Annotated in this window: 49 protein-coding genes and 3 pseudogenes (1 of these 52 cut by a window edge); 30 read left to right on the top strand and 22 right to left on the bottom strand. The window is 71.5% G+C overall.

Annotated features, from left to right (window positions below):
* Positions 1–381, top strand: a pseudogene (locus tag ACFUJ1_RS21660) (Rieske (2Fe-2S) protein); the annotation flags it as partial.
* Between the two features lie 116 nt (positions 382–497).
* On the opposite strand, the gene ACFUJ1_RS21665 reads toward ACFUJ1_RS21660, so the two are convergent.
* The 5 genes and pseudogenes from ACFUJ1_RS21665 to ACFUJ1_RS21685 all read right to left on the bottom strand — a co-directional run.
* Positions 498–986: a MarR family winged helix-turn-helix transcriptional regulator gene (locus tag ACFUJ1_RS21665; protein WP_378648179.1), complete on the bottom strand. Its 489-nt coding sequence runs from the start codon at positions 984–986 to the stop codon at positions 498–500.
* A 158-nt stretch (positions 987–1,144) separates the two neighbouring features.
* Positions 1,145–1,444: a hypothetical protein gene (locus tag ACFUJ1_RS21670; protein WP_378648181.1), complete on the bottom strand. Its 300-nt coding sequence runs from the start codon at positions 1,442–1,444 to the stop codon at positions 1,145–1,147.
* Positions 1,441–2,951, bottom strand: a pseudogene (locus tag ACFUJ1_RS21675) (class I adenylate-forming enzyme family protein). Before ACFUJ1_RS21675 ends, ACFUJ1_RS21670 begins: the two are co-directional and overlap by 4 nt.
* Positions 2,948–3,466 (bottom strand): hypothetical protein, encoded by a 519-nt coding sequence (locus tag ACFUJ1_RS21680; RefSeq protein ID WP_378648182.1) that lies wholly within the window; start codon positions 3,464–3,466, stop codon positions 2,948–2,950. The pseudogene ACFUJ1_RS21675 and the gene ACFUJ1_RS21680 overlap by 4 nt, the downstream one beginning before the upstream one ends.
* A gap of 470 nt (positions 3,467–3,936) precedes the next feature.
* Positions 3,937–4,746 (bottom strand): annotated as a pseudogene (locus ACFUJ1_RS21685) (CoA transferase); the annotation flags it as partial.
* 232 nt (positions 4,747–4,978) lie between these two features.
* On the opposite strand from ACFUJ1_RS21685, the gene ACFUJ1_RS21690 reads away from it, so the two are divergent.
* The 3 genes from ACFUJ1_RS21690 to ACFUJ1_RS21700 all read left to right on the top strand — a co-directional run bounded on the left by ACFUJ1_RS21690 (position 4,979) and on the right by ACFUJ1_RS21700 (position 9,194).
* Positions 4,979–5,146, top strand: coding sequence for a hypothetical protein (locus tag ACFUJ1_RS21690; protein ID WP_378648184.1), 168 nt, complete (start codon positions 4,979–4,981; stop codon positions 5,144–5,146).
* A gap of 436 nt (positions 5,147–5,582) precedes the next feature.
* Entirely contained in the window at positions 5,583–6,758 is a 1,176-nt protein-coding gene (locus tag ACFUJ1_RS21695; RefSeq protein ID WP_378648186.1) for a thiolase family protein, read from the top strand.
* Positions 6,759–7,136: 378 nt separating this feature from the next.
* The gene (locus ACFUJ1_RS21700) at positions 7,137–9,194 is read left to right on the top strand and encodes a nitrate- and nitrite sensing domain-containing protein (protein ID WP_378648188.1); all 2,058 of its coding nucleotides are present in this window, start codon (positions 7,137–7,139) and stop codon (positions 9,192–9,194) included.
* A gap of 129 nt (positions 9,195–9,323) precedes the next feature.
* Here the strand turns inward: ACFUJ1_RS21700 and ACFUJ1_RS21705 are convergent, their stop codons facing one another.
* The 7 genes from ACFUJ1_RS21705 to ACFUJ1_RS21735 all read right to left on the bottom strand — a co-directional run bounded on the left by ACFUJ1_RS21705 (position 9,324) and on the right by ACFUJ1_RS21735 (position 15,871).
* On the bottom strand, positions 9,324–9,716 hold the full coding sequence (locus ACFUJ1_RS21705; protein WP_378648190.1) for a roadblock/LC7 domain-containing protein: 393 nt from the start codon (positions 9,714–9,716) through the stop codon (positions 9,324–9,326).
* Positions 9,713–11,989 (bottom strand): nitrate- and nitrite sensing domain-containing protein, encoded by a 2,277-nt coding sequence (locus tag ACFUJ1_RS21710; RefSeq protein ID WP_378648192.1) that lies wholly within the window; start codon positions 11,987–11,989, stop codon positions 9,713–9,715. The genes ACFUJ1_RS21705 and ACFUJ1_RS21710 overlap by 4 nt, the downstream gene beginning before the upstream one ends.
* The gene (locus tag ACFUJ1_RS21715; protein WP_378648194.1) at positions 11,986–12,180 is read right to left on the bottom strand and encodes a hypothetical protein; all 195 of its coding nucleotides are present in this window, start codon (positions 12,178–12,180) and stop codon (positions 11,986–11,988) included. Before ACFUJ1_RS21715 ends, ACFUJ1_RS21710 begins: the two co-directional genes overlap by 4 nt.
* A 230-nt stretch (positions 12,181–12,410) precedes the next feature.
* Positions 12,411–13,904, bottom strand: coding sequence for an aldehyde dehydrogenase (locus ACFUJ1_RS21720; protein WP_378648196.1), 1,494 nt, complete (start codon positions 13,902–13,904; stop codon positions 12,411–12,413).
* Between the two features lie 146 nt (positions 13,905–14,050).
* On the bottom strand, positions 14,051–14,653 hold the full coding sequence (locus ACFUJ1_RS21725) for a TetR/AcrR family transcriptional regulator (RefSeq protein WP_378648198.1): 603 nt from the start codon (positions 14,651–14,653) through the stop codon (positions 14,051–14,053).
* 123 nt (positions 14,654–14,776) lie between these two features.
* Positions 14,777–15,001, bottom strand: a complete 225-nt coding sequence (locus ACFUJ1_RS21730; protein ID WP_378648200.1) for a ferredoxin — start codon at positions 14,999–15,001, stop codon at positions 14,777–14,779.
* A 3-nt stretch (positions 15,002–15,004) separates the two neighbouring features.
* Positions 15,005–15,871, bottom strand: coding sequence for an SDR family NAD(P)-dependent oxidoreductase (locus ACFUJ1_RS21735; RefSeq protein ID WP_378648202.1), 867 nt, complete (start codon positions 15,869–15,871; stop codon positions 15,005–15,007).
* 202 nt (positions 15,872–16,073) lie between these two features.
* Here ACFUJ1_RS21735 and ACFUJ1_RS21740 point away from each other — a divergent pair, with 202 nt between their 5' ends.
* From ACFUJ1_RS21740 to ACFUJ1_RS21765, 6 genes are read left to right on the top strand one after another with little or no spacing between them, the layout of a single operon-like run.
* Entirely contained in the window at positions 16,074–17,555 is a 1,482-nt protein-coding gene (locus tag ACFUJ1_RS21740; RefSeq protein ID WP_378648204.1) for an acetyl-CoA acetyltransferase, read from the top strand.
* Between the two features lie 23 nt (positions 17,556–17,578).
* The gene (locus tag ACFUJ1_RS21745; protein ID WP_378648206.1) at positions 17,579–17,890 is read left to right on the top strand and encodes a hypothetical protein; all 312 of its coding nucleotides are present in this window, start codon (positions 17,579–17,581) and stop codon (positions 17,888–17,890) included.
* Entirely contained in the window at positions 17,887–18,312 is a 426-nt protein-coding gene (locus tag ACFUJ1_RS21750; protein ID WP_378648208.1) for a Zn-ribbon domain-containing OB-fold protein, read from the top strand. Before ACFUJ1_RS21745 ends, ACFUJ1_RS21750 begins: the two co-directional genes overlap by 4 nt.
* Positions 18,309–19,493: a transporter gene (locus tag ACFUJ1_RS21755; RefSeq protein ID WP_378648210.1), complete on the top strand. Its 1,185-nt coding sequence runs from the start codon at positions 18,309–18,311 to the stop codon at positions 19,491–19,493. The genes ACFUJ1_RS21750 and ACFUJ1_RS21755 overlap by 4 nt, the downstream gene beginning before the upstream one ends.
* Before the next feature lie 23 nt (positions 19,494–19,516).
* Entirely contained in the window at positions 19,517–20,968 is a 1,452-nt protein-coding gene (locus ACFUJ1_RS21760; RefSeq protein WP_378648212.1) for an aldehyde dehydrogenase, read from the top strand.
* 11 nt (positions 20,969–20,979) lie between these two features.
* Positions 20,980–23,406: a CaiB/BaiF CoA transferase family protein gene (locus tag ACFUJ1_RS21765; protein ID WP_378648213.1), complete on the top strand. Its 2,427-nt coding sequence runs from the start codon at positions 20,980–20,982 to the stop codon at positions 23,404–23,406.
* A gap of 34 nt (positions 23,407–23,440) precedes the next feature.
* On the opposite strand, the gene ACFUJ1_RS21770 is transcribed toward ACFUJ1_RS21765, so the two are convergent.
* The 5 genes from ACFUJ1_RS21770 to ACFUJ1_RS21790 all read right to left on the bottom strand — a co-directional run bounded on the left by ACFUJ1_RS21770 (position 23,441) and on the right by ACFUJ1_RS21790 (position 27,111).
* A complete protein-coding gene (locus ACFUJ1_RS21770) occupies positions 23,441–23,695 on the bottom strand; it encodes a hypothetical protein (RefSeq protein ID WP_378648214.1) in 255 nt (84 codons plus the stop codon).
* A gap of 3 nt (positions 23,696–23,698) precedes the next feature.
* The gene (locus ACFUJ1_RS21775; RefSeq protein WP_378648215.1) at positions 23,699–24,031 is read right to left on the bottom strand and encodes a DUF6247 family protein; all 333 of its coding nucleotides are present in this window, start codon (positions 24,029–24,031) and stop codon (positions 23,699–23,701) included.
* Between the two features lie 95 nt (positions 24,032–24,126).
* Positions 24,127–25,278, bottom strand: coding sequence for an acyl-CoA dehydrogenase family protein (locus tag ACFUJ1_RS21780; RefSeq protein WP_378648216.1), 1,152 nt, complete (start codon positions 25,276–25,278; stop codon positions 24,127–24,129).
* Positions 25,275–26,447 carry an SRPBCC family protein gene (locus ACFUJ1_RS21785; protein WP_378648217.1) on the bottom strand — a complete coding sequence of 391 codons (1,173 nt, stop codon included), beginning with the start codon at positions 26,445–26,447 and terminating at the stop codon, positions 25,275–25,277. Before ACFUJ1_RS21785 ends, ACFUJ1_RS21780 begins: the two co-directional genes overlap by 4 nt.
* Before the next feature lie 61 nt (positions 26,448–26,508).
* Complete coding sequence (locus ACFUJ1_RS21790; protein WP_378648218.1) at positions 26,509–27,111, bottom strand: TetR/AcrR family transcriptional regulator; 603 nt, start codon at positions 27,109–27,111, stop codon at positions 26,509–26,511.
* Positions 27,112–27,190: 79 nt separating this feature from the next.
* Here ACFUJ1_RS21790 and ACFUJ1_RS21795 point away from each other — a divergent pair, with 79 nt between their 5' ends.
* From ACFUJ1_RS21795 to ACFUJ1_RS21835, 9 genes are all read left to right on the top strand, one after another.
* Positions 27,191–28,372 carry an SRPBCC family protein gene (locus ACFUJ1_RS21795; protein WP_378648219.1) on the top strand — a complete coding sequence of 394 codons (1,182 nt, stop codon included), beginning with the start codon at positions 27,191–27,193 and terminating at the stop codon, positions 28,370–28,372.
* The gene (locus tag ACFUJ1_RS21800) at positions 28,369–28,773 is read left to right on the top strand and encodes a hypothetical protein (protein ID WP_378648220.1); all 405 of its coding nucleotides are present in this window, start codon (positions 28,369–28,371) and stop codon (positions 28,771–28,773) included. Before ACFUJ1_RS21795 ends, ACFUJ1_RS21800 begins: the two co-directional genes overlap by 4 nt.
* Entirely contained in the window at positions 28,770–29,402 is a 633-nt protein-coding gene (locus ACFUJ1_RS21805; RefSeq protein WP_378648222.1) for a PaaI family thioesterase, read from the top strand. Before ACFUJ1_RS21800 ends, ACFUJ1_RS21805 begins: the two co-directional genes overlap by 4 nt.
* Positions 29,399–30,598 carry a CaiB/BaiF CoA transferase family protein gene (locus tag ACFUJ1_RS21810; RefSeq protein ID WP_378648223.1) on the top strand — a complete coding sequence of 400 codons (1,200 nt, stop codon included), beginning with the start codon at positions 29,399–29,401 and terminating at the stop codon, positions 30,596–30,598. Before ACFUJ1_RS21805 ends, ACFUJ1_RS21810 begins: the two co-directional genes overlap by 4 nt.
* Before the next feature lie 221 nt (positions 30,599–30,819).
* A complete protein-coding gene (locus ACFUJ1_RS21815) occupies positions 30,820–32,370 on the top strand; it encodes a class I adenylate-forming enzyme family protein (RefSeq protein WP_378648225.1) in 1,551 nt (516 codons plus the stop codon).
* Between the two features lie 11 nt (positions 32,371–32,381).
* The gene (locus tag ACFUJ1_RS21820; protein ID WP_378648227.1) at positions 32,382–34,481 is read left to right on the top strand and encodes a molybdopterin-dependent oxidoreductase; all 2,100 of its coding nucleotides are present in this window, start codon (positions 32,382–32,384) and stop codon (positions 34,479–34,481) included.
* Positions 34,478–36,109 (top strand): FAD-dependent oxidoreductase, encoded by a 1,632-nt coding sequence (locus tag ACFUJ1_RS21825; RefSeq protein ID WP_378648229.1) that lies wholly within the window; start codon positions 34,478–34,480, stop codon positions 36,107–36,109. Before ACFUJ1_RS21820 ends, ACFUJ1_RS21825 begins: the two co-directional genes overlap by 4 nt.
* On the top strand, positions 36,106–38,238 hold the full coding sequence (locus tag ACFUJ1_RS21830; RefSeq protein WP_378648231.1) for a molybdopterin-dependent oxidoreductase: 2,133 nt from the start codon (positions 36,106–36,108) through the stop codon (positions 38,236–38,238). The genes ACFUJ1_RS21825 and ACFUJ1_RS21830 overlap by 4 nt, the downstream gene beginning before the upstream one ends.
* A gap of 40 nt (positions 38,239–38,278) precedes the next feature.
* Positions 38,279–39,103 (top strand): mycofactocin-coupled SDR family oxidoreductase, encoded by an 825-nt coding sequence (locus ACFUJ1_RS21835; protein ID WP_378648232.1) that lies wholly within the window; start codon positions 38,279–38,281, stop codon positions 39,101–39,103.
* Positions 39,104–39,133: 30 nt separating this feature from the next.
* Here the strand turns inward: ACFUJ1_RS21835 and ACFUJ1_RS21840 are convergent, their stop codons facing one another.
* Entirely contained in the window at positions 39,134–39,994 is an 861-nt protein-coding gene (locus tag ACFUJ1_RS21840; RefSeq protein ID WP_378648234.1) for an alpha/beta fold hydrolase, read from the bottom strand.
* A 15-nt stretch (positions 39,995–40,009) separates the two neighbouring features.
* On the bottom strand, positions 40,010–40,774 hold the full coding sequence (locus ACFUJ1_RS21845; RefSeq protein WP_378648236.1) for an SDR family NAD(P)-dependent oxidoreductase: 765 nt from the start codon (positions 40,772–40,774) through the stop codon (positions 40,010–40,012).
* 85 nt (positions 40,775–40,859) lie between these two features.
* On the opposite strand from ACFUJ1_RS21845, the gene ACFUJ1_RS21850 reads away from it, so the two are divergent.
* From ACFUJ1_RS21850 to ACFUJ1_RS21860, 3 genes are read left to right on the top strand one after another with little or no spacing between them, the layout of a single operon-like run.
* Entirely contained in the window at positions 40,860–41,810 is a 951-nt protein-coding gene (locus ACFUJ1_RS21850; RefSeq protein WP_378648238.1) for a PDR/VanB family oxidoreductase, read from the top strand.
* A gap of 24 nt (positions 41,811–41,834) precedes the next feature.
* Positions 41,835–42,620 (top strand): enoyl-CoA hydratase-related protein, encoded by a 786-nt coding sequence (locus ACFUJ1_RS21855; protein WP_378648240.1) that lies wholly within the window; start codon positions 41,835–41,837, stop codon positions 42,618–42,620.
* Positions 42,621–42,624: 4 nt separating this feature from the next.
* Entirely contained in the window at positions 42,625–43,608 is a 984-nt protein-coding gene (locus ACFUJ1_RS21860; protein ID WP_378648243.1) for a GNAT family N-acetyltransferase, read from the top strand.
* A gap of 8 nt (positions 43,609–43,616) precedes the next feature.
* Here the strand turns inward: ACFUJ1_RS21860 and ACFUJ1_RS21865 are convergent, their stop codons facing one another.
* Complete coding sequence (locus tag ACFUJ1_RS21865; protein WP_378648245.1) at positions 43,617–44,270, bottom strand: TetR family transcriptional regulator; 654 nt, start codon at positions 44,268–44,270, stop codon at positions 43,617–43,619.
* A gap of 145 nt (positions 44,271–44,415) precedes the next feature.
* Between ACFUJ1_RS21865 and ACFUJ1_RS21870 the strand changes: the two genes are divergently transcribed.
* Together ACFUJ1_RS21870 and ACFUJ1_RS21875 are read left to right on the top strand one after the other, a co-directional pair.
* Positions 44,416–46,659, top strand: a complete 2,244-nt coding sequence (locus ACFUJ1_RS21870; protein WP_378648247.1) for a molybdopterin-dependent oxidoreductase — start codon at positions 44,416–44,418, stop codon at positions 46,657–46,659.
* Positions 46,656–48,164 carry a class I adenylate-forming enzyme family protein gene (locus tag ACFUJ1_RS21875; RefSeq protein WP_378648249.1) on the top strand — a complete coding sequence of 503 codons (1,509 nt, stop codon included), beginning with the start codon at positions 46,656–46,658 and terminating at the stop codon, positions 48,162–48,164. The genes ACFUJ1_RS21870 and ACFUJ1_RS21875 overlap by 4 nt, the downstream gene beginning before the upstream one ends.
* Positions 48,165–48,222: 58 nt before the next feature.
* On the opposite strand, the gene ACFUJ1_RS21880 is transcribed toward ACFUJ1_RS21875, so the two are convergent.
* A complete protein-coding gene (locus ACFUJ1_RS21880) occupies positions 48,223–49,455 on the bottom strand; it encodes a cytochrome P450 (RefSeq protein ID WP_378648251.1) in 1,233 nt (410 codons plus the stop codon).
* 35 nt (positions 49,456–49,490) lie between these two features.
* Positions 49,491–50,357, bottom strand: coding sequence for an SDR family NAD(P)-dependent oxidoreductase (locus ACFUJ1_RS21885; protein ID WP_378648202.1), 867 nt, complete (start codon positions 50,355–50,357; stop codon positions 49,491–49,493).
* 248 nt (positions 50,358–50,605) lie between these two features.
* Between ACFUJ1_RS21885 and ACFUJ1_RS21890 the strand changes: the two genes are divergently transcribed.
* The 6 genes from ACFUJ1_RS21890 to ACFUJ1_RS21915 form a co-directional block, all read left to right on the top strand.
* Complete coding sequence (locus ACFUJ1_RS21890) at positions 50,606–52,123, top strand: class I adenylate-forming enzyme family protein (RefSeq protein WP_378648253.1); 1,518 nt, start codon at positions 50,606–50,608, stop codon at positions 52,121–52,123.
* On the top strand, positions 52,120–52,959 hold the full coding sequence (locus ACFUJ1_RS21895; protein WP_378648255.1) for an enoyl-CoA hydratase-related protein: 840 nt from the start codon (positions 52,120–52,122) through the stop codon (positions 52,957–52,959). Before ACFUJ1_RS21890 ends, ACFUJ1_RS21895 begins: the two co-directional genes overlap by 4 nt.
* Positions 52,960–53,052: 93 nt before the next feature.
* Entirely contained in the window at positions 53,053–53,886 is an 834-nt protein-coding gene (locus tag ACFUJ1_RS21900; RefSeq protein ID WP_378648257.1) for an MlaE family ABC transporter permease, read from the top strand.
* Positions 53,883–54,710, top strand: a complete 828-nt coding sequence (locus tag ACFUJ1_RS21905) for an MlaE family ABC transporter permease (protein ID WP_378648259.1) — start codon at positions 53,883–53,885, stop codon at positions 54,708–54,710. Before ACFUJ1_RS21900 ends, ACFUJ1_RS21905 begins: the two co-directional genes overlap by 4 nt.
* Positions 54,711–54,714: 4 nt before the next feature.
* Positions 54,715–55,803: an Mce family protein gene (locus tag ACFUJ1_RS21910; protein ID WP_378648261.1), complete on the top strand. Its 1,089-nt coding sequence runs from the start codon at positions 54,715–54,717 to the stop codon at positions 55,801–55,803.
* Positions 55,800–56,587: the 5' portion of an MlaD family protein gene (locus ACFUJ1_RS21915; RefSeq protein ID WP_378648263.1), read on the top strand. The gene runs 229 nt beyond the window's last position; the window shows 788 of its 1,017 coding nt (coding positions 1–788); the start codon lies at positions 55,800–55,802; the stop codon falls past the right edge of the window. The genes ACFUJ1_RS21910 and ACFUJ1_RS21915 overlap by 4 nt, the downstream gene beginning before the upstream one ends.

The following is a 56,587-nucleotide window of genomic DNA, read 5'->3' on the forward strand; positions in this document are numbered from 1 at the left end:
TGGCCCGACGTCCGCAGTGAAGACCCGGATGCCATGGCGCTGCGTATCCACGCGCAGATGTTCGGGCTCGGCGGCTCGATCAGCGCCTTCGAGGGGTCGTCCAACCATCGGTTGATCTTCGCCTCGACTCCGGTGGACGATGAGAGTTCGGATCTGTTCTACTCCATCTGGTGGCCCAAGTTGCCCGGTGACGAGGGTGACGTGCCGCCGCCGGAGGTGCAGGCCAAAGTGGAGCGGCAGTTCTTGATCACGGTGTGGGACGACCTGAGCATCTGGCGTTATCAGAAGTATGTCGAGCATCCGGCGTTGTCGCCTGCGGATGCGAAGCCGTATATGTCGTTGCGTAAGTGGGCGCAGCAGTTCTACGACGTGCCGGTGTGAGCCGGCCACTGCCCGCCGCGCTCGTCGCCCCGGCGCACACCGGTGCCGTTCGCCGTCGGCGTGCCCGCGACGTCACGATCACCGCTGAGCTGATCGCGGCGTGCTACTCCGATGATTCAGAGCTGACCGGGCACGGACGAGTGCGGTAGCGCGGAGCGGCCGGGGCGCGGCCACTCCGCGCCGTGGCGGCGCTCGATTGCGCTGTTGAACCGTTGCAGGCAATCGGCGAGGGCGGTGCGATCCCGGTCCGGCCAATCGGCGAGTATGTCCTCTAGGTAGCCGACGCGGGTCACGCGTTCTCGCTCCAGAAACTCGCGTCCGTCGTCGGTGATCTCGAATTTGCGGGCGAGTGCGCCGTCGGGGTCGGGGATTCGCCGTAGCTGTCCGGCCCGCACCGCGGCGGCGGTCTGGCGATTGATAGTCGAGGTGTCGAGGCCGAGGGCCTCGCTGAGCTGGCCGATCGACATCGGCGCCTGTGCGGCGATCCGCGAGAGCAGCGTGTAGATGCGGCGATCGAGCCCCGCCGGTTCGGCTCCGCGCGAGGCCAGACTGTAGCGGCCGAACAGCATCGCTTCGAACTCGATGAGATCGACGGCGTCGTCCATAGCGGTGTCTCCTGCGTGTCGGTGCGACTGTCCGCGCGGATCCGCTGTTCGTTCCGGCGGGTCGCCGCGAGTTCGCTGTGCGGTCGACCCGGGGCCGGGTTCGTGACAATGGCCGCTCCCGGCGGTCGTGGGCCCGAACCGAGCCGCACGCGCCGGATTCAGTCGCTGGAGGGCAGCTGCGCGGTCTGCTTCAGCCCCAGCGGAATTCCGTCCACCGCGAGGGTGCCCGCGCCGCCCCTGGTGACGAGCAGCTCCGCGCCGCTCTCGTGCGCGTAGCGCTTGCCGAGCACCGTGCCCTCGGCGAAATCCGGGTCGAGCACCGCGCCGCCCTGTTCGGCGCCGATCGGCACCAGCGCTGCACCACCGCAGGTCAGGGTGGTGAGCGCGGCGGTGGATTTGACCACGATGACCTGGGTCTCGCACACCTGGCTGGACAGCCGGGCTCCGTTCTTGATCACACGGGTTCCTTCGATTCGTCGGGGGTGAGCTCGGCGACCAGGTCGCGGCGCAGCACCTTGCCGGTCGGGGTGACGGGCAGCTCGGTGCGGAAGACCACCCGGTCGGGGGTGCGCGAGCCGCGCAGCGTGGCGCGTACGTGGGCGCGCAGCGCCTCCGGATCCGGGTCGGTTCCCGGTGCGGGCACCACGACGGCGACGATGGCCTGGCCCCACTCGGGATCCGGCACTCCCACCACGACGACCTCGCGAACCGCGTCGTGCTCGATCAGCACCTCCTCGAGTTCGGCCGGGGCGATGTTCTCCCCACCGCGGATGATGGTGTCGTCGGCCCGGCCGCCGAGGAACAGGTAGCCGTCCTCATCGAGCTCGGCCAGGTCCCTGGTGGGGAACCACCCTTCGGCGTCGAGCACCGATCCGATCTCGGCATAGCTACCCGATACCTGCGGGCCCCGGACGAACAGCTCACCGTGACACCGGATCCGACCGGATGGCCCGCGCCATTCCGGATCTGCAGCTCGATCCCCGGCACCGCTCGACCGGCCGAGGCCAGCCGCCGCGCCACAGCCGGATCGTCGGAGGCGGCAGCCGCCCGGTGATCGTCCGGCGTCAGTACCGCGATCGTCGAACTCGTCTCCGTCAGCCCGTAGGCGTTGACCAGCCCGACATCGGGGAGCAGCGCCATGGTGCGCCGCACCAGGGGCAGCGGTGCCTTGGCGCCGCCATAGGCCAGGGTGCGCAGGGTCGGCAGCGTGGCGGCCCGCTCGCCCAATTCGGTGACGATCCGGTCGAGCATCGTCGGTACGACCGTGGCGTTGGTGACGCCCTCGACGCGGACCAGCCGGATCCATTCTCGTGGATCGAACCGGCGCAGGTACACGGTCTTCCGGCCGGCATAGAGGTTGGACAGCGCGGCCCCCACCCCCGCGATGTGGTATGGCGGTACGCAGATCAACGCGGTGTCGGACGGCTCCGCAGACGCGAACTCGACCGTCCCGGTGACATATTCGACCAGGTTGGCGTGGGTCAGTTCGACCGCCTTCGGCCGCGAGGTGGTGCCCGAGGTGAACAGCACGACAGCCACCTGATCCGGATCGGTGTCGGCCGGCGTCGGCGACGCGGCGTGCGTGCCCACAGTGGTCAGCAGCAGCGCGGTGTCCACCACCCGCTTCCCGGAGCCGCGCAGCACGTCGGCGTATTCGTGGTCGGCGACCACCAGCGGATCGGGCAACCGCTGGATCAGCTCGCGCAGCGCGGCGGCACCGAGGCGGTAGTTGAGCGGTGTGAACGCCGCTCCCGCACGGGCACAGCCGAACAGCAGCAGCGGAATCGCCAGGCCGCCGGTCCCGACGTAGACCACGTGGCGCACCCCCGATGCGGTCAGGAAGCCCGCCGCACCGTCGGCCAGCGCATCCAGTTGCGCGGTGGTGGCCGTCGTGTCGTCCGACACGACGGCCACCCGCTCGGGATGGCCCGCCACGGCCATCTCGAGCAACATGGACAAGGTCACCGCGGCGTTACGGACGAGCATGCCGGGGGCAGCGGGCCCTGCATGGTCGCCAGCGCGCAGTAGGTGGTCTGGGCGAGCTTCCAGGTGCCGTTCTGCTGCACGGCTTCGCCGGCCTGATCCGGCAGTACCGGATTGCCACCGAGCAGGATCGTGTAGGTCACCGCGGCGTGCGTGGGATCGGTCTTGCGCACCGCGGACACCTGCACGGTGGTGGAGGAGGCGCTCGGGCTCTGGGCCCTGGCGGCCAGGGCATCGGTGAACTTGTCGCCGTTCTCCAGCAGCGTCGCCTTGACATCGGTGGGGGTCGCCGCGTCGAAGAAGCCGACGTAGGCCTTGGTGACCTCGGCAGTCGGGTCACCGCCGCCCGCCGCCGTTCCCGCGGCTGCGGTGGTGGTGGCCGACGTGGTCGACGCGGTGGTGGCGGGCTCGTCGTCACCGCAGCCGGTGAGGCCGGTGACGAGGGTGCCCGCGATCGCACAGGCGAACAGTCCGGTGCGCAGTGTTGTGGAGTTCATGGTGTGGCTCGTTCCTTCGAATCGGAGAGGGATTGCGCCCCGGAGGGCGGCTGGGATGGGGCAGGCCCGGCCCGGCGGTGCCTGGGGCACCGCTGCGGCGCCGTCGCCGTGCGACGGCGAATCGAGCTGCCTCCTCGATGGCGCGGGTAGCCGGGCCGGGTTGCCACCCGAACTCCCGCATCGCCTTGCCGTGGTCCAGTGGCGAGGTCGGCCTCAGCAGTGTCACGGCGGTCGAGTTCGAGAAGTCCCGGCGCAGCACCCGGCCGGCCAGGGACATCCGGTGACCGGCGGCGATCGGTACGGCCGGCGGAATGCCGAACCGTGGTGGCGCGACGCCGGTCGCGGCGGCGGCGATCTCGCAGATCTGCCGCCGGTTCGGGAATCGTTCGGAGACGAGGTAGCGTTCGCCGATCCGGCCGGTCGAGCGCGGCGCAGGCGACCGGCGCGGTGCCCGGTGGATCCGGACTCACAGCGATCGTCGCCCAGACGCCGGGCTCGTCGGCGAGCGCCTTCTGCCAGTGGGCTGGATCGTGCTCGGCGAAGGTCTCGAGCGGCTCGGTGGTCGCGGCTTCCTGGTTGACCACCAGATTGGCCGGTGGGCTGAAGCGTTCGTCGGTGCCGAGTTCCGGCCTGCCGATGCGCGCGCAGAATGCGGGCCGGAAGCGGTGCGCCTGCAGCAGCACCAGCTGCACCCAGCGTCGGTCGCGGGTGCGGTAGCGGTTCACGGCCGGGGCGACCGCGCACGTGCCCTGCGCGAGGAGCGAACTGTCCACGATCGGGGCGTGCCCGGTGCGTTCGCGGTGGAACAGCGCGGCGGTGATGCCACCGGCCGGGGTGATGCCGCCCTGGAGGTCGCCGAAGGCGGGGGTCTGGGTGACGCCCTGCCCGCTGCCCCTGGCGATGATCACCTCCGGGTTGAATTCCCGGATCCGCGACACGGTGAGCCCGGCGCGCTCCAGCGGGGCGGGTAGCCAATTGGTGCGGAAGACGTCTGCGCGAGCGACGAGCGCACCGAAGATCGCGCGGCCCTGCTCGGTCTTGGTGTCGACGCCGATACTGTGCTTGCCGTGGTTGCCGATCTCCGTCATGACGCTCGCCCGCACCCGAGAGGCCGCGGGATCGAGCCCGCCGATGGTGAGGTAGCGGCAGGGACCGCCGCCCCCGGTGTCCTCGATCTCGATCACCTTCGCACCCCGGTCCGCCAGGGCCGCGCCCGCGCTCGGGACGTAGGTCCACGAGGCCGGCTTCACCACGTTCACACCGTCGAGCAGACCCGACATCGTTGTCCCTTCCTCCAGACCGGCGATCATCTCGGAGTACTATACGGTAAGAGTTACAGTTGGGAACCCCATATCGCGGCCGATTTGCTATCACCGGGAGGGCATGTGAGCGACCTCCTCGGAGCAGGGGCCGCGCCGTTCCTCGCGAGCGCCGAGCGTGCGGCCGCTCGCGCCGACCACCGGCCACCGGTCGCGTGATCGGCACCATCGCGGCGGCGACGGCTGCCGATATGTGGGAAGCAACGGCGCGGCCAGGCACGCCTTCGACCACGCGTACCGCACGATCCCGCTCGGTGATCCGGCGCTGTCCGGGATCCTCGTCGGCCCGCTGATCAGCGCCGCTCGGCGGCGGTTTCCCTCCGGGGTCGCCGAACATCTGCGCGACGGGTTCTACGTATAGCCGACGGTGTTCGCCTGTGCCGACAACTCGATTCCGTGATCGGGGTATTCGACGTGGGGCAGGCGAGCCTGCCCCACCTGCGCGACGGCGGTTCGATCGTTGCGACCGGCTCGCTGGCCGCCCAGCTCGGCAGCTCGACGAAGCGGGGCCCTGGTGGTTCGGCCTACAGCTTCACCAAACAGGTTGTGACGCAGTACGTCACGATCTCTCGATACAGCTCGCGAAGCGGTCGATCCGAGCGAACGCGGTGCACCTGACCAACGTCGGCACCGCCATGTTGCACAACGAAGGATTTCGAGATGGTGGAGGTCGAACGTGCGGCCCCTGCCGTTATTCCGCGGCCGAGTCGGTGTGATTGCCGTTACCGTATGCTTTACTGTTGGAAGCTAGATAACCGGCCGCCGGATGCGGCCCGACTATCCAGGGGTTGAGACACATGGCCGAAGCCGTCATCGTGGGCGCGGTACGTACCGCGATCGGGCGTTCGTTCAAGGGCACGCTGACCGACGTGTCGACCGAGACCCTCGCGGTCACCGTGCTTCCCGAGGTGGTCCGCCGCGCCGGGCTCGATCCGCAAGCGGTCGATGACATCATCCTGGCCGAAGCGCACTACGGCGGCGGCGACATCGCCCGCTACGCCGCCGTCGCGACAGGGATGACGGCGGTACCGGGGCAGGCGCTGAACCGGCACTGCGCGGGCAGTCTCACCGCTATCGCGAATGGCGCCGCACACATCGGCGTCGGCATGGAGCGCGTGATCATCGCCGGGGGCGTGCAGTCGCTGTCGACCAACCCCTTCAGTGTCCGCCGGATTCCCGGTTCGGACGGGGAGATGCAGCAGGGCTGGATGCCGCCCACACATCCCGAGACCCCCGACGCGCCGACGTTGGACATGTCGATCACGGTCGGCTGGAACACCGCACGGCTCGCGGGGATCGGGCGCGCGGAGATGGACGCCTGGGCGGCTCGTTCGCACCATCGCGCCGTCGCCGCGATCGACGAGGGCAAGTTCACCGACGAAATCGTTCCGCTGAAGGTCGAACGCCCGGACGGCACCGTCGTCGACTTCGTCGTCGACGAGCACCCGCGCCGCGACACCAGTGTGGAGCGGATGGCCGGGCTGCCGGTGCTGCACCCGGAGATCGAAGGGTTCTCCATTACCGCGGGCAACAGCAGTGGCATCAACGACGCGGCCGCCGCGGTCGCGCTGACCGCTCGCGACTACGCCGATGCCGAGAATCTGGAGATCCTGGCGAAGGTCAGGGGCTGGGCGCATACCGCGGTCACCCCCGCGGAGAACGGGCTCGCCGCGGGCAAGGTCATCGGCAAGGTGCTCGAGCGGACCGGGCTGAAGCCCGCGGATGTCGCGCTGTGGGAGATCAACGAAGCCTTCGCCTCGGTTCCCATCGCAGCCTGCCGGGAGCACGGGCTCGACGAGGAACTGGTCAACTTCTCCGGCAGCGGCTGCAGCCTCGGTCATCCCATTTCGGCTTCCGGTGCCCGCATGATCACCACCCTGATCTACGAATTGCGCCGTCGCGGCGGCGGGATCGGCGTGGCCGCCATGTGCGCAGGCGGTGGCCAGGGTGGCGCGGTCGTCATCGAGGTCTGAGAGACGGACCTTTGCGGATCCGGCGTCGGGGCGGTCCGCGAGGGGCGCTAACCGCGGCCTGCGTGGGCTGCGAGCCTTCCGGCCACGGGAGCTCCGAGCGGCAATGGCCTGGCTCGCGCTGGTCGGCGACGGCGCGGAGGCCGAACAGTGAAAAGCGTTCGAAAGCTGCGGTATCGGTTCGGCTCGGGGCGAAGCCGCCTGTCGGCTCCCGATCGGGCGGGGGGTTTGCCGTAGCCCGATGCAAAGATTGTCGAAAAACATCCGGTTTTGCTTACGGTATGGGTATCCTCTGCGGGTCGCGGTCAGCGGGGACGACCCGTTCCCGCGCCGCAGGGGGCATATCGACATCAGCGACGGTAAGAACAGTAGGAGCTCCAGTTGGCCCTGTCCGAAGTGCGGATCGGCGTCCGAACCAAGATTTTGGCAATCGTCCTTGTCCCCAGCTTGACCTTGCTGGTTTTGAGCACGGTCGCTGCCGTGTACCTGGTAACGAGGGAGAACGAGGCGAAAGAGTGGGCGTCCCGCGGCCGGGAGGCAATCCCAACGGCCCGTGAGCTTCTACAATCGGTGCAGGCGGAGCGGCAGCTGACGCTGTCCGTCCTGGCCGGCGAGGAGTCCGCGCCGCTGAATCTGGCGCCGGCCAGGGTTCGCCTCGACAGCGCCCTGCGGTTGCTCGTCTCGTCGGAGACCGAGGTCACCGAGCTGGACGGGAAGGATCACAACGCCAACTTCATGGCGCTCACGGATCGTTTGAACCGTGTCCGGCACTCGGTGGATGCCCGCCAGTTGCCTCCTTCCGACGCCTACCTCTTCTACAACCGGATCCTCGACCTGATCACCGAGGGCACCAGGACCGCGCAGCAGAATGCTCCCGATGTCGAGATCAGTCTGGGGCTCGCCGAAGGATTGCGGTTGTTCGTCGCCGCCGAGGGAGTCGCCCGGACCACGGCTCTCGGCGGGACCCTGGCATCGGCCGCCGAGCCCGATCCGGCCGCGCTCGGTGAGTTCCACGATCAGGTCGGCTACTACCACACCGAGGTCGCCAACCTCTCCGCGTCGCTCGAGGGTGAGCTGGGTGACCGGTTGCGTCGCCTACGGGAGAGCCCGGCGTGGCGCAACCTCGCGACGATGGAAGCTGCTGTCGCGCAGCATGTCGAGGTATCCACCGGCAGCGGCCGCTCCGCGGCGCCGTCGGCGGACCGATCGGCGTTGCCGTTGAGCATGCAGGAATGGCATCGAGCGAGCACCGAAGTGACCGGGGTGCTGATCGACGCCTGGCTCGCGGAGAGCAACGCGGTGCAGGAGGCCGCCGAGCGGAAGACCACCTCCGCCGGTAATCGTGCCCTGTGGTCCGGTGCCGCGGTGGCAGCAGTGAGCCTGGTCGCGTTCCTGATCGCGCTGGTGCTGGCCAACCGGATGATCCGCAGGCTCGAGCGATTGCGTGCGGAGACTCTCGGGCTGACCGAGGAGCAGCTTCCGACGATCATGCAGCAACTGAGTACCGGGGATTTCTCCGGCGTCGATCAGGAGTCGGTGAAGCTGGAGTTCGGCCGGGACGAGATCGGAGAGGTCGCCCGCGCCTTCGAACAGGCGCACCGGGCTGCCGTGGCCGGTGCGGTGCGCGAGGCGCGCACTCGCGAGGGAGTGAAGTCCCTGTTCCTGAACATCGCACACCGCAGTCAGGTCGCAGCGCATCGGCAACTCAGCATTCTGGACGATGCGGAACGCAAGCAGGAGGATCCGAGCCTGCTCGACACCCTGTTCCAGCTCGACCACCTCGCCACCCGTGAGCGTCGCAATGCCGAGAACCTGATCATTCTCGGCGGTGGGCAGCCCGGTCGCCGATGGCGCAACCCGGTTCCGCTGCTCGATGTGATCCGGAGTGCGGTCAGCGAGACGCTCGATTATCAGCGAGTCCGGGTGGCACGTCTTCCCGGGACTCTCGTGCAGGGCGGGGTGGTTGCCGACCTCATCCACCTGTTCGCTGAGCTCGTCGACAACGCGGCGTTCTTCTCACCCCCGGAGACACAGGTCGAGGTGACCGGAGCGGTGGTGGGCAAGGGCGTGGTCGTCGAGATCAACGACAAGGGGATCGGCATGCCGCCCGAGGAGATGGCCAGGGTGAACGAACTCCTGCGCACACCGCCGGATTACAGCGTCGCGACCGGCTCGTCGGATTCCCGTCTCGGGTTGTTCGTCGTGGGGCAGTTGTCGTCCCGGCACGGGGTGGCGGTGCGGCTGTCGGAATCGGTGTACGGCGGGGTCCGGGTCGTCGTGTTGATCCCATCACCGCTCTTGGCCACCGACTCCGATGTCGAGCCGGCAGTGGTGACCACCGGCCAAGCGGTCCACGCGTCGAACGTGGTAACGGCAGGCCCGCCCTCGCCCGGACCGGGCGGCGGCTCGTGGCCACCGGTGATCGGACCCGGTCGCTGAGTGCTCCGATGCTGCTCATCGCGGAGACGAAGTCGTCGGCGCTGTCCTGGGCGAGCCCGAGACATCGTCGGGACCCCATCGGGAGATCCGGTGGGGAGTCAGCCACCTGATCCGGAACCCAACCAGGGTTCAGTGCGTTCTCGACCCCGTCGAGAGGTAGCTCCCGACCCGGCGCACCGTGGTGGTCACCTCGTAGGCCAGCCGCTCCATGTCGGCGGAGGGATCGGTCCACAGCGCGAGGCAGGTATTGGCGCCGCCCGCCGCGACGAACATGACCGCGTGGTCGTACTCGATGACGGCTTGACGCAGCGGGCCGCCGTCGAATTTGTGGCCTGCCGCGCGGGCGATGCCGAACAGGGCCGACGCCATGGCGGCGAACTGATCCGCCGCCTCCTTGTCCAGGGCGCGGGACCGGGCGATCAGCAGTCCGTCGTGGGAGAGCAGAACGGCCTGCCCGACCTCGGGAACGCGGTCGCTCAGTTCGTCGAGTATCCAGTCCAGATCGGTGCCGGCGGTCGTCATTGCTGTCCTCGGTAGTCGGGGTACGGAATCGGGTCGATGGCGGAGTGCCTGCCGCGCCGGGTGCCCCGGGTGACCGCTCCGATCAGCGAGCTCGCGGTCTCGGGGGAGTGCGGGGCCGCGCTGGTCGGGTGCGGCGTCGGCGGGGCGGTGGTCTCGAGTTCCGGTGCCATCGCGCGACCGCGCTCGCGGCGCGGGAGGGCTGGCCGTTCCGCGGAACCGACATGGCTCGGCCGCTCGTCCGGCGCATACCGCAGATCCCGCGGTCGCGGTGCGGGCGGGGGCCCGGCATCGTCGACTGTGCGGTGTGCCTGCGGCGCCGGGGCGGTGTCCTCGGTGAGCACCGCGGAGGGGATCACCACGATCGCCCGGATGCCGCCGTACTCGCTCTCGGCGAGCCGGACCCGGATCCCGTTGCGCGCCGCCAGCACGGCGACGACGACGAGGCCGACCCGCGACTCCCCGGAGACGGTGAGCGTGCTGAGATCCATCTGCGAGGCGAGCAGGCGATTGGCCTCCGCGAGTTCCGGTGCCCGCATGCCGAGACCGCGGTCGGCGATCTCGACCGTGACGCCCTTGCCGACAATGGCGCCGGTGACGTCGACGGTGGTGCTCGGCGGCGAGAACGAGGTCGCGTTGTCGACGAGTTCGGCCAGCAGGTGCACGGTGTCGGCGATGACCGCGCCCGCGACCTGGATGTCGGGAAGGCGGGAGACCCGGACCCGGGTGTAGTCCTGCGTTTCCCCGATGGCGCTGCGCACCACGTCGTTCAGCGGAACGGGCTGCCGCCACTGTCTGCCGGGGCGGCCGCCGCCGAGGATGATGAGGTTCTCGGCGTTGCGCCGTTCGCGGGTGGCCAGGTGGTCGAGCTGGAACAGCAGTTCGAGCAGGCCGGGATCCTCTTCCTGCGCCTCGGCCCGGTCGAGTACGGCGAGCTGCCGGTGCATCATGGACTGGCTGCGCCTGGCGATATTGAGGAAGACGACGTTCACCGCGGACCTGGTGCTCGCCTCGGTGAGCGCGGCCTGCACCGCGGCGTCGTAGGCCTGGTTGAAGGCCGCCGCCACCTGGCCGATCTCGTCGGCGCCGAAGTCGAGGCCCGCCTGTTCGGCGCCTGCCTCGACGGGGCGGTGCTCGCGCGCGGCGTCGATGACGGCGGGCAGGCGCTGCTCGGCGATCGCCAGGGTTTGCCGGTGCAGCCGCCCGAGCCTGCGCACGAGCTGCGAGGAGACCCGGACGGCGCCGGCCAGGATCGCCGCCGCGAGGACGATCGCGACCAGGCTCGCGACGAGCGCTGCCCGCAGCTCGTTCTCGGCGGAAACGGCCACCGCGTTCTGCGCGGTGGCGTATCGCTGGCCCCAGATGGCGACGAGCTGGTTGCCGATCCGGGCCGCGGCGGCCTCCCAATCGGCTTCCCCGGTGGCCCCGGGGCGCCGATCGGTCGCGGAACGCCCGCTCGTCTCGCTGTTCTCGGCGGAGCCCGCGCGCAGCAGCGCGCCCTCGACGCGCTCGAGCAGCTGCCAGTCGGCGCCGGTGGTGAGGCGGTCCAGTTCGGTGCGGTCGAAGCCGATCGCGCCGCGTACGATGTCGAGCTGGGTATGGTAGCCGCCCACGTCGCGGGCGAACTCCGCGAGCAGCGGACCGGGCAGAGCGCCGGTCTCGGTGGCGGTCTGGGCGAGGACGTGTGCCGCCGTCATGCGATCGGCCGCCCGGTAGAGCATGGTGGCCGTGGTGGCGGCGAGCGCCTGCTCGGCGGAGGGCACGCGCCGGACGATCGCGTCGATCCCCGCGGCGCTGGCATCGGCGATCCTGTTGTAGGCGCGGTATGCCTCGATCAGGTCCTGGTTGCCCGCGTCCACGTGCTTGCGGACCTCGGGTAGTACCGCGCCGAAGCTGCCGAAGGCCGCCAGGACGTCGTCGAGCGAGCCGGGCGCGATGTCCTGCATGCGCGTCATCGTCTCGACCGCGATGGCGGCATTGCGGTCGAGCCGCGCGCGCTGCCGGTCGAGTTCGGCGCGGTCGATCGGCTGCCCGGCGATCAGCCGCAGGGTCAGGCCGCGCTCGATCAGGATGGCGGTGAGGAACTCGGTGCCGGCCGGCGTCGCCGTCCTTGCCTCGTTCGCCCAGGCGCGGTCGTCGAGCGCGCGGCTGATCTGCCGGGTGGCGACCGCCGCGGTGACGCCGGTGAGGACGAGGCCGGGGACGAGCGCGACCGACAGCACGGTGGTGCGCACGCTGCGCCGCCACCGGAACCGGCGCCGATCGGGCTCGGTCACGACAGCCGGGCCCGGTCGCGGGCAGGCATCGGTCGCGGCAGTTCCTGCCAGCCGCACGGCAGCGCGCAGCCGACCTGGACGAGGACCTCGGTCCGCCCGCAGGCCAGTTCGCGTTCGACGGCGGTCGCCTGGGCGGCGTACCCGCAGCGTGGGCAGCGCGCGAAGAAGTCGAGCACGTCGCGCACGCACATGGCGACGACGGTGTCCGCCGGGGCGGGTACGACCGGGAGGTGCGCAGCTTCACCCGGCCGGCTGCGCGGGGCGCCGCGTCGCGGCGTTCCAGCGGGATCCACTGCCGGAGAGTGGTTTTCGGGTTTCAGAGTCGAGTGCAGCATTCGGATCGGAGTCATTGCGGTACGGTGCCGATCGGGGAAGTCGGAGGCGCTGGGGCCGGGCTGTGGCCCCAGCGCACGGGCCTGGACTAGGAGACCGGTGCGGGGAAGTGCACCGTCTTGAGTTCGAAGAACTCCGCCAGCCCCTCGGGGCCGCCCTCGCGGCCGACGCCGGACTGCTTGTACCCGCCGAAGGGCAGGGTGAAGTCCATCGCGGCGGTGTTCACGCTGATGGTCCCGGTGCGGATGCGGCGGGCCAGGGCGTAGCCGCGCTCGGCGTCCTCGGTGTAGACCGCGCCCGACAGGCCGTAGATGGAGTTGTTGGCGATGGCGACCGCCTCGTCCTCGTCCTCGTAGGTGAGCACCGAGATCACCGGGCCGAAGACCTCCTCCTGGGCGACCCGGTCGTCCGGGCGCACACCGTCGAGCAGGGTTGGCGCGACGAAGTACCCGTGCTCCAGCCCCTCCGGGCGGCCGCCGCCGAGCACGACGGTGGCGCCGTCCTCCTGCGCGATGGCGATGTAGCCGAGCACCCGCTCCTGCTGGCGCTTGGAGGCCAGCGGGCCGAGGAAATTGGTGGGCTCCCAGGGGTTGCCCATGGGCAGGGTGCCGTAGGCGGCGGCGAGCGCCGCGACCACCTCGTCGTGGCGGGCCCGCGAGACCAGGACCCGGGTCAGCGCGATGCAGGCCTGCCCGGACTGCATGCAGCCGCCCATGGGCAGGGTCTGCAGCACGGTGTTCAGGTCGGCATCGTCGAGGATGATCGCCGCGGACTTGCCGCCGAGCTCGAGCGAGACGCCGGCGACGCGCTCGGCGGCGAGCGCCATGATGCGCCGGCCCGCGACGGTGCTGCCGGTGAAGGTGATGTGGTCGACGTCGGGGTTGGTCACCAGCGTCTCCGACACCTCGCGGTCGGCGCACAGCACGCTGACCACCCCCTCCGGGATGCGGCCCTCGGCGACGAGCTCGGCGATGACGTCGGCGAACACCGACGGCGATTCCGGCGCGTCGGGCGCGGTCTTCAGGATCACCGAACAGCCGGCGGCCAGTGCGGGAGCGACCTTGAAGGCGATGGTTCCGATCGGCCCGTTCCACGGGATAATCGCGGCGACAACGCCTTTGGGCTCCTTGACGATCTGCGAGGTGCCGCCGTCGGCGCGGGTGCGCTCCTCGACGAGTTCGGTCCCGCGTGCCACCGCGGCGACCGCGCGGAACAGCCCGCCGGTCATCTGCTGGGTCGGCGCGCTCACCGACACCGGCACCCCCACCTCCAGCACGCCGATCGTGGTGAGCTGCTCGGCCCGCTGTTCGAGCCGGTTCGCGATCTCGTCGAGGACGGCGGCGCGTTCGGTGATCGGAGTCGCGGCCCAGTCGCCGCGCTCGAAGGCCGCCCGTGCCGCGGCCACCGCGGCGGCGACGTCCTCGGCGGTGGCGAGCCGGATCCTGGAGACGGTCCGCTCGGTGAACGAGTCGACCAGCTCCACCGAATCGGTGCCGGTGGAGTCCACCCAGCGGCCGCCGATGAACACCTGGTCGCGGTCGGCGAGGGTGATGTGCGGGGTCGTTCGATCTGCTGTGGTCATCGGGAGTGCCCTTCTACTGCCGAGCCGACGGGCGGCGGCGTAATGAGTTGGGGGTGGTCGCGCACTGTGCGGCGAGTCACATCTAATCTAATGGCTGTAGACGTGTCAATGGTGTGATTCGGCGGCGCGACGGCGCGCGGGCCGGTTCAGCCCAGGAAGGCGGGCAGGACGAAGTTCTGCAGCATCTGGCGGTGCGAGGGATCCGACGGGTCGTCGTAGTCGAACCGTCCGACCAGGATGAGCTGGACGAGCCCCAGCCACTCGCAGGCCTTTTCATTGTCGATTTCCGGCCGCAGCTCGCCGCGCTCGCGGGCCCGATCCAGGATCGGGCCCCACATCTCCAGCGTGAGGTTCGATGCCAGCTGCGAGGTGCCGATGACCGCAGCGGCCAGGTCCATGTGCTCCGGGCTGACGATCAGCCGGATCAGCGGGTCCCTGCGACCGTGGTCGACCAGGTAGATGAGCCCGTCGATGAGCTGGTCGCGGAAGTTCTCGCGCTCCAGCACGTACTTCGTGCCGCGGACGAACAGCTTCCGCGAACGCAGCCGGATGAGCTCGGCGATCAGCGTGTCCCGGTCGCGGAAGTAGCGGTAGATCGTCGGGCGGGAGACGCCCGCGGCCTTGGCGATGTCGTCCATCGTCGTCTTGGCGATACCGAAGTGCAGGAAGGTGGACTGGGCGGCCTCGAGGATCTGGCCCCGTGCTTCCTCGATATCCGAGCTGAGCACGTTGCTGTTGCGTCGGGCCATCTACTGTCCCATCCTCCCCGGACTCGCCGCGTATGTCACCGTTGACAATACCCGCGTGACGTCCTGTGTCGGTCGTCCGCCCGGGTCGCCGCGGCGGTTGGGCGGACGCCGTGCCGGGAGTCGTCACTGTCCGTCGTCGGTGGCGGCGGCCAGCGACAACGCTCGCTCCGGGCAGGCGGCGACGGCGGTGTCGGCGGCACCCAGCTGGGCCCCGGGGATGGGATCGGCCAGGATCACCGGGTCGCCCTGCTCGTCCGGCTCCACCAGGATCGGGGCCATGGCGTAGCACATGCCGTGTCCGGCGCAGGCGTTTCGGTCGACGATGAGTCGCGCTGGTGTGGTGGTCATGGTTCAGAGGTCTCCGGGTGAGCCTTTGTCTTCGGCGAACCACATGCCGACGCGGGAGAGGGTGCCGCCGTCGGTGGAGGGGAGGACCACTCCGGAGAGGTAGGCGGAGTCGTCGGAGACGAGGAACAGGGCGACTTTGGCGTTGTCGGTGATGGCCGGGGGCCGATTCAGTTTGAGCGGGATCGGCGAGATGCTCGGGTCCCATTCGCCGGCGACTTGTTCGTAGGACTGGCCGACGACCGGGGAGCCGGGTGGCATGAGGAAGTTGGGGGACATGCCGTGGGTGGGGGCGATGGCGTTGACGCGGATGCCGTATTTCCCGAGGTCGAGGCTCAGGCCGCGGACGAGTCCGTTGACTCCTGCTTTGGTGGCGGAGTACATGGCGATGTTGTGGTAGGCGACGAGTGAGGCGGCTGAGGAGGTGGCGAGGATGACGCCGCCGCCGTTGGCGCGCAGGGCGGGTACGGCGGCTTTGGCCGTGTAGAACACCCCGGACAGGTTCACGCCGAGCACGTGTTGCCAGTCGGCGTCGGTCAGGTCCTGGAAGTCGACCTGTTCTCCGCCGGCGACGGAGGGGACGCCGCCGCGGGAGACGATGCCGGCGTTGGCGAAGGCGATGTCGAGTTTGCCGTATTCGGCGACGGTGGCGTCGACGGCAGCTTGTACCTGGGTTTCGATGGCGACGTCGGCGGTGAGCGCGATCGCGTTGCCGCCTTGTTCGGCGATGAGCTTGACGGTTTGTTCGGCGCGGTCGGGGTCGATGTCGACGACGGCGATGTGCGCGCCTTCGGCGGCGAAGAGCTGGGCGGATCGGCGTCCGAATCCGGATCCGGCGCCGGTGATGAGGGCGACTTTGCCTTCGAGCTTCATGAGAACTCCACGATCGAGGGAGAGAGTGAATGCGCAGGCTGCGACGGGCCGGTCGGAGTGCCCTGCGTCACAACCGACGGTACTTCGTGATACGAATAACGTCAATCGTCATTCGTCATCCCCCCCGACCTGTGTCACGGAGTTGTAAACCTAACGACATTAGTTATAGTGGTGAGGTAAGCGTCGAGGTGAGGAGCGTGCGATGGCACTGGACCCCCGGACTCCGGTCCTGGTCGGAACCGGCCAGTACACCGAGCGCGAAGGCGGGCGGGAGCCGATCGATCTGCTGGCCGACGCCGCCCGCGCGGCCGCCGCGGACGCCGGGACCCCCGGGCTGCTCGCCGCCGTGCGGGCCGTGCGGGTGGTCGGGCTGCTGTCCTGGCGCTACCGGGATCCGGGTGCGCTGCTCGCCGACCGGCTCGGCGCGCAGGGGTGCTCGACCGGCTACACCGGCAACGGCGGCAACAGCCCGCAGACGCTGGTGAACCGGGCGGCCGCGCAGATCGCCGCGGGCGAGCTGGACGTGGCGCTGATCGGCGGCGCGGAATCCTGGCGAACCCGCATGAAGCTGCGCGGCAACGGGATCCGCCCCGAATGGACGGTGCAGGACGAGTCGGTGCCGAAGGCCGAGCTGGTGGTGCCCGAGGTGGCGATGGCGGCGGAGTCCGAGCGCCGGATCGGGCTGGATCGCCCCGCCTACGTCTACCCGCTGTTCGAACAGGCACTGCGGATCGCGGCGGGCACCTCGATCGCCGAGCATCGGGAGCACATCGGCGCGCTGTGGTCGGACTTCAGCGCGGTGGCCGCGGCCAATCCGCACGCCTGGACGCGCAGGGCGCACAGTGCGGACGAGATCGTCACCGCGACGCCGGGCAACCGGTGGATCGCCGCGCCCTACACCAAGCTGATGAACTCCAACAACATGGTCGACCAGGCCGCGGCGCTGCTGCTGTGCTCGGTCGAGACCGCCGAGCGGTTCGGCGTGCCGAGGGACCGCTGGATCTTCCCGCACGCCGGGACCGACGCCCGGGACACCGACGCCGTCGCGGCCCGCGGCGCGCTGCACCGCTCGCCCGCCATCCGGATCGCCGGAGCGCGCGCCCTCGCGCTGGCCGGTGCGGGCCTGGACGAGATCGCCCACGTCGACCTCTACTCCTGCTTCCCGTCGGCGGTGCAGGTGGCCGCCGCCGAGCTCGGGCTGCCGCTGCGCGATCCGGCCCGGCCGCTGACCGTCACCGGCGGGCTCACCTTCGCCGGCGGGCCGTGGAACAACTACAGCACGCACGCCATCGCCGCCATGGCCACCGTGCTGCGGCGCGCGCCCGGTGAGCTCGGGCTGGTCACCGCCAACGGCGGGTACCTGACCAAGCACGCCATCGGCGTGTACGGCACCGAGCCGCCGGCCGCGGGCTTCCGGTACGAAGACGTGCAGGCCGAGGTCGACCGCGAGCCGGTCACCGCCGTACTGGACAGCTACGCCGGCCATGCCGAGATCGAATCGTGGACGGTCGTCCACGACCGCGCGGGCGCGCCGGAGACCGCGTTCGTGGCGGCGCGGGTCCCCGGCGGCGCCCGCATCCTGGCGCGCAGCACCGATTCCGGGACGCTGCACGGCGCCGCCACCGACGACATCGCGGGCAAGACCGTGGCGGTCGCCGCCGACGGCGCCTGCGTCCTCACCTGATCACCACAGCCGAAGGAGCACGAATGTCCCTCGAGGAGTTCCGCGTTCGCTACGAAGCGCACGTCGGCAAGGTCGCCGCGGGCGATACCGCCGGCGCCATCGCCGATATGGTGCAGGCGAACCTGGGCACCGTGTTCGACGGGGTCACGGTGCCGCGCGGCGCCGTCACCGGCGCCGAGGTGCGCGACGTGCGCGCCGAGGGCGAGACCCGGATCGGCGAGGCCGTCTACCGCACCCCGGAGGGGCCGATCGGGCTGCGCTCGATCTGGGAGAACCACGACGGGGTCTGGCTGGCCGCCGCGCTGCAGAACTTCCCGGTCGAGGAGGGCGCGTGAGCGCCGAGCTCCCGTGGGGCCCGGCGCCGGACGGGGTCGACACCCCGTACTGGGACGGGCTGCTCGCCGGTGAGCTGCGGCTGCAGCGCTGCGGCTGCTGCGCGACGTGGATCTGGGGTCCGCAGTGGCTGTGCCCGCGCTGCCACACCTTCGATCCCGGCTGGGCGCCGGTCGAGCCGGTCGGCACCGTCTACAGCTGGTCGCGCAGCTGGTATCCGTTCATCGCCGAGCTGCCGGTGCCGCTGCCGTACGTGACGGTACTGGTGCAGCTCCCGCAGGCCGGGAACCGCCGGGTGCTCGGGATCCTGCACGAATCGGGTGCCGACACCGAGATCGCGATCGGCGCCCGGGTGTCGGGCCGGTTCGTGCACGACCCCGGCGCGACCTGGCCGCTGCTGCGCTGGACCGAGGTGGCCCGATGAGCGGAATCGAGCTTCGTGGCGCCGCCGCCGTGGCCGGCATCGCCGAAACCCATTACCGCCGTGGCGAAGCACCACACGGTGAGCTGCGGATGACCCTGGAGGCGATCGTGGCCGCCTGCGCGGACGCCGGCATCGCGCCGCGGGAACTGGACGGCTTCGTCTCCTACGCCGGCGGCGGCAACGACGGCGCCGTCCTCGGTGGCGCGCTCGGCGTCGACGACGTGCGGTGGTCGTCGATGATGTGGGGCGGGGGCGGCGGCACCGTCGCCGCCGCGATCAACACCGCGGCCATCGCCATCGCCACCGGCCAGGCCGAGTGCGTCGTCGCCTACCGCGCCATGGCCCAGGCCGACACCGGGCGGCTCGGCTACGCCAAGTACCACTACGGCCCGCACTTCCTCGCGCACGGCGTCGGCTCGCCCGCCCAGGTCTGCGCATTGCGCACCCAGCGCCTGCTCGAACACGACGGCGTCCCCCGCGAGGCGCTGCGGGCGCTGGTGCTCGCCGCCTACCGGCACGCGCAGAACAACCCGACCGCGCAGGCCTACGGCAAGCCGCTGGACGCGCGGACCTACGACAGCTCGCGGCTGATCACCGAGCCGTTCAACCTCTACGACTGCTCGCGCGAGAGCGACGGCGCGGTCGCGGTGGTGCTGGTCTCGGCGAAACGGGCGCGCACCCTGAACCAGCCGCCCGCCTACGTGCTGGCCGGCGCCCAGGGCGCGCCCGGCGGCTACTCCTCGATCATCGACAACGACGAGCAGTACGCCACCGCCGGATTCGCCGGTGCCGCGGGGCGTCCCGGCGTGGCGGATCGGCTCTGGGCCGCGGCCGAGGTGGAACCAGCCGCGGTCGATGTCGTGCAGGTCTACGAGAACTTCAGCGGCCCCGCGGTCGCCGCGCTCATCGATCACGGGCTGGTGCCGCCGGGCCCGGCCGCGGGTTCGGCGCTCACCGTGGACAACCTGACCGCCGGGCTTGGCAAACTGCCGGTCAACACCAGCGGCGGCAACCTCGCCGACTCCTTCGTCAACGGCATGAACCTCGCGGTCGAGGCGGTCCGGCAGATCCGCGGCACCTCGGTGAACCAGGTGCCCGACGCGAAACTCTCGCTCTTCAGCGGCGGCCCGATGGCGCCGCTGGTCAGCTCCACCCTCTTCGCACACGAAGACGCCCTCTGATCCCCCCGTCGCGGAGGCCCGACATGGACGACACCACACCCGACCGGCTCGCGCTGTTCATCGACGGCCGATGGGTCCCCCCGCGCCACGGCGGCAGCGCGGACGTGATCGAAGCCGCCACCGAGAAGGTGCTCGGCCGCGCCGCCGCGGCGAGCCCGGCCGATATCGACGCCGCCGTGGTCGCCGCGCGCACCGCCCTGGAAGGGCCGTGGGGCAGTTTCAGCGCCGAACAGCGCGCCGACGTCCTCGATCGGTTCGCCGCCGCGCTGAAGGCGCGCGCCAAGGCGACCGCGGCACTGGTCAGCAGGGAGAACGGCATGCCGATCTCGCTGTCGATCAGCGTCAACGGCTACGGGCCCGCGGCGATGTTCTCCTACTACGCCGGGCTCGTCCGCGCCGAGGACGGCGAGGACGTGCGGCCCAGCATGTTCGGCGGCCGGACCGTGGTGCGCCGAGAGCCGGTCGGGGTGGTCGCCGCGATCACGCCGTGGAACTACCCGCAGCCGCTGGCCGCCATGAAACTGGCGCCCGCGCTGGCCGCCGGATGCACCGTCGTGCTCAAGCCCGCACCCGAAACCGCGCTGGACGCTTTCGTTTTCGCCGACGCCGCACTCGAGGCCGGGCTGCCCGACGGGGTGCTCAACATCGTGCCCGGCGACCGGGAGGCCGGGGCGCACCTGGTGGCCCATCCCGGTGTCGACAAGGTCGCCTTCACCGGCTCCACCGCCGCCGGGCGCGCCATCGGAGAGGTGTGCGGGCGGTTGCTGCGCCCGGTCACCCTGGAGCTGGGCGGCAAGTCGGCGGCGATCCTCACCGAGGACGCCGACCTCGCGGCCTTCACCACCGCCCTGCCCGACGTCTCGCTGGTCAACAACGGCCAGACCTGCCATGCGAGCACCCGAATCCTGGCACCGCGCTCCCGCTACGACGAGGTAGTGGCCGCGGTGACCGAGGCCGTCCGCGCGCTGCCGATCGGCGATCCGCTCGATCGCGGCACCCGGATCGGCCCGCTGGTCAGCGCCGCCCAGCGGGATCGGGTGCTCGGTTACATCGCCGCGGGCGACAAGGCGGGATTCCGCCGCACCACCGGCGGCGCGATCCCGGCCAGCACCCCGACCGGCTGGTTCGTCGAACCCACGGTCTTCGCCGATGTCGACAACACCGCCCGCCTCGCGCAGGAGGAGATCTTCGGCCCGGTGCTGACCATCACCCCCTACGACGGCGAGGACCAGGCCGTCGCGCTGGCCAACGACTCCGAATACGGGCTGGCGGGCACGATCTGGACCGCCGACGAGGCGCACGGGCTCGCGCTGGCCGCCCGGATCGAGAGCGGGACCGTCGGGGTGAACCACTACGCGCTCGACCTGGCCGCGCCGTTCGGCGGGATCAAGGCCTCCGGGCTCGGGCGCGAACTCGGCCCCGAGGGGCTCGCGCCGTACCGGCAGCCCAAGTCGGTCTACCTCGCCACCCGATGAAAGGCGCTGCCGTGACGACACTTCCGCTGACCGGCGTCCGCGTCCTCGACCTCACCGACGGGCTCGGCGAGTCGGCGTCGCGCTACCTCGCCGACCTGGGCGCGCACGTGGTGCGGGTGGAGCCGAGCGCCGGTTCGGCCTCGCGCGCCGCCGAGCCGCGGGTGAACGGGGTGAGCATTCCGTTCGTGCTGCGCAACGCGAACAAGCGCGGGCTGACCGCCGATCTCGCCCTCGAGGCGGGCCGGCGGCGGTTGCGCGGGCTGATCGCCGAGGCCGACATCGTGATCGAGTCCTTCCCGCCCGGACGCAGGCAGGCGCTCGGGCTCGACCCGGCCGCTCACCCCGCGGTGGTCTGGGTATCGATCACCGGTTTCGGGCAGAGCGGGCCCTACGCCGACTGGCAGGCCACCGAGCCGGTGCTCTACGCGCTCGGCGGGGTGCTGTCCCGCTCGGGCGCCCCCGGCGCCGAACCGCTGCTTCCGCCCGCCGGGCTGGTCGAGGAGGCGGTCGGCACGCACGCCGCCTGGGCGGCGCTGCTGGCCTACTACCGCAGGCTCCGCACCGGGCAGGGCGAATACGTCGACCTGTCCGCCCTGGAGACCGTCGTGCACGGCTTCGACCCCGGCTTCGGCACCCAGGGCTCCGCCGCCGCTGGCCGCTCCGAGGACTTCCCGCGCGGCAGGCCCGCCGCCGCGAACTTCTACCCGGTGTTCCGCTGCGCGGACGGCTACGTGCGGCTCTGCCTGCTCGCCCGCAGACAGTGGCGCGCCGTGTTCGACTGGCTCGGCTCGCCCGCCGAGTTCGCCGACCCCGCCTACGACACCATCCCCGGCCGCTTCGCCGCCGCCGACCGGCTGCACCCGCTGATCGCCCGGCTCTTCGCCGGGTACACCCGCGACCAGTTGGTCGCCGAGGGAGCGGCGCGCGGGGTACCGGTCGGCGGCGTGCACGACATCACCGAGGTGCTCGCGCTGCCGCACTTCACCGAGTCCGGTGCCCTCGTGCTCCACGAACTCGCTCCCGGGCTGCGCGCGCGGGTGCCGTCGGGGTACGTGCGGGTCGACGGCGCGCGCGCGGGGATCCGCACTGCCGCACCGGGACTCGGGGAGCACGACGGGCAGGGCCCACAGTGGCCGCCGCGTGGCGCGGGTCAGGCGTCGCCGCCGGAGAACGGCAGCTACGATCCCGCAGCGCGGGCCCCGGGCCGCGCGGCGCCGGGGGAGCGCCCGCTCGCCGGGCTCCGGGTGCTCGACCTGGGCGTCATCGTCTTCGGCGCCGAGCTGAGCCGCCAGCTCGCCGACTACGGCGCCGACGTTGTCAAGATCGAGAACGCGGCCTTCCCGGACGGGTTGCGCCAGTCCAAGCGCGGCGCGAAGCTCGCCGCCTCGGTGGCGTGGGGACATCGCAACAAGCGCAGCCTCGGGCTCGACCTGCGCAGTGCCGAAGGACTCGCGCTGTTCCGCGCGCTCGCCGCCGAGGCCGACGTGGTGCTCGCCAACTTCAAACCGGGCACGCTGGCCTCGATGGGCATCTCGCCGCAGCAACTGCTCGAGCTCAACCCGCGGTTGATCGTCTCCGAGAGCAGCGCCTTCGGCGGCGTCGGCCCGTGGCGGACCCGGCTCGGCTACGGGCCGCTGGTCCGCGCCTCCTGTGGGGTCTCCGCGCTCTGGCGCTACCCGGACGACCCCGAGCTGCTCTGCGACGGCATGACCGTCTACCCCGACCACATCGCCGCCCAGGTCGCCGCCGCCGCGGTGCTGGCCGCGCTGATCGGCCGCGAGCACACCGGGACGGGCGCGGTCATCGAGATCGCGCAGGCCGATACCGCACTGGTCCAGCTCGGCGCCCAGCTCGCGCTGGAGTCGCTGCGCCCCGGCTCGGTCGCCGCCGCGGGCAATGCCGACCCCGCGCACGCCCCCTCCGGCGTCTTCCGGGCCGCGGGATCGGACGAGTGGTGCGCGGTGACGGTGCGTACCGACGCGCAGTGGGCCGCGCTGTGCGCGCTCACCGGCGCCGCCGAGGCGGACCCGCGCACCGCGACCGCCGCCGCCCGAATCGCGAATCGCGCGCTCGCCGACCGGGTTCTCGCCGACTGGCTGTCCGGCTTCCCGCCCGCCGAGGCGATGCGGCGGTTGCAGGAGGCCGGTATCCCGGCCGGCGCCATGCTGCGGCTGCCGGAGCTGCTCACCGATCCGCACCTGAAAGAACGCGGCAGCTTCGCCCGCCTCACCCACGAGCTGCTGCCCAGCTCGCTGCCGGCCGCCGGTTCGGTGCCGCGCTACGCCGCGATCGCCGAACCCGCACAGCACCCGGCGCCGGTGGCAGGGGAGCAGACCCGCGAACTCGCGCGGACCCTGCTCGGGCTGAGCGAGGAGCGGATCGCGGAGCTGGTGGAGTCCGGAGTGCTGCAACCCGCCGCCGCCCCGGTGACCACCTGAGCGTGCGGGTCGTTCGCGGGCTGGTACCTGGATGTCAGCCCAGCCACTGCACTCGCAGCAGGTGTACATCACGACGGGGCTCGTCGATGAGGTAGATGACCTGCCCGGCTCCGGCGGGTCCGAACAGCCAGAACCGGACCGCGCCGTCCGGGTTCGCCAGGTGCTGGGGCTCGCCGTTCCACGGAGTGAGCTCCAGAGCGCTCAGAAGCTGCAGGTAGTCATCGAGGACATCGGTGGGTAAAGCCGCGACCTGGTCGAATGTCTCCTGGTCGGGGACGAGGCGATACAACTCTCAGCTGACCTGCCGGGCTGCGATGAGGGCGCGCATCTCCTCGACGGAGCGTCCGGCCGGATTACCGCCGGCGGCTCTGATCTCCGCGGCCTTGGCCGCCAAGCGCTGCGCTGCGCCGGGCTCGCGCAGTTCCATCGCGGCAGTGTGCTGCCATTTGCGCAGCAGGGCGTGGATCGCCTCGAGCGAGTGCGAGCGCTTGGCATCCTCGAGCACCCTGTCCCATTCGGCGTCGAAATCACGCCGGTGCTGTGGGCCGAGTGCGGCGCGCAGCACCTGGGGATCCGCGTCGGGAACCCGAGGGGCGCCGGTCGGTGCGGGGTCGGGCTGAGCCATCCTTCGACAATAGCCGACAGCGGTGACGACCTATGGGGATGCGAACGAAAGATCCCCTGACCCCAGGGCGGAGATCAGGGGACCGAACTCGGCGCTCAGGCCCGGAGCAGATCGCGGTGGATGATCTCCTTCATGATCTCGTTGGTCCCGCCGTAGATGCGCTGGATTCGCGCATCGATATACGCCTTGGCCACCGGATATTCCATCATGTACCCGTACCCGCCGTGCAGCTGAACCCCGGCGTCGATCACCTTGTCCTGGAGCTCGGTGGCCCACAGCTTCGCCTTGGCGGCATCGACGGCGGTGAGCGTCCCCGCGTTGTGCTCGCGCACGCAGCGGTCGATGTACGCGCGCGAGACCTCGACCGCGGTGCGCAGCTCGGCGAGGGTGAAGCCGAGCCCCTGGAACTCGCCGATCGGCTTGCCGAAGGCCCTGCGCTCGCGCACGTAGGCCAGCGTCCAGTCCAGGACGGCCTCGGCCGAGACCTGCCCGGCGATCGCGATCCCGAGTCGCTCGAGCGGCAGGCTCCGCATGAGGTAGCCGAAGCCGCCGCCGAGCTCGCCGAGCACGTTGGCGGCGGGCACCCGGATGTTGTCGAAGAACAGTTCGGCGGTGTCCTGGGCGTGCAGCCCTACCTTGTCCAGCTTGCGGCCCCTGCCGAACCCCGGCATCCCGTCCTCGACGACGAACAGGCCGAACCCGCGCGAACCCGCGTCCCGGTCGGTCACGGCGAAGACGATGACCAGGTCGGCGAGGATACCGCTGGTGATGAAGGTCTTCGATCCGTTGAGTACCCAGGCGTCGCCGTCGCGGACCGCGGAGGTCTGGATGGCGCGCAGGTCGCTGCCCGCGCCGGGCTCCGACATCGCGATGGCACCGATGGTGGCGCCGGTCGCGAAGCCGGGCAGCCAGCGTTCCCGCTGCTCGGGGTTCGCGTGCCGGAGCAGGTAGTTGAGCACGATGTCGTCGTTGGTGGAGAAACCGGATTGCAGCGCCGATGCCCCCACCCGGGCGATCTCGGTCTGGATGACCACCCGGAAGCGGTAGTCGGTCTCCCCGGCGCCGCCGTACTGCTCGGGCACCGCCAGCCCGAGCAGCCCCTGCTCGCCCGCGGCCAGCCAGGTCTCGCGGTCGATCAGCCGGTCGGTGTCCCATTTCGCCATCTTCGGCACCACGTGGCGCTCGACGAACCCGCGCACGGTCTGGGCGAACAGCTCGTGATCGGCCTCGAACAGGTCGGTCTTCACCGGGTTCCCTCCACGAGTTTCTGGGTCTCCCGGCGGAAGACCTGATTGGCGACTTCGTTGCGGCCCAGCACCATCCGGCCCGCGCTGGCGCTGGTCATGGCGCGCTGGGAATCGCGAAGCAGCGGGAAGTCCTCGGCGTGCAGCACATCCAGCAGGATCTGCCAGTTCTTGCCCCACAGCCGGGTCCACTTCTCCTCGGTCCACCCCGAGTCCTCGACCGTCGGCACGATCAGCCGCATCTCCATGCGGCAGCGCTGCGGGTCGGTGGGGTGCGGGCGGAAGGTGAGCAACTGGAAGTGGTCCGGCTGGCGCAGCAGGGTGCTGTTGGGCAGCAGGAAGTGGGTCTCGGTGACGTCGCCTGCCAGGCTGCGCTCGCCGGGATCCTCCTCGATCCAGCGGTCGATCGACTTGCGCGGGGCGATGAACCGGCAGTGCCGGCCGAAGTCCTCGAAGGCCATGACGTTGGTGTGGATGTGCTTGGCCGCGGTGTTCGGGTGCGCGTACTGGATGTGATACCCGTCCAGGAACGCGTCCTGCATGATCTTCCAGTTCACCGGCTCGTCGAAGCCCTCGGACTGCACGCAGACCTTCGCGCCGAGGTCGTAGGAGGCGACGATGGAATCCATCGCCGGGCCCAGCCAGCTCGCCACGTCGATGGCGGCATCGGCATCGTCGATCACCCAGATGAAGCCGTGGCGTTCCTCGGCGGGCAGCTCGATCAGCCCCATGCCGTCGCGGTCGGCCTCGCCGAAGGTGTTGTCGCGGGTGATGGTGCGCAGTGAGCCGTCCAGGTCGTAGGACCAGCGGTGGTAGGGGCAGGAGAAGAGCCGGCAGCGACCCTTGTCCTCGTTCTCCACCATGGCGCCGCGGTGGCGGCACAGGTTGACCAGCGCCTTGACCCCGCCGTCGCGCTGGCGCACCACGATGACGTTGTTGCGCGGCAGCTGCAGGGTGAAGAAGTCGCCCGGGCGCGGGATCTCCGAGCTGTGCGCCACGATCGATGGCACCCGCCCGAAGATCAGATCCCGCTCCCGCTTCGCGACCTCCGGCTCGGTGAACTCGCCCGGCGCGAACCAGGTGAGGTGGTCGTACTCGTCGGTGGTGTCGTTGCGCAGGTGCGTCAGCGCCCGGCGGATGCGCTCCTCGCGGGGGGCTCCGACCTCGGTCATGGCGTTCCTCCAATGCCTGCTGAGCTGTACGGATCTTCCCATAAATCTAAACCATGTAGGTTTATCTGTAAACGGGAGCGGCGTTCGGGTCGGTGACCAGGGCCGGGACGACGAAGGCGCGGATCTTCGCGCGCACCCGGTCGAGGGCTGCCGCGTCCCGTCCCGACTGGCTGATGTAGAGGATCTCGAGTTCGGACAGCCATTCGCAGGCGAGGCGCAGGTCCAGATCCGCGCGGACAGCGCCCGCGGCGCGCGCTTCCGCCAGGAACGGCTCCCACAGCTCGCGGGTGAGCTCGGCGGCCCGGCCGGTGTCGATGAGCAGCCGGGTGGAGAGCGTCATCTCGTCCGGCGAGACCAAGCGGTGCACGAGCGGGTCGAGGTGGCCGCGCCGGATGTCGGCGCAGATGCCTTCGACCAGGGCCTGCTCGATGGTGGGGTACCGGGCGAGCTGGGCGCGCGCGGCCGCCATATTGGCGCGGGCGCGCCGGATCACCGACTCCGCGACGAGCGAGTCGCGGTCGGCGAAGTAGCGGTAGACGGTGGCGCGCGAGACCGAGGCGGCCCGCGCCACGTCCTCCATCGTGGTCTTGGCCAGGCCGTAGCGCGCGAAGCACTCCTCGGCCGCGCTCAGGATCGCACTCCGCTGGTCGTTGCTCGCACCCATGGGTCGAACGCTACAACAAAACCGATGTTCATTAGATAAGACAGTAGACATCGATTGTCACATGTGTCACCCTCGGTCCATGGAGCGCGAGGAGAAGATCAGGCTCACGCGGCGGTTGATCGACCACGTGGACAACGACACGACCGACTACGCGGAGGAGCTGCTCCGGGTGCCCTTCTGGGTCTTCGACGACCCCGGGCTGGCGGCGAAGGAGCGCGAGGTGGTGCGGCGATTCCCGCACATCGTGGCGCACGTCGACGAGCTGGCGAAGGCGGGCGACTTCCTGACCGCCGAGCTCATGGGCACCCCGCTGCTAGTGGTGAAGCAGAGCGACGGCTCGGTGCGCGCGTTCGCCAATGTCTGCAGGCATCGCGGCTCGAAGGTCGAGTTCGAGGAGTCCGGCTGCAAGCGGGTGTTCGCCTGCCCATACCACAACTGGGCCTACGGCCGGGACGGCGCGCTGCGCGGGATGCCGCACGCCGAGGGGTTCGCGGGGATGGACCGCGCGGGCTACGGGCTGGTGGAGTTCCCCTGCGAGGTGCGCCACGGGCTGGTGTGGGTCGTGCCGACCGTCGGCGCCGATCTCGACATCGCCACCGTTCTCGGCGCCAAGCACGATGCCGAGGTGACGGCCACCGGCATGGCCGGGTCGTACCAGGTGCGCAGGGAGACCTGGCGGCTCGGGATGAACTGGAAGATCGCCGTGGACGGGGTGCAGGACTCGTACCACCTGTGCCAGTTGCACACCAAGACGGTGTGCAACTACCTGGAGGGCAATATCACCGCCTTCGATCCGGTGGGCCGCTCGTGGCGGCTGGTGGTGGCCCGCAAGTCGATCACCGAGGTGCGCGACGCCGACCCCGACACCTTCGACGTGCGCGACTACTCGCTGGCCAACTACACGATCTACCCCGGCACCATGCTGGTCACCGAGCCCAACCACTTCGAGATCTGGACGATCGTGCCGGACGCCGAGGATCCGAACGTCAGCCACTGCACCATCCGGCTGCTCGCCCCGCGCAAGCCGGAGATCCCGCGCGAGGAGCGCACCCTGGCGAAGAACTGGGAACTGCTCATGGCGACGCTGCACGACGAGGACTGGTATGTCACCAAGACGATCACCGACAACGCCGCGCACGGCCAGGTGCCCGAGCTGATCTACGGCCGCAACGAGCTGCCGGGGCAGGTGTTCCACCGCATGGTCGCCGATGACGTCGCCGACCTGGAGCGGACGCGCTCGGCCACCGCCGGTGCGTCGTGAGCGACCTGCGCGTCGGCGGCGCGGGCACCTCGCCGGCGGTCACCGGCGCCCGCTACGGCGGGGTGCACCTGACCTGGGTGCTCGACACCCTGATCGGCGGGGCGCACACCCGCGACCTGCTGCTCACCGCCTGTGCCGTGCCCGGCGCCGAGGCGTACCGGATGGGCCTGCTCAACCGCTTCGAGCCCGATGTCGCGGCCACCGCCGTGGCAACGGCCGCCGGGGTGGCCGAGCTGCCGCCCGACGGCGTGCGCGAGGTCGAGCGGCTGCTGCTCACCGGGCCCGCCGCCACCCCGCGGTCGCGCTACGGGGCGGAGGGCGCGGTCGTGCGGGCCACGCTGGAACGGCGCCCAGCCGCCGAGATGTTCGCCGGCTTCCTCGCGGCGGGACCGGGCCGATGAGCGACCGCTCCTGGGACGACCCGGTGCTGCCGACGCGCGACGCCCGCGACGAGTACGCCGCCCTGGTCGAGGCGCTGCGCGCGGTGCAGGAGTCGGTCACCCGCAGCGCACCCACCCCGGCTGCCGCGGCCGCCTCGGCCCGGCGGCTGCGCGAGATCGCCACGGCGCTGGATGTTTTCGAGGTCGACGAGGACAACCAGCCCGCGGGGAAGCGCTGGGAGCTGGCCGGGCGCGGGCACGCCTCGGCCCCGCCGCTGCACCTGGACGAGGTCACCGCGACCACGGCGCGCGGCCGGGTCACGGTGCACCGCTTCCACTCCGGGCGCTACGCCATGAACGGCGGCGTCACGCCGCTGATCTTCGACGAGATCCTGGCCCGGCTGGCGAATCGGGACCGGCCCTGGGCGCGCACCGCGTACCTGCGGGTGGACTACCGGGCCCCGGCGCCGCTGCACTGTGAACTGACGGTGAGCGCCGAGCTGGTCCGGATCGACGGCCGCAAGCGGACGATGCGCGGCCGGCTCCACCACGGCGAACTGCTGCTGGCCGAGGCCGAAGGGCTCTGGGTCGAACTCAGGGCGGAGCAGACCGGAAATTTATCGAGGGAAACGGAAGGAGTGCCGTCGTGAGCGGCTTCTCGTTGCTGCGCGGGGTGCGGGTGCTCGAGGTGGCCCAGCTCGCCCCGTCCTCGCTGGGCGGGCACCTCGCCGACCTGGGCGCCGAGGTCATCAAGATCGAAACCGGCGCTGGCGATCCGGTGCGGGTGGGCGGCGCAAGGGCGGTCGGCGGCCCGGACGGCCCCGCCTTCCTGCATCTGCGCTGGAACCGGGGTAAGCGATCGGTGGCGCTCGACCTGCGCGGCGCCGAGGGCAAGCGGACGTTCCTGGACCTGGCACGCTCGTGCGACGCGGTGATCGAGGGCATGCGCGGCGGCTACCTGGACTGGCTCGGCATCGGCTACGACGCGCTGCGCGAGGTCAATCCGGCCATCGTGCTGTGCACGGTCTCCGGGATGGGCACCGAGGGGCCGTACCGCGGCCTCGGCACCGGCGGCCCGGTCTTCGACGCCTTCGCGGGGCTGCGCGAGGTGCGGACCCCGGACGAGCCGCCGCGCACCGGCATCGCCGGGTCGACCACCCCGCCGATCGCCATGTACGCCCTCGGCGCCTACGGCGCGATGGCCCTGCTCGCCGCGCTGCACCGGGCCCGGGAGAGCGGAGCGGGATGCCGGGTGGAGGTGGCGGGCATCGATATCGCAGCGGCCTGGCTGCCCGAGGCGGTCGACGCCGAGCTGAACCGGGACGTCTCGGTGCCGCGCCCCACCTGGCTGCCCGACGGCAGGCTGCCGGACTGGCCCCGGCTGGAGGCCTACCGGACCAGCGACGGAGAATCGGTCCTCTTCGGCGCCCACGTCGACAAGTTCTGGCGCAACTTCCTGGCCGCGGTGGGCCGCGAGGATCTCGCCGAGGTGGACCTGAGCAGCGCCGACGCGGGCGCGGCCGCCCGCGCCGATCGGATCTGGCGCGAGCTCACCGTCATCTTCGCCCAGCGCACCCGCGCGGAGTGGGTCCGGATGTTCCTCGAGCACGACATCGCCGGTGGCCCGGTCAACTCCGTGGCCGATCTCCCCGCCGACCCGCACTTCCTGGCCCGCGCGAGCACCTACCGGGTGCGCGGTGCGGACGGGGTGGAGCTGGCGTTCGTGGTGAGCCCGGTGCGGGTGCCGGGGGAGGAGTTCGCTCCCGCGCTGCCGCCCGCGGTCGGCGCGGACACCGAGGCGGTGCTGCGCGAACTCGGGCGCGAACGGGCGGCCCGGGTGGAGTAGCGACCCCGCGCCGCCACCCGGCGATCCCCGGGTGGCACCAGCGCGCCCCGGTCCTTCGACGACCGCGGGCGCGTTTCGCGGTGCCCGGATACGCCCAGCTCAGAGCGGGAAATCGCCCCTTGCACCGGCTTAACTACAGCTGTTAGTTTTAGGTTGAGCAGTGAGGGCCATCACAACGCCCCTGCGCGCCGGCGCTTCCGGCGAATCACGGAGGAGTTCGGATGAACCTGGCGGATTTGACTCGATACTGGGGCAGGACCCGCCCCGACCAGCAGGCGATCGTGTTCGGCGACCACGTCGAGACCTGGTCCGAGGTGGACGCGATCACCGACGCGCTCGCCCGCGGGCTGGCCGCGCGCGGCGTGCGCAAGGGCGATCGGGTCGCGGTGCTGATGCTGAACCGCCCGGAGCTGGCGCACCTCATGCTCGCGACCCTGAAACTCGGCGCGATCAGCGTCCCGCTCAACTTCCGGCTCACCGCCAAGGAGCTGGCGCCGATGATCGAGGACGCCGCCCCGCGGGTGGTCGTGGTCGAGGACGCGCTCGCCCCGCTGCTCGCCGTGGCCGCCGAGCGCGTCGCCTTCGAGGCTTACGCCGTGGACGGTGCCGCACTGCCGCCGTATCACCGGCTGCTCGATCCCGGGACCGCCGCCCGGGTCGAGATCGCCCCGGACGACGCCGCGTTCATCTGCTACACCTCCGGCACCACCGGGGTGCAGAAGGGCGCGCTGATCACCCACCGCAGCGCCATCGCGCCGGGGCTCGCGCAGACCGTCAGCCACGGCTTCACCGCCCGCGACCGGGTGCTCTGCTCGGCGCCGCTGGTCTACACCGGCTCGGCGCTGTCGATCTTCGTGCAGCTGGTGCTGGTGCCGGGCACGACCATGGTGCTGCTGCGCGAGTTCGACCCCGTGATCGCGCTCGACGTGCTCGAGCGCGAACAGATCACCGCCACCACGACGGTCCCGGTGATCTGGGAGCGGATGACGACGCTGCCGGACTTCGGCGCGCGCAAGCTGGCCCGATTCACCTACGCGGGCACCGGCGGCGCGCCGGTCGGGCTGGACCTGGTGGAGTTCTACCGCGCGCACGGCATTCCGCTGACCCAGGCCTACGGCCTCACCGAGGCCTCGGGCATGGTGGCGACGCTGAGCTACGCCGACGCGCTGACCCGGCCCGGCTTCGCCGGGCTGGCACTGGTCGGCACCGAGGTGCGCATCGGCGACCCCCGCGCCCCGCTGGCCGCGGGCGAGGTCGGCGAGATCCTGGTGCGCGGCGAGCACGTCATGCGCGAGTACTGGAACAAGCCGGAGGCGACCGCGGCCACGCTGGCCGCGGGCTGGCTGCGCACCGGCGACCTCGGGCTGCAGGACGAGGAGGGCTTCCTCAAGATCGTCGATCGCAGCAAGGACATGCTGATCTCCGGCGGGCTGAATGTCTACCCGGCCGAGATCGAGCGGGCGCTGCACGGCATTCCCGGACTGGTCGACCTCGCGGTGATCGGGGTGCACGACGAACGCTGGGGCGAGGTGCCGATGGTGGTCTTCCACAGCGAGCGGCCGGCCGCCGAGGTGGTCGCCGATATCGCGGCGGTGTCGGCGCGCGAACTCGCGACGTTCAAGCGCCCCAAGCACGCGCTCGCGCTCGGGCAGCCGCTGCCCCGCACCTTCTCCGGGAAGCTGGCCAAACCGACGCTGCGGCAGCGGTTCCCGCTGGCACCGGCCGATGCCGTCGCGGTCGCCGCCGAGGTGGCGCGGCCGGCGGCCGGCTGAGGGGAGCCGGGGTGTCCAGCGCGACCCGCCGGGTCTCCTACTGCCGGCTGTGCGCGTCCTCCTGCGGCGTGCTGCTCGATATTCAGGACGGCAGGATCACCCGGGTGCTCGGCGACTCCGAGCACCCGATCTCCCAGGGCTATACCTGCCCGAAGGGGCGGCGCGCCGGCGACCTCGCGCACGGACCGCAACGATTGCGCACCTCGCTGCGCCGCGAGGCGGGCACCTTCGCGCCGGTCGAGGCCGCGACCGCCACGGCGGAGATCGCGCACCGGCTGCGCGCCATCGCCGACCGCCACGGCCCCGACGCGGTCGCGCTGTTCACGGGCACCCAGCACAATTTCGCCGCGCTCACCCCGCCCATGGCGCGCGCGTGGTTCCGCGGGACCGGTTCGCACAAGCTCTTCTCCACCATGACCATCGACCAGTCGGCGAAATGGGTCGTCGCCGACCGCATGGGCCGCTACCTGGGCGGCAGGCAGCGCTTCGAGGACGCGGACGTGTGGCTGCTGGCCGGCACCAACCCGCTGGTCTCGGCCAATGGCGGCGACGGGGACGGCGCCGTGGTGCACAATCCCGCGGCTGCGCTGCGCGCGGCCGAGGCACGGGGGCTGCGGCTGATCGTGGTCGACCCGCGCCGCACCGAGACCGCCGCCATGGCCGACCTGCACCTCGCGCCCCGGCCCGGCACCGACGCGGTGCTCTTCGCCGGGTTGCTGCGGGTGATCCTGACCGAGCGGCTGCACGACGCTGCCTTCTGCGCGCGGTTCGCCGCGGAGCTGCCGCTGCTCACCGCGGCCGTCGCCCCGGCCACCCCCGCGCTGGTAGAGAAGCGCTGCGGCGTGGTGCCGGACGAGCTGCGCGCCGCGGCCCGGCTCTTCGCCCGCGGCCCGCGCGGCATGGCGACCACCGGCACCGGGGTCTGCATGGGCCCGCACTCCAACCTCGCCGAACACCTGGTCACCGCGCTGAACGTGGTGTGCGGCCGCTTCCGGCGCGCGGGGGAGCCCGCCGACCGGCGCTCGGTGCTGACCCGATGGCAGGACGTCCGCGCCGAGGTCGCCGGTCCCGCACCCGCGGACGGGTTCCGCAGCCGGATCGGCGGGATCCGCGCGATCCGCGGTGAGCTGCCGTCCGGGATCCTCGCCGACGAGATCCTCGAACCCGGCCCCGACCGGGTCAGGGCGCTGATCGTCTCCGGCGGCAACCCCGCCGCCGCACTGCCGGATCGGGCCGGGGCACGCCGGGCGCTCGGCGCGCTGGAGCTGCTGGTCTGCGTCGACCCGGTGCTGTCGGCGACCGCGCGGCTGGCGCACTACGTGATCGCGCCGGCCACCATGTACGAGCGCGCTGACCACACCGCCATCATGGAGCCCTTCTTCCCGCGCCCGTTCGCCCAGTACACCCCGGCGATCCTGGAGCCGCCGCCCGGCGTGCTCGAGGACTGGCGGTTCTTCTTCGACCTCGCCGTCGCCGCCGGGCAGCCGGTGAAGTTCGCCGGGCGCATCCTCGACCCGGCCGCCCCGCCCTCGGCCGAGGAGCTGCTGGCCATGACCACCGAACGCGGACGGGTGCCCTTCGCCGATCTGGTCGCCGCTCCGCACGGGTACCCGGTGCCCGCCGATACCGCCACCGTCGCGCCGGGGACCGGCGACGAACGGCTGCGCCTGCTGCCCGCCGACGTCGCCGCCGAGCTGCGCGCCGCGCTCGCCGCGCCCGCCGTCGCGCCGGGCTATCCGTTCCTGCTCACCGTCCGCCGCATCCGCGAGGCGATCAACTCCACCGGCATCGGCGTCGAAGGGCTCGTCCCGGACGGGGCGGGGGCGGCCGCGCTGCACCCCGACGACCTGGCGGCGCTCGGCCTGGCCGACGGCGCGCGGGCACAGTTGCGCTCGCCCACCGGGCAGGTGCGCGTCACGGTCCGCGCCGATCGATCGGTGGCGCGCGGCACCGTCACCATGACCCACGCCTTCGACGGGCCCGGCTCGCGCGGGGGCGCCGTCAACGCGCTCACCTCCACCACGGCCGGAACCCAGGCGATCAATGCGATGCCGACCCTGACGGCCGTGCCGGTCGCCGTCACCCGCATGCGCGAGGAGCACCCCCGATGAGCTACGTCATCACCCAGAACTGCTGCAACGACGCCACCTGCGTCGCGGTCTGCCCGGTGAACTGTATCCACCCCACCCCCGACGAGCGCGGGTACCGCGACGCCGAGATGCTGCACATCGACCCCGCCACCTGCATCGACTGCGGCGCCTGCGCCGACGTCTGCCCGGTCGACGCCATCGTCCCCGACGACTCCCTCGGCCCGGACCGGCAGCGCTACCGCGAGCTCAATGCCGAGTATTTCCAGCGCAATCCGAGCGCTCCGCCGGATGCTCCGCATCGGCAGCCGCTGCCGCTCGCGGTGGCGACCGCCGCCCCGGCGCCGCCTGCCCTGCGGGTGGCGATCGTCGGCTCCGGCCCCTCGGCGTTCTACGCCGCCGAGGAGCTGCTGGCCCGGCGCGATATCGCCGCCGAGGTCACCATGCTGGAGCGGCTGCCGGTGGCGGGCGGGCTGGTGCGCTTCGGCGTCGCCCCCGACCACTGGCGCACCAAGACCGTGGACCGGGTCTTCCGGCGCACCGCCCGCAGGCCCGGCTTCGCGCTGCACCTCGGGGTCGAGGTCGGGCGCGACGTCTCGCTCGCGGAGCTGCTCGACCAGCACCACGCCGTGCTGCACGCCTCCGGCGCGGCGAGCGATCGCAGGCTCGGCATCCCCGGCGAGGAACTGCCTGGCAGCCACTCCGCGCGCGAATTCGTCGCCTGGTACAACGGCCATCCCGAGCACGCGGGGGAGCACTTCGACCTCGGCGGTACCCGCGCGGTGGTGATCGGCACCGGCAATGTCGCGCTCGACGTCGCCCGCATCCTGCTCACCCCGCCCGAGCGGCTCGCGGCCACCGATATCGCCGATCACGCCCTGGCCGCGCTGACCGGGTCGCGGGTGCGCGAGGTGGCCGTGCTCGGCCGCCGCGGTGCCGAACACGCCGCCTGCACCACCCCGGAGCTGCTCGGCCTGAACGCGCTGCCCGGTATCGACGTCCTGGTCGACGGTGCGGTTCAGGCCGGACCCGGCGCGCCGATGAAGCAGCGGGTGCTGGCCGAGTACGCGCGGCACCCGCCGACACCGGGGAACAAGCGGATCATGCTGCGGTTCGGCACCACCCCGGAGCGCATCCTCGGCGCGAGCCGGGCCGAGGCGCTGGTCGTGCGGGACACGGTCACCGGGGAACCGGAGACGCTCGCCTGCGGGCTGGTGATCCGCGCCGCCGGATACCGCGGCCTGCCGATTCCGGGGCTGCCCTTCGACGACCAGCGCGGCACGGTGGCGAACACCGGCGGCCGGGTCTGCGAACCGGTGACCGGGCAACCGATTCCGGGACAGTACGTGGCCGGCTGGATCAAGCGCGGGCCCACCGGCGTGATCGGCACCAACCGGCACTGCGCCGCCGAGACCGTGGCCGCGCTCGTCGCCGACCACCGCGCCGGGCTGCTCGGCGAACCGGACGGCACCCCGGCCGACTTCGCCGACCTGCTGCGTGCGCGGTGCCCAGGCGCGCTGACCGGGGCCGACTGGCACGAGATCGACCGCTACGAGCGGCTGCGCGGCGCCGAGACCGGACGGCCCCGCGTCAAGATCGTCGACGCCGCACAGGCCGCGCTGGTCGCCGCGGCGCACCGGCCGCGCGGATGAGCGCGTCGGCACCGCGGCAGGTGCACACGTTCTGCCGGATCTGCGAACCGGGGTGCGGCCTGGTCGCCGACGTGCGCGACGGCGCGGTGCGGCAGTTGAGCCCGGACCGCGAGCACCCCGTCCACCGGGGCTTCTGCTGCCACAAGGGACTCCACTACCTGCAGCTGCACCGCGATCCGGACCGGCTCGACCGGCCGCTGCGCCGCCGCGACCCGCGCACAGCCGCGCCCGCCGAGTCCGAGCCCGTGGACTGGGACACCGCCGTACGCGAGATCGCGGAGCGGATCCGGGACATCCGTGCCCGGTACGGCCGCGATGCGCTCGCGATCTACCAGGGCAACCCCTCGGCGTTCAACGGCGCCTACTTCGCCAATGCCGCGCGGATCGCCCGCGGCTTCGACACCAGGATGCGCTTCAGCGCCGGGACCCAGGACACCTCGGCCAAGTACGCGGCCAGCGAGGCGATCTACGGCACCGCCATGGCCCACCCCATCCCGGACCTGCTGCACACCGGCTACTTCCTGTGCCTCGGCAGCAACCCCGCCGTCTCGCACATGACGCTGGTGCACGTCTCGGACCCGATGGCGAAGATCCGCGCCATCGCCGCGCGCGGCGGCACCGTGTGCTTCGTGAACCCGCGCCGGACCGAATCCAGCACCCCGGAGACCGGTGACACCGTGCTCATCCGGCCCGACACCGACGTCTTCTTCCTGGCCGCGGTGCTGCACGACATCGTGTTCCGGATCGGGTACGACCGGGCCGCCGTCGCCCGCCGCGCCCGCGGCATCGATGGCCTGCTGGCGGTGGTGCGGCAGTATCCGGCCGAGCGGGTGGCGGCGGTGACCGGGATCGACGCGGCCACGATCCACCGGATCGCCGACGAGTTCTGCGCCGCTCCCGCCGCCAGCATCTCCATGGCGACCGGGGTGAACCAGGGCCGGTCGGGCGCGGCCGCGTACTGGATGCTGACCATGATCAGCCTGTTCACCGGCAATCTCGGACGCCGCGGCGGCAATGTGTACTCCCGGGGCATCACGGAGCCCATGCGCACCGCGCGACCCGGCCGCGCCGACCCGTTCTTCCAGCACCCGGTCGGCGAGATCCGCACCGTGGCAGGCGATCTGCCGGCAGCCCTGCTGCCGGAGTTCATCGAAAGCGAGGAGGATCCGGTCCGCGCGCTGATCATCGTCTCGGGCAACCCGCTGCTCTCGGTCGGCGGGGAGCGGCGGCTGCGCCGCGCCTTCGAGCGGCTGGAGCTGCTGGTGACGGTCGACCTGTACCCCACGGTCATCGGCGAGCTCGCCGATTACCAGCTGCCCGCGACCGACTGGCTCGAGCGCGCCGACATCAACTACCTCAGCTCGCTCGGGGTGGCGCTGGAGCCCTACGTGCAGTACACCCCCGCGGTGGTGCCGCCGGCGGGGGAGCGCCGCGACGACTGGTGGATTCTCTCCCGCATCCAGCAGGAGCTCGGGGTGCCGACCATTCTGGACGATCCCGATCCCGATCCGTTCGCCCCGATCGAGGCGGCGCTGCGAGCCGCGGGGACCGGCCTGGCCGAGCTCGCCGCGGAACCCTGCGGCACCAGGGTTCTTCCGCCCACCGACCCGGAGACGTTGTACGAGGCCCTGGTCCGGCACCCCGACGGGCTGATCGACTGCTGCCCGCCGCTCCTCGTGCGCGGCGTGCCCGCGCTCGAGCGCATCTACACCGAGCTCGCCGCCGCGAGCCCGGATCGGCTGACCCTCATCACCCGCCGCACCCACCACATGGTCAACAGCTGGCTGCACAATCTGCCGGTCTTCGACCACGGCGTGCACCGGGGCAACCCGCTGTGGATGCACCCGGACGACGCGCGCGGGCGCGGGCTGGCCGAGGGCGACCGGGTCACGGTGCGCAACCGATACGGCGCCCTCGAAGCGACCCTGCAATACGACGACGCGCTACGCCACGGGGTGGTCGCGCTGACCCACGGCTGGGGGCAGCGGGACGCGCAGGGGCTTGCGGTCGCCAGGGGCAAGGGCGGCGCGAACGCGAACCTGCTCGCGCCGACCGGACACGACGGTTTCGACCCGCTGAGCAATCAATCCCGGCTCACCGGCATCGAGGTCGAGGTGCTGCGGGCGTGATCCGCGTCCGCGCCGAATTTCCACGGAGGAAGAGAGAATCATGACCCGTCTCGCAGGCAAAGTCGCCTTCATCACCGGAGCCGCTCGCGGCCAGGGCCGCTCGCACGCGGTCCGGCTGGCCGAGGAGGGCGCCGACATCGTCGCCATGGACATCTGCGCCCAGATCGACACCGTCTTCTATCCGATGCCGGACGAAGCGGAGCTGACCGAGACCGCGCGGCTGGTCGAGAAGGCGGGCGGCCGGATCGTCACCAGCGTCGGCGACGTCCGCGACCGCGCCGACATCCAGCGCGCCTACGACGCGGGCATCGCCGAGTTCGGCCACATCGATGTGGTCGCGGCGAACGCGGGCATCATGCCGGTCATCGAGCGCGGCAGCGAACCGCAGGCCTGGCACGATGCCGTCGACACCATGCTGACCGGCGTCTGGCACACCCTGGAGGTGACGGTTCCCGGCATGATCGAGCGCGGCCGGGGCGGATCGATCGCCATCACCAGCTCCGCCGCCGGACTGCGCAGCATCGGGCTGAACACCTTCCCCGGGCAGGCCGGGTACTCCGCCTCCAAGCACGGGGTGGTCGGGCTGATGCGGCTCTACTCCAAGCAGCTGGCCAAGCATTCCATCCGGGTGAACACCATCCACCCGACCGGGGTGAACACCCCGATGGTCGCCAATGCCGAGTACGGCGCCTTCGTCGATGCCAATCCGGAGGTCGCCGCCGACGACGCCTACAAGAACCCGATGCCGGTCGAGCTGATCGAGGCGGTCGACGTCAGCAACGCGCTGGTCTTCCTCGCCTCCGACGAGGCGCGCTACATCACCGGGGTGACCCTGCCGGTGGACGCCGGCTACAACAACCGCTGAGCACCGCGGCCCGGGCCCGCTGGGCCCGGGCTACGGGCGGACGCCGTCGAGAAAGTCGAGCAGCCCCGTGGTCAGGACGTCGTTGTCGTCCCCGCCCACCATGTGCCCGGCCCGATCCACCCCGACGTGCCGCGCGTGCGGGATGAGCTCGAGCAGGTCGCGCACCCCGTCGGGGCCGACGACGTCGGACCGCATGCCCTGGATCAGCAGGGTGGGCACGGTGATCCGGCGCGCGGCGGCGCGGGCATCGCGCTCCCGGCCCGCGGCGCGTGCCGTGGCGTTGTCCGGGTGGCTGAGCAGCCGCGGGTCCCAGTGCCAGTACCAGCGGCCGTCGCGCTCGCGCAGGTTCTTGCGCAGCCCCTCCGGGCGCGCCGGGCGCGGGCGGTGCGGGTTGTAGGCGGTGACCGCCGCCGCGGCGGCGGCGAGGGTGTCGAACCCGGCCAGGCCGTCGCGCATGAACGCGGTGATCCGGTCGACGCCGTCCGCCTCGGCGCGCGGCGTGATGTCGACCAGCACCAGTGCCCGCGCGAGCTCGGGGGCCGCGCCCTGGGCGGTGAGCGCCGCGAGCCCGCCCATCGAGGCGCCGACCAGCATCGGGCGCTCATCGAGCGCGGTGACCACCGCGGTCAGGTCCCTGGCGTGCGCGGCGATGGAGTAGTCGCCGTCGGCCGCCCACTCGCTGTCACCGTGGCCGCGGGCGTCGACGGCGAGCGCGGTCCAGCCCGCCGCGGCCAGCCTGCGGCCGGTGCGCTGCCAGGAGTGCCTGGTCTGGCCGCCGCCGTGCAGCAGCAGCACGGTTCCGCGCGCGCCCGCGGCTTCCGGCTCGAAGCGCTCGGCGGTGAGCGCGACGCCGTCGCCGCGCAGCAGCACGACGGTCGTGGTTGCGGTCATGAGCACGCCTTCCTGTCAGTGTCCGGAGGTGCCGCCGTCGACGGCGAGGGTCGAGCCGGTGATGTACCCGGAGGCGGGGGAGGCCAGGAAGAGCACCGCGGCGTCGATCTCGCGCTGGGTGGCGGTGCGCCCGAGCGAGCAGCCCCGGAGGAACTCGCCAAGGGTCTCCGCGCTCATCTCGCCGATCATGTCGGTCTCGACGAACCCGGGCGCGATGGCGTTGACCCGGATGCCCTTGCGCCCGGCCCACTGGTTCGACAGGTCGCGGGTGAGCCCGATCAACCCGGCCTTGCTGGAGGCGTAGGCGGCCTGCGGCAGCACCGACTTGACCAGCCCGAGCATGCTCGCCACGTTCACGATGCTGGAGCCGGGACCCATCACCCGCGCGCAGGCCCGCGCCGCCCAGTACGCCCCGAACAGGTTGACCTCGACGACATGGCGGTAGTCCGCGGGATCCTCCCTGATAGCGGGTGCCGTGTGGCTCACCCCGGCATTGTTGACCAGGATGTCCACCCGGCCGAACTCGGCAACGGCGGCCGCGGCCAGCGCCTCGCAGGCCGCCGGGTCGGTCACATCGGTCGGCACCACCAGTGCGCGCCTGCCGAGCTCGGTGACCGTGGCCGCGACCTCGCGCAGCCGGTCCCGCTTGCGAGCCGCGAGCACCACGTCGGCGCCTGCCTCGGCCAGGGCGACGGCGAAGCCGGCACCGAGCCCGCTGCCCGCGCCGGTGACCACCGCGGTGCGGCCGTCGAGGCGGAAGAGGTCGAGCACCGTGGCCATCGGGACTCCTGTCGATCGGAGGGAACTTGCCCTACTTTAATCTAAAGACATAAGATTTAGCGCATCGGATCCGGGAGGAAGCGTGATGGAGGAGAAGCCGAGCACCCGTCGGCTGCGGGTGACCGGAAGGGAACCGCTCGCCGACGGCGTCGTCGCGATCACGCTCGCCGACCCGTCCGGCGCCGAGGTGCCCGCCTGGGAGCCGGGCGCGCACATCGACGTCGAGCTCGGTGACATCGTCCGGCAGTACTCGCTCTGCGGTGACCCGGACGACCGGTCGGAGCTGCGGATCGCGGTGCTGCGCGAGCCGGATGGCCGCGGCGGGTCGGAGTACGTCCACGACAAGCTGGCGATCGGCGACGAGATCGGCATCGCCGGGCCGCGCAACCACTTCGCGCTGACCGAGGCGCCGAGCTACCTGTTCGTCGCGGGCGGTATCGGCATCACCCCGCTGCTGCCGATGCTGCGCGCGGTGCGGCGGGCGGGCAGGCCGTGGCGGCTGCTCTACGGCGGGCGCTCGCACGGCAGCATGGCCTTCGCCGACGACCTGGCCGCGGAGTTCCCCGAGCAGGTCGCGGTGCGCCCGCAGGACGAGCACGGCCTGCTCGATCTGGCCGCCGCGCTGGACGGCGCGGCCGGGGGTGCCGCGGTGTACTGCTGCGGCCCGGAGCCGCTGCTCGCCGCCATCGAGGCGGAGCGCCGCGACCGCGTGGCCGTCACGCTGCACGTCGAGCGCTTCGCCCCCAAGCGGATCGAGGCCGCCCCGGCCGGGGCCTTCGAGGTCGAACTCGCCCGCAGCGGCACCGTGATCCAGGTCGCGGCCACCGAGTCGGTGCTCGACGCGCTGCACCGCGGCGGTGCCGACGTCGACTTCTCCTGCCGCGAGGGCACCTGCGGCACCTGTGAGGTCGCCGTGCTGCGCGGTACCCCCGAGCACCGGGATTCGGTGCTCACCGAGGACGAGCAGGCCGCGGGCGACGCCATGATGGTGTGCGTCTCCCGCAGCGCCACCCCCCGGCTCGTCCTCGACCTCTGATCCGCCGAAACCCGAGGAGACACTGTGCGAGAGCCCGCCGCGCTGTACGAGGTCCGCGACCATGTCGCCGTGCTCACCCTGAACCGCCCGGACGCGCTGAACGCCGTGAACGCCGAGCTCTCGGCGGCGGCCGGGGCGGCGCTGGCCCGGGCCGCGGCCGCCCCCGAGGTTCGCGTCGTGGTGATCACCGGCGCTGGCCGCGCCTTCTGCGCGGGCGCGGACCTCGAGGAGCTCGCCGCGGGCCGGAACATCTACGACCGCGAGCACCGCGAGCGCGACTTCGCCGGGATCGTCCGGCACTGGATTCCCAAGCCGATCATCGCCGCGGTCAACGGCTTCGCGCTCGGCGGCGGCACCGAGATCGTGCTCACCGCCGACCTCGCCGTCATCGATGAGAACGCCGTGCTCGGCCTGCCCGAGGTGCGGCGCGGGCTGATCGCCGCGGCGGGCGGGCTGTTGCGGGTGCACCGCCAGGTCCCCGCCAAGGTGGCCGCGGAGATCGCGTTCACCGGGCAGCCCATCACCGCCGCCCGCGCCTACGAACTCGGCCTGGTCAACCGGGTGGCGGCCGCCGGAACCGCGCTCGCCACCGCACTCGAGCTCGCCGCGCTGATCGCGGCCAACGCACCGCTGGCGGTGCAGCAGAGCAAGACGGCGTTGCACGAGAGCGCGGCCGGGCAGTCGGGCTGGTCCGCGGCGGAGTGGGAGGTCAACCGGGCCGCCGCGAAGATCGTCATGACCAGTGCGGACGCGAAGGAGGGGCCGCGCGCCTTCGCCGAGAAGCGCGCGCCGCGCTGGACGGGACGCTGATCCGATGATCACCTTCACCTGGTGCGAGCAGCTCGGCGACGGGGACCGTGACGAGGTGGTCGCGCTGGTCACCGCCGCCGCGGAGTACGACGGGGAAGCCGGCTTCACCACCATCGACCCGCGTGCCGCCGCGGCGGTGTCCGGCGGCGGCACCGCGGTGTGGCATCTGCCGATCAAGGCGCGGCGCGGTTTCTCCACCCGCGCCGACGCGCCGCTGGAGCTGGTGGCCTACCTGCACCTCACCGTCGACGAGCAGCGCCGGGGGAGTGCGGCACTGGTGGTGCATCCCCGCTACCGCTCGCGCGGCGTCGCGACATCGCTGGCCGAGGAGCTCGGCTTCGACGCGGGCGCGCCGCAGGGGTGGTGCGGAACGGGCGCGACCGCCCTGCGCGGCTGGGCCTACGGCAGCCATCCCGCGACCGAGCGGATCGCCCGCCGCTTCGGCGTGCGCGCCGTCGCCCGGCTGTGGACGATGCTGCGCCCGCTCACCGGGCCGCTGGCCGCGCCGCTCGAGCCGGTGGCCGCCGCGGACGCCGAGCTGACCACGGCCGACGTCGCCGCGGCGGGCCCGCGGATGCGAGCGGTCCTGACCGGCGCCGCGCTGCCTGCCTCGCAGGCGCGGCGGCTCGCGCTCGACCTGGACGACCACGCCGGGCGAGTGCTGCTCGCCACCGGCGGAGACGGCACCGACCTCGGCTTCGCCTGGTTCGACCCGACGCTGCGCGAGCACCTCGAACTGCGCACCGCGACCGTGCGCGCGCTCGTGCTCGGCCCGGGCGCGCGCGGCAGCGGTCTCGGTGCCGCGCTGCTGGTACGCACGCTCACCGAACTGAAGGACGGCGGTGCCCAGCTCGCCCGGATGCGGATGGACCCGGACAACGAGGCCGCGCTGCGCACGATGCGATCGCTCTCCTTCGAGCAGGAGGACGCGCACGCCTGCTACCAGATCGGGGAGTGGGCCGAGCCGCCGATCTACCCGGGCCGCTGAGCTCCGCGCTAGCGCGCGGCGGTGGCCTCGGCCGCGCCGCGCTCGTGCTCGCGCATGATGCCGTGCAGGAAGCTGCGCACCATCTCCTCGAAGAGCTGCTTCTGCGTCATCGGGTTCCGGACCAGCGCCTCGGCCAGCAGCGGCTGCGACTCCGCGCTGACGTTCGGGAAGATCGTCGACTTGGTACTCGGTCCCCGCACCGCCTCCATGAGCACGGCGCCGATCGCCAGCGTCTCCATGCCGTCCAGAATCCGGACATGCAACTCGGTCGGGACGCCGGAGTCGTGCAGGAACTGCGCGGTGTCCTCGTAGGTCCCGATGAACAGCTCGCGCGGAAGGTGCTGCAGCAGAACCGTCGCCGCATTGCGGTGCTGCAGGATGGACTGCCGCCAGGTCAACGCGAGGGTGACGAAGTACTCCGGCCAGTCCGGCCCCGGCCGCCTGCGCGGCCTGCTGACCGAGGTGCCCGCGATGTAGCGCGCGACCTCGGTGAGGATCTCGTTCTTGTCCGCGAAGTGGTGGTACAGCGACGGTGCCCGGACGCCGAGGTACTTGGCCAGCCGAGGCAGGCTGAACGCCTCCAGCCCCTCGGAATCGATGATGTCGATCGACGCCTGGACCGCGGCGTCCCGGCTGATCAGCGGCTTCGCCGGTCGCGCCATCACTCCACCTTTCCGCGAGGTCGTCTCGCAATTATTGCGGCCAAGGGTAATTCTCCGCCCTTGACGCGCGGTTCCGGCCACCCTAGATTTCTAATCTAATGGTAGTAGATAATGGGTCACCCGCCGCACGACAGGGAATCGCCGCATGACACGTACGGGAGTTCGGATCTGTCCCCTGTGTGAATCCACGTGCGGGCTGACGTGGACGATGGACGGCCGCCGCCTGGCCGCCGTCGAGGCCAATCCACGCGATGTCTTCAGCGCAGGCCACAGCTGCGCCAAGGGGATCGGGCTGGCCCGGCTGGAGAACGATCCGGACCGCATTCGCACCCCGCTGCTCCGCACCCCGGACGGGGATCTCCGGGAGGCGACCTGGGACGAGGCATTCGCCGTGATCGCGGAGCGGCTGCCGGCGCACGCGGCGGCCGAGCCGAGCGGTTGCGGCGTCTACCACGGGAATCCGGCGGCGCACCACCTCGACACCACCTTCTACCTCAGCGAGCTGATCGGCGCGCTTGGCACCCGGCAGATCTTCTCGCCCGCCAGCATCGACACCTGGCCCAAGAACCTCGCGCACATGCTGCTCTACGGCACCGGTCTCGGCCTGACCCTGCCCGATATCGACCGGACCGGCTGCCTGCTCGTGCTCGGCTCCAACCCGCTGGTGTCGAACGGCAGCACGGTCACCGCGCCCGGTATGCAGCGGCGGCTGGCCGCGCTGCGGGCGCGCGGCGGCTCCCTGATCGTCGTCGACCCGGTCCGCACCAGAACCGCCGAGGTGGCCGACCTGCACGTGCCGATCCTGCCCGGCACCGACGCCTACTTCCTGCTCGGCGTGCTCGCGGTGCTCGCCGCCGAGGGGCTGGTCCGCCGCGATCGCATCCCGGAGGTCGTGGACGGCGTCGACGCGGTGCTCGGGCTCGCCGCCGAGTTCACCCCCGAGGTCGTCGCGCGGCGGTGCGGGATCGACAGCGGGCTCGTCGTCGAGGTGGCGCGCCGCTTCGCCGGGGCCGACAGGGCGGTGGCGCACAGCAGGATCGGTACCTGCATGCAGGAGTTCGGCACCCTGGCCAACTGGCTGGTCGAGGTGCTGACCATCGTGACCGGCAATCTGGACCGCCCCGGCGGCGCGATGTTCGCGCTGCCCCCGTGCGGCGGGCCGAACACCTGGCCCGCGCGCAACCCGAAGCTCACCTTCGACCGCTGGCGATCGCGGGTCCGCGGGCTGCCGGAGGCCATGGGCGAGCTGCCTGCGGTGTGCCTGGCCGAGGAGATCACCACCCCCGGCCCCGGGCAGCTCCGCGCCCTGATCACCATCGCGGGAAACCCGGCGCGGTCGCTGCCCAACACCGCCGCGGTCGAGAACGCGCTGCGACAGCTGGATTTCCTGGTCTCGATCGACTGCTACCGCAACGAGACGACCCGGCACGCCGACGTGGTCCTGCCCCCGCCCCCGCTGGCGACCCGCGGGCACCACGACGTGACCCTGGCGCACTTCCAGGTGCGCAATGTCGCCCGCTACAGCCCGCCGCTGCTCGACCCCGCCGCGGGGGAGCTGCCCGAGTGGCAGATCCTGCTGCGCCTGGCCGCGGCCGCGGGCGGTCGCGTCATCTCCGATGCCGAGGTCGCGGCCATGGACGAGGCGGTCGCCGCGACCGCTGCCCGGCGCGCCGCCAAGCTGGCGGGCTGCGCGGTCCCGGTGGCGTCGAGCACGGTCGGGTCCAGGTCGGGGCCGCTGCGCCTGCTCGATCTGCGGCTGCGCAGCGGACCGTACGGAGACCGCTTCGGCGCGTACCCCGACGGTCTGACGCTCGCCCGCCTGGAGCAGCACCCGGACGGCATCGACCTGGGCCCGCTGCGGCCCCGGCTCCCCGAGGTGCTGCGCACGCCCGACGGCCGGATCGACCTGGTGCCCCGGCTGATCGTCGACGATCTGCCCCGGCTGCGGGCCGGGCTGCGGCGGCACGAGCCCGGCCTGCTGCTGATCAACCGGCGCCAGCCGCGCGGCATGAACTCCTGGCTGCACAACGCGCTGCCCGCCCCCGACTCGGGCCAGTGCGCACTGCTGGTGAACCCGGCCGACGCCGTGCAGCGCGGGCTGACCGAGGGCGACCACGTCGAGATTCGCTCCGGCACCGGCCGGGTGCGGGCCGAGCTGCACACCGATCCCGCGCTGCGTCCCGGCGTGGCGAGCATGCCGCACGGTTGGGGCCACCACGGCCCCGGGCTGCGCGCCCGGCACGCGACCAGCGCGCCCGGCGCCGATTACAACGCCCTCGTCGACGACTCCGTCGAGCTGGAGGCGGTGACGGCGTCGCCGATTTTCAACGGCATCCGGGTGGAGGTCACCCGGGCCGATCGGAACCGAGAGGACGTGGCTCGACGATGAGCGGCACTGTCACCGACGCCCTTGCCCACTGGGCGCGCGAACGCCCGGAGCACATCGCGATCGACTTCGCGGGCGAGGTCATCGGCTACCGGGAGCTGAACGACTGGGCGGACCGGGTCGCGCTCGACCTGCGCACCCGCGGCGTCGCCCCCGGCGATCGGGTGAGCGTCCTCGGCGTGAACTCGCTCGAGTGGTGCGCCGCCGCGCTCGGCGCATGGCGCGCCGGTGCGATCGTCGCGCCGTTCAACCAGCGCATGCTCGCGGGGGAGCTCGCCGGCCTGGTCGCCGCCTGCGAACCGCGGGTGATCTACTGCGACGCGGACCTGGAGTCCCGGCTGCCCGCGGACGCGGCGTTCTCGGTGGCGCGGTTCGAGAGGGATGTCGCCCCGCTGCGCGGTGTACCGGGCGGCAGTGTGAAACTTGCGGGCGATGGGCCGGACGAGGCCGCGATCGTGTTCACCAGCGGTACGACGGGCAAGCCGAAGGGAGTGGTCTTCACCCACTCCCGGATGGCCGCCCTGTTCCACGACTGGTCGCTGGTGGAGTCGGTGCCGCCGAACGGGTTGCGGGTGCTGATGGTGCTGCCGCTGTTCAGTGCGGCCGGGGTGATCTGGGGGATCGCGCGCACCGTGCTCAACGGCGGGACGATGCTGCTCCAGCCGGGCTTCGACCCGGCGGCGGCGCTGCGCGTGCTGGTGCGGGACCGGGTCAACACCTTCACCGGGCCGCCCATCCTCTGGGAGCGGATCGCCGCGCTCCCCGAGTTCGCCGGGGCCGAGCTCGCGCACCTGACGACCGCCCACGTCGGCGGCGCGCGGGTGCCGCCGGAGTTGCTGCGGCGCTGGGCGCCGCGCGGTGTGGTGCTGCGGCAGCTCTACGGGCAGACCGAGATCGGCGGCTCGGTGACCGTGACACCGCCGCGCGCGGCGCTCGCCAAACCCGAGACCTGCGGCAGCGGAACGGTGTTCAGCACGATCAGGGTGGTCGACCCGGACGGCGTGGACTGCGCGCCCGGAGCGCCCGGCGAGATTCTGCTGCGCGGCCCCGGCATGATGGCCGGGTACTGGCGCGACCCGGAGGCGACGGCCGCGACCATCGTGGACGGCTGGCTGCGCACCGGTGACCTGGGCACGCTCGACGCGGAGGGGGACCTGACCTTCGTCGACCGGCTCAAGGATCTGATCATCTCCGGCGGTCTCAATATCGCGCCCGCCGAGGTGGAGGCGGTCGTGCAGACGATGCCGGGCGTCGAGGAGGTCGCGGTCATCAGCGTGCCGGACGAGAAGTTCGGCGAGACCCCCGCCGCGCTGGTGCGTGCGGCCGCGGCGATCACCGAGCGCGACATCGTCGAGTACTGCGCTGCCAGGCTGGCCGATTACAAGGTGCCGCGCTACGTGGTGCTGTGCGCGGAACCGCTGCCGCGCATGGCAAGTGGAAAGATCGCCAAGCGGGAGCTGCGTGAAGCGTATACCGATGTGCCGGAGCGGTTTTCGCGGGTGCGCTGATCGGATCGGCACACGGCGAAGGGGCGGCGAGATGTACTCGCCGCCCCTTCGCCGTCCGTCAGGATTCCGGTGTGAAGGTGATGGGCAACCGGACGCAGCCGCGCACCTGGCTGGCGTGCAGCACCGGGGGCTCGGATTCGACCGGCCGGTAATCCGGGATACGGCGGTGCAGCTCCTCGAGCGCCAGCCGCAGCTCGATCCGCGCCAGGTGCGAGCCGATGCAGCGGTGCGCGCCGGACCCGAAGGACAGGTGCCGGTTCGGCAGCCGATTGACCTGCAGCTCCTCCGGATCCTCGAACTCGGCGGCATCGCGATTCGCCGCGCACAGCAGCAGGATCAGCTGATCGCCCGCCGCGATCGGCACGCCGCCGAGGACCGTGTCCCTGGTCGCCCGCCGCCCTGGAACCACCGCGGCCTCGATCCGCAGGATCTCCTCGACCGCGGCCGGGATGGCGTCCGGGTCGTCGATGAGCTGCTGCCGCTGCTCGGGATTGGCCGCCAGGTGGATGACGCTCCAGGCCAGCGAGCCCTGCACGGTGTGCAGGCCGGCGATGAGCAGCAGGAAGAACATGCGGTTGAGTTCTTCGTCGGTGAGCGCGCGCGTGCCGTCGGAGAGCTGGAACTCGCTGGTGATGATCTGCGAGGTGACGTCGTCCCGTGGATTCGCGCGGCGATCGTCGAGCACCTGCTGGAAGTACCCGAACATGCTGAACGCCGCCTGCCCGCGGGCGGCATTGGACTCCTCCTCGGTGCCGCCGGGTACGCCGGTGAGGATGACGTCGGTGGCCTCGGTGAACAGCGGCGCGTCCGCGAGCGGCCAGTCCATCAGAGCGAGGAAGACCCGCGCGGGCAGCTCGTGCGCGAACTCGGAGATGAACTCCGCCTCGCCCCGGCCCGCGAAACCGTCGATCAGTTCGTTGACCACCTCGCGGATGCTCTCCTCGAGCGCCTTCATCCGGACCGGGCTGAACAGCGGCTGCAATGCCAGCCGGTACCCGGTGTGCTCCGGGGGATCCAGCTCGATCGGGATGAACTTGCCGAACCCCGCGCTGGTGGTCACGAGGTTGTTCGGGTAGCTGGAGAAGGTCTCGTGATCCCGCATCACCTCGTGGATCTCGCGGTACCCGGTCACGACCCAGTGCCCGCCGTGCGCGGTGGAGTAGACCACGGGCCCCTTGGCCGCGAGCTCGGCGGCGCGCTGCTGGACCGTGTCCACCGGGGTGGTGAGCGCGGGGTCGTAGATATCGAAGTCGACCACGAGATCGGCGGGTGCCTCGGCGGCGGTTGTCATGCGACTGCTCCTCGCTGGGGGTGGGTGGTCATGGTTCAGAGGTCTCCGGGTGAGCCTTTGTCTTCGGCGAACCACATGCCGACGCGGGAGAGGGTGCCGCCGTCGGTGGAGGGGAGGACCACTCCGGAGAGGTAGGCGGAGTCGTCGGAGACGAGGAACAGGGCGACTTTGGCGTTGTCGGTGATGGCCGGGGGCCGATTCAGTTTGAGCGGGATCGGCGAGATGCTCGGGTCCCATTCGCCGGCGACTTGTTCGTAGGACTGGCCGACGACCGGGGAGCCGGGTGGCATGAGGAAGTTGGGGGACATGCCGTGGGTGGGGGCGATGGCGTTGACGCGGATGCCGTATTTCCCGAGGTCGAGGCTCAGGCCGCGGACGAGTCCGTTGACTCCTGCTTTGGTGGCGGAGTACATGGCGATGTTGTGGTAGGCGACGAGTGAGGCGGCTGAGGAGGTGGCGAGGATGACGCCGCCGCCGTTGGCGCGCAGGGCGGGTACGGCGGCTTTGGCCGTGTAGAACACCCCGGACAGGTTCACGCCGAGCACGTGTTGCCAGTCGGCGTCGGTCAGGTCCTGGAAGTCGACCTGTTCTCCGCCGGCGACGGAGGGGACGCCGCCGCGGGAGACGATGCCGGCGTTGGCGAAGGCGATGTCGAGTTTGCCGTATTCGGCGACGGTGGCGTCGACGGCAGCTTGTACCTGGGTTTCGATGGCGACGTCGGCGGTGAGCGCGATCGCGTTGCCGCCTTGTTCGGCGATGAGCTTGACGGTTTGTTCGGCGCGGTCGGGGTCGATGTCGACGACGGCGATGTGCGCGCCTTCGGCGGCGAAGAGCTGGGCGGATCGGCGTCCGAATCCGGATCCGGCGCCGGTGATGAGGGCGACTTTGCCTTCGAGCTTCATGAGAACTCCACGATCGAGGGAGAGAGTGAATGCGCAGGCTGCGACGGGCCGGTCGGAGTGCCCTGCGTCACAACCGACGGTACTTCGTGATACGAATAACGTCAATCGTCATTCGTCATTTTGCTGGTCCTCGGGGGCTGGCGCAGCGGTTTCGCCTGGCTTAAACTACGTCCGTTAGGTAACCGAGTGACGGCCATCACTATAGGCGACCGACCTCGGAAGTACGCAACAGGGAAGTTGAGGACCACATGGCAGCGACCATCGGATCTGCCCTCGCCTGGTGGGCTCGCTCGAAGGGTGAGCGCACCGCGATCGTCGTGGAGGACGAGGCGCTGACCTACCGCGACCTGCACCACTGGTCCAGCCGGATCGCGCGGTCGCTGGCCGAGCGGGGCGTCCGCCCGGGGGAGCGGGTCGGGGTGCTCGGGCCGAACTCGCTGGAGTGGCCGGTCATCGCGCTCGGCGTGCTCAAGGCCGGTGCGGTGCTGGTCCCGCTCAATCCGCGGCTCAAGCCCGCCGAGCTGCGCAAGGTCCTCGACGACGCCGGTGCGGGCACGGTGGTGTTCCCCGCGCCCTACGCCGAGGTGCTCGACGCCACCTGGGAGCTGGGCGAGCGCTTCGCCGGCATCGGCTTCGACGAGCTCGCCGCGCTCCGCTCCGGCGCCGCGGACGACTTCCGGATCGACCCGGAGCCCGACGACCCGGCGGCGCTGCTGTTCACCAGCGGCTCCACCGGCCTCTCCAAGGGCGTGGTCTGCACCAACCGGACCCTGCTCAGCATCGTCTTCGAGGCGTCGCTGGTGGAGGAGGGGCTGCGGCCCGGCTCCACCACGCTGCTGGTGCTGCCGCTGGTGTTCACCCCGGGGCTGGTCTGGGGCCTGCTCATGACCATCGTGCTCGGCGGCACCATCGTGATCGAGAAGGAGCTGGTGCCGTCCCGGGCGGCGCGGCTGCTCGGCGAGCACGACGTGCAGGCCATCTTCGGCGTGCCGCTCATCTTCGAAGCCATCTCGCGCGCACCGGAATTCGACTCCGCCGACCTCGGCTCGCTGCGCACCGCCATCGTCGGCGGCGCCGCCGTTCCGGTGTCGCTGCTGGAGCGGTGGGCGAAGAAGGGGGTGGCGCTGCGCCAGATCTACGGCATGACCGAGGCGGGCGGCGTCGCCACCGCCACGCTGCTGGAAGAGGCCGCCGACCACCCCGACACCTGCGGCGACGGCTCGATCTTCACCGAACTCAAGGTGGTGCGGGCCGACGGCACCGAGACCGCACCCGGCGAAGAGGGCGAGATCCTGCTGCGCGGCCCCGGGGTCACCCCCGGCTACTGGAACGACCCGGACTCCACCGCCGCCGCCCTGCGCGACGGCTGGCTGCGCAGCGGCGACCTCGGCACCCGTGACGAGGAGGGCAGGCTGAAGTTCGTCGACCGGCTCAAGGACCTCATCATCACCGGCGGCATCAATATCTCGCCGGTGGAGCTCGAGCGGGTGATCGGCACCCTGGACGGGGTCGAGGAGGTCGCGGTCATCGCGGCGGGCGACGACCGCTTCGGCGAGACCCCCGCCGCGATCGTGAAGACGAACGGCAGCGTCGACGCGGCGCGGATCATCGCGCACTGCACCGAACTCGTCGCCGACTACAAGGTGCCCCGCTACGTCGTGCTCCGCGACGAGCCGCTGCCGCGGCTGCCGAGCGGCAAGCTCTCCAAGACCGCGATCAGGGCCGAGTACCGCGACGTCGCCGCGAACTACGAGAAGCTGCGATGACCACGGTCGAAGCGGGCGAACGGGTGGTGCGGATCGAGCGCGACGGCGAGATCGCCATCGCCCGGCTGCACCGCCCGGACCGGCTCAACGCCTTCAACCAGCAGATGCGCGACGAGCTGCTGGCCGCCTTCGACAGCTTCGACGCCGACGACTCGGTGCGCGCGGTGGTCCTCACCGGCTCCGGCCGCGCCTACTGCGCCGGCGCCGACCTCGCCACCGGTGCGGATGTCTTCGTCGCCGAGGCGGAGTCCGGGGCGATCCCGCCCGACGTGGGCGGGGAGGTGGCGTTGCGGCTCTACCGCTCGCACAAACCGATCATCGCGGCGATCAATGGCCCGGCCGTGGGCGTCGGCGTCACCAGCACCCTGCCCGCCGACATCAGGATCGCCTCCGAGACAGCGCGTTTCGGCTTCGTCTTCACCCGGCGCGGGCTGGTCCCCGAGGCCTGCTCGTCGTGGTTCCTGCCGCGGATCGTCGGCATCGACACCGCGCTCGAGTGGACCATCGGTGGCCGGATGGTGCCGGTCGAGGAGGCGGCCGAGCGCGGGCTGGTCCGCGAGGTCGTGCCGGTCGACCGGGTGCTGCCGCGGGCGATCGAGCTGGCGCGCTCGCTGGTCGCGGGCACCTCGCCCGTCTCGGTGGCGCTGACCAGGCAGCTGCTCTGGCGGATGCTCGGCGCCGATGGCCCCGAGGTCGCGCACCGCGCGGAGTCGATGGGCATCTACCACCGCGCCCGCGGTGTCGATGTCCGCGAGGGCGTCGGCGCTTTCCTGGACAAGCGCTCCCCGGACTTCCCGGACGCGGTATCGGACGGGCTGCCGGAGCTGTTCGACTGAGTGCCAGGCAGCGGCGTCCGCGGGCGCGAGCATTCTGCCCGCTACAGCAAATCACACACGGCGACAACGACTTCCGAGGAGGGAGGTGCCGGGATGAGTACGGTCGCAGTACCGACGATCGCCGCCCGCGCTGCGGGCTATCTGACCACCACTCCGGCGCGCAGCCTGGCGACGCTGGGCCGTTCGGCGCAGCTGACCGGGGCGGTGCTCCGCTATGCGGTGGTCGACACCGTCCGGCTGCGGATGCCGGTGCAGGAGCTCGTCGACCAGATGTGGACCCTGCTCAAGGTGACCGCGCTACCCGCGCTGCTGATGGCGATTCCGATCGGCGCCGAGGTCTCGGTGCAGGTCGGCGGCATCATGAACCAGGTCGGGGCCAACTCGCTGGCCGGGGCCGCGAGCGGCCTCGGCGTCGTCGGGCAGGGCGCGCCGATGGCGGCCGGGCTGCTCATGAGCGGCGCCGCGGCCTCGGCGATCGCCTCCGACCTCGGCGCCCGCGCGGTGCGCGAGGAGATCGACGCCATGCGGGTGATGGGTGTGGACCCGGTGGAGCGGCTGGTCATGCCGCGCTTCCTGGCCATGATCGCCATCGCCCCGATCCTGTGCATCATCATCATCTTCGCCGGCGTCTTCGCCGGGCTGCTCATCTCGGCGAATGTCAACAACGTCGTGCCCGGCAGCTTCTGGCAGTCCTTCGGCGCCTTCGCCACTCCGACCGACCTGGCATTCTCGGTGCTCAAGGCGCTGATCTTCGCCGCCATCGTGGTGCTGATCGCCAGCCTGCGCGGGCTGGAGGCCAAGGGCGGTCCCAAGGGCGTCGCGAATGCGGTGAACGCCTCGGTGGTGCTGAGCGTTTTCTGCATCTTCGTCACGAACCTGCTGGTGAGCCAGGTGCAGATGATGTTCTTCCCGGCGCGGCTCGCGTGAGCGCCGGGCGTGCGCTGGGGCGCGTGGGGAGCGGCTTCCTCGGTGAGATCGGGCAGATCACCGTCTTCACCGCGAAGGTGATCTGGCTGCTGCCGAAGACCATCCGGCACTACCGCCGCCAGACCGTCAAGACCATGAACGACATGGCCTGGGGGAGTGGCTCGCTCATCGTCGACGGCGGGGTGATCAGCCTGATGTTCTTCCTCGGGGTCGCGGTCGGCGCGGTCGTCGCCATCCAGGCCTTCATGGCCTTCGACCTGCTCGGTTTCGGTGCGCTGACCGGCATCGTCGGCTCGTTCGGCAATATCCGGGTGATCGCGCCGATCATCACCGGCATCGGCTTCGCCGCCCAGGCGGGCTGCCGGATGACGGCCGAGATCGGTGCCATGCGGATCTCCGAGGAGATCGACGCCACCGAGGCCATGGGGTTGCAGGCGATCCCGTTCGTGGTCGGCACCCGGCTGGTCGGCAGCATGCTGGTGGTGCTGCCGGGCTACCTGATGGGGCTGGTGGTCAGCTTCTTCACCGGCGGGATCGTCGTCACCGTCTTCCACCGGCAACCCGCCGGAACCTACGACCACTACTTCGCGCAGTTCCTCAGCGTCCCGGATCTGGTGGCGTCGGTGGTCAAGGCGGTCACCTTCTGCGCGGTGGTCACCCTCATCCACTGCTACTACGGCTACTTCGCCTCCGGTGGCCCCGCCGGTGTCGGCGCGGCGTCGGGCCGGGCCATTCGCGCGAGCCTGGTCGCCATCGTCGTGCTCAATTTCGCCATGACCGTTGCCATCTGGGGGCTGAGTCCCCTGCTGGTCTTCAAAGGATAGGTCGATGGGACGAACACCACATCAGGACTTCGTGCGCGGCTCGGACGAGCAGCAGTCGCGCACCCTGCACACCGCGGCGGCGGGCGCACTGGCCCTGGTCGCGCTGGCGCTGGTCGGCGCGATCTGGGTCCGGCCGCACTTCGCCGAGCCGGACGGGCTGGCTCTCGATGTCCAGGTGCCCTACGTCGGGCCCGGCGTCGGTACCGGAACCAAGGTGCTGCTGCACGGCGCCGAGGTCGGCGAGGTGACGGCGCTGGACCGCCCGCGCAGCGACATCGTGCGGATGAGGCTGCTGCTCGACCCCGCCGAGATCGACGGGATCACCGACTCGGTGCAGCTGGACTTCCGGCCGCAGAACTACTTCGGCATCACCGCGGTCAACCTGATCGGGCAGGACGGCGGCGCTCCGCTGGAATCCGGGCGCATACTGGACCGCACCCCCGCCGGCGACTTCACCATGTCGACCATGCTGGAGAAGGGCTCGGTCGCCGTCGACGGCACCCTGACCACCTCGATGGTGGCGGCGCTGGACGAAGCCGTGCGCTACACCGACGGGCTGACCCCGCTCATCGAATCCGGCGTGCTGTTCGCCGACCGGGTGGCCGCCACCCAGCGGGACCTGCCCACCGAGCAGCTGCGCGCGCTCAACGACATCCTGGCCGTGCTGCCCGGCTTCAGCACCGCGGCCGTCGACAGCCTCGAGTTCGTCCGGCAGAGCGACTACAACCGCCGCCCGGACGGCACCACCGGGGTGGACGACGCCTTCATGGACTACAGCGACGCCGGGCTCGAACTGGCCGCCACCAGCCTCTTCGGCAAGGCAGGCAGCCTGCTCGCCTCGCACGGGAGCGAGGTCACCCCGGTGACGCTGCTGGTGAAGGCGCTGACCGATGCCATGCCGCACGTCCTCGACGGCGGCGCCGCCCCGGCGAAGCTGCGCGCCCTGCTCGACCGCTACGACGCCGCGTTCACCGGACCCGACGGCGCGCGGACGCTGAACCTGCGCCTGGTCCTGGACGACCTGCCGATGATCGCCGCCCCACTGGCCGCGACCGGGGTGCCGGTGCCCGCCGAAACGGAGCCGCCGCGATGAGCCCCCGCACCCGGACCCTCGTGACGCTCGGCAAACTCGCAGTCGCCGTGGTCGTCGCCATCGCGCTGTTCGCGGTCGTCCTGAGCGCGATCAAGAACCCTATCGATGTCGAAACGAACACCTACACAGCCGAATTCACCGATGCCTCCGGGCTGCACGAGAACGGCGACATCCGCACCAAGGGGGTCCGGATCGGCAAGATCACCTCGATCGAGCTGGTACGAAAGCTGGGCCGCTCGGTGGCCCGGGTCGAGTTCTCCCTGGACCGGGCCTACCAGCTGCACGACAACACCGTGCTTGCGGTGAAGTACCAGAACCTCACCGGCGTCCGCTACATCGACCTCACGGTGCCGAAGCAGCCCGGAAAGCCCGTGCACAGCCTCTCCGCGGACGTGACCAAGCCCTCCTTCGACATCACCCAGCTGTTCAACGGCTTGCAACCGGTGCTGAGCACCATGAGCACCGACGAGATCAACCTCTTCATGGACAACGCCCTGACCCTGCTGCAGGGCGACGGCACCGGGCTGACCCCCATGCTGGACCAGACCCAGCGCCTGGCCGACCTGGCCCGGGACCGCGAACAGGTGATCGCCACCTTGGTCGCGAACATGTCCCGCATCGCCGACTCCATGGGCGGCCGCTCACCGCAGGTGATCGAGTTCCTGCGGTCGCTCAGCTTCCCGATCGCCAAGGCCATGACGGTGCTGCACGAATTCCCCAAGACCGCGGCGTTCGGCCCCGAATTCCTCACCCCGGTGCACCGGCTCATCACCCAGCTCGGCCT

Origin of the sequence: Nocardia sp. NPDC057227, from assembly GCF_042669725.1 — a bacterium.
Classification (GTDB): Bacteria; Actinomycetota; Actinomycetes; order Mycobacteriales; family Mycobacteriaceae; genus Nocardia; species Nocardia asteroides_A.

Excerpts from the sequence above, each read along its gene's own strand:
- ACFUJ1_RS21665 (WP_378648179.1), bottom strand. The coding sequence starts at position 986 with ATGGACGACGCCGTCGATCTCATCGAGTTCGAAGCGATGCTGTTCGGC.
- ACFUJ1_RS21680 (WP_378648182.1), bottom strand. The coding sequence starts at position 3,466 with ATGAACTCCACAACACTGCGCACCGGACTGTTCGCCTGTGCGATCGCG.
- ACFUJ1_RS21695 (WP_378648186.1), top strand. The coding sequence starts at position 5,583 with ATGGCCGAAGCCGTCATCGTGGGCGCGGTACGTACCGCGATCGGGCGT.
- ACFUJ1_RS21705 (WP_378648190.1), bottom strand. The coding sequence starts at position 9,716 with ATGACGACCGCCGGCACCGATCTGGACTGGATACTCGACGAACTGAGC.
- ACFUJ1_RS21715 (WP_378648194.1), bottom strand. The coding sequence starts at position 12,180 with ATGTGCGTGCGCGACGTGCTCGACTTCTTCGCGCGCTGCCCACGCTGC.
- ACFUJ1_RS21720 (WP_378648196.1), bottom strand. The coding sequence starts at position 13,904 with ATGACCACAGCAGATCGAACGACCCCGCACATCACCCTCGCCGACCGC.
- ACFUJ1_RS21725 (WP_378648198.1), bottom strand. The coding sequence starts at position 14,653 with ATGGCCCGACGCAACAGCAACGTGCTCAGCTCGGATATCGAGGAAGCA.
- ACFUJ1_RS21730 (WP_378648200.1), bottom strand. The coding sequence starts at position 15,001 with ATGACCACCACACCAGCGCGACTCATCGTCGACCGAAACGCCTGCGCC.
- ACFUJ1_RS21735 (WP_378648202.1), bottom strand. The coding sequence starts at position 15,871 with ATGAAGCTCGAAGGCAAAGTCGCCCTCATCACCGGCGCCGGATCCGGA.
- ACFUJ1_RS21740 (WP_378648204.1), top strand. The coding sequence starts at position 16,074 with ATGGCACTGGACCCCCGGACTCCGGTCCTGGTCGGAACCGGCCAGTAC.
- ACFUJ1_RS21745 (WP_378648206.1), top strand. The coding sequence starts at position 17,579 with ATGTCCCTCGAGGAGTTCCGCGTTCGCTACGAAGCGCACGTCGGCAAG.
- ACFUJ1_RS21755 (WP_378648210.1), top strand. The coding sequence starts at position 18,309 with ATGAGCGGAATCGAGCTTCGTGGCGCCGCCGCCGTGGCCGGCATCGCC.
- ACFUJ1_RS21760 (WP_378648212.1), top strand. The coding sequence starts at position 19,517 with ATGGACGACACCACACCCGACCGGCTCGCGCTGTTCATCGACGGCCGA.
- ACFUJ1_RS21775 (WP_378648215.1), bottom strand. The coding sequence starts at position 24,031 with ATGGCTCAGCCCGACCCCGCACCGACCGGCGCCCCTCGGGTTCCCGAC.
- ACFUJ1_RS21785 (WP_378648217.1), bottom strand. The coding sequence starts at position 26,447 with ATGACCGAGGTCGGAGCCCCCCGCGAGGAGCGCATCCGCCGGGCGCTG.
- ACFUJ1_RS21790 (WP_378648218.1), bottom strand. The coding sequence starts at position 27,111 with ATGGGTGCGAGCAACGACCAGCGGAGTGCGATCCTGAGCGCGGCCGAG.
- ACFUJ1_RS21795 (WP_378648219.1), top strand. The coding sequence starts at position 27,191 with ATGGAGCGCGAGGAGAAGATCAGGCTCACGCGGCGGTTGATCGACCAC.
- ACFUJ1_RS21805 (WP_378648222.1), top strand. The coding sequence starts at position 28,770 with ATGAGCGACCGCTCCTGGGACGACCCGGTGCTGCCGACGCGCGACGCC.
- ACFUJ1_RS21815 (WP_378648225.1), top strand. The coding sequence starts at position 30,820 with ATGAACCTGGCGGATTTGACTCGATACTGGGGCAGGACCCGCCCCGAC.
- ACFUJ1_RS21825 (WP_378648229.1), top strand. The coding sequence starts at position 34,478 with ATGAGCTACGTCATCACCCAGAACTGCTGCAACGACGCCACCTGCGTC.
- ACFUJ1_RS21830 (WP_378648231.1), top strand. The coding sequence starts at position 36,106 with ATGAGCGCGTCGGCACCGCGGCAGGTGCACACGTTCTGCCGGATCTGC.
- ACFUJ1_RS21835 (WP_378648232.1), top strand. The coding sequence starts at position 38,279 with ATGACCCGTCTCGCAGGCAAAGTCGCCTTCATCACCGGAGCCGCTCGC.
- ACFUJ1_RS21840 (WP_378648234.1), bottom strand. The coding sequence starts at position 39,994 with ATGACCGCAACCACGACCGTCGTGCTGCTGCGCGGCGACGGCGTCGCG.
- ACFUJ1_RS21845 (WP_378648236.1), bottom strand. The coding sequence starts at position 40,774 with ATGGCCACGGTGCTCGACCTCTTCCGCCTCGACGGCCGCACCGCGGTG.
- ACFUJ1_RS21850 (WP_378648238.1), top strand. The coding sequence starts at position 40,860 with ATGGAGGAGAAGCCGAGCACCCGTCGGCTGCGGGTGACCGGAAGGGAA.
- ACFUJ1_RS21860 (WP_378648243.1), top strand. The coding sequence starts at position 42,625 with ATGATCACCTTCACCTGGTGCGAGCAGCTCGGCGACGGGGACCGTGAC.
- ACFUJ1_RS21865 (WP_378648245.1), bottom strand. The coding sequence starts at position 44,270 with ATGGCGCGACCGGCGAAGCCGCTGATCAGCCGGGACGCCGCGGTCCAG.
- ACFUJ1_RS21870 (WP_378648247.1), top strand. The coding sequence starts at position 44,416 with ATGACACGTACGGGAGTTCGGATCTGTCCCCTGTGTGAATCCACGTGC.
- ACFUJ1_RS21875 (WP_378648249.1), top strand. The coding sequence starts at position 46,656 with ATGAGCGGCACTGTCACCGACGCCCTTGCCCACTGGGCGCGCGAACGC.
- ACFUJ1_RS21880 (WP_378648251.1), bottom strand. The coding sequence starts at position 49,455 with ATGACAACCGCCGCCGAGGCACCCGCCGATCTCGTGGTCGACTTCGAT.
- ACFUJ1_RS21885 (WP_378648202.1), bottom strand. The coding sequence starts at position 50,357 with ATGAAGCTCGAAGGCAAAGTCGCCCTCATCACCGGCGCCGGATCCGGA.
- ACFUJ1_RS21890 (WP_378648253.1), top strand. The coding sequence starts at position 50,606 with ATGGCAGCGACCATCGGATCTGCCCTCGCCTGGTGGGCTCGCTCGAAG.
- ACFUJ1_RS21895 (WP_378648255.1), top strand. The coding sequence starts at position 52,120 with ATGACCACGGTCGAAGCGGGCGAACGGGTGGTGCGGATCGAGCGCGAC.
- ACFUJ1_RS21900 (WP_378648257.1), top strand. The coding sequence starts at position 53,053 with ATGAGTACGGTCGCAGTACCGACGATCGCCGCCCGCGCTGCGGGCTAT.
- ACFUJ1_RS21910 (WP_378648261.1), top strand. The coding sequence starts at position 54,715 with ATGGGACGAACACCACATCAGGACTTCGTGCGCGGCTCGGACGAGCAG.